The organism is Pleomorphomonas diazotrophica, assembly GCF_002844595.1.
Taxonomy (GTDB): Bacteria; Pseudomonadota; Alphaproteobacteria; order Rhizobiales; family Pleomorphomonadaceae; genus Pleomorphomonas; species Pleomorphomonas diazotrophica.
In genome coordinates this window covers 1-55,441 of sequence record NZ_PJNW01000006.1, presented here as the reverse complement: position 1 = coordinate 55,441, position 55,441 = coordinate 1, and the positions used below count along the sequence as shown (strand labels likewise).

Sequence of the window (55,441 nt, the reverse complement as noted above, 5' to 3'; positions counted from 1 at the left end):
CGGCCCTGCTCATTCTCTTCGATCGCTGGAAGCGCGAGAACCCGGCAGCGCCCGTGCTTCATGTGCTGACCGTCGACCATGGTCTCAGACCGGAATCCGCCCGCGAGGCCGACGCGGTGCTGGATCTCGCCGCCCGGCTCGGCCACCCGGCGGAAAAGCTGGTCTGGCGGCACGACGGCCCGCCGCCCGTGAGCGACATCCAGGCCGAAGCGCGCGCTGCCCGCTACCGTCTTCTTGTCGACGCCGCCCGCCGGCACAGCCTCAACGCCGTGCTCCTCGCCCATACCCAGGACGACCAGGCCGAAACGCTGCTGATGCATCTCGCCCGTGGCTCGGGCGTCGCCGGCCTCGCCGGCATGCCGGCCGAGCGGGCGATCGACGGCGTCCGTTTCCTTCGCCCGCTGCTCGGCGTTGCCAAGGCTGACCTCCTGGCCCTCCTCGAGGAGGCCGGCATACCCTTTGTCAACGACCCGTCCAACGCCTCGGACCGCTACACCCGCGTCCGCATCCGCAAGGCGCTGCCCGCCCTCGCCGAACTCGGGCTCACCGCCGATCGCCTTGCCGGCACCGCCCGGCGCATGGCCCGCGCCGAAGCGGCGCTGCAATCGGCCACCGACGCCCTCGCCCGCGAGACGGCTGTCAACCACGGCGGCGTCTGGTCGATCGACACGGCGGCGCTCGCCGCGGCGCCCGACGAGATCGGCCTCCGCCTGATGGTTCGGCTGATCCGAGCCATCCGTCCGTCGGACTATCCGCCGCGCGCCGACGCCCCCGAAAGCTGGCACGCCGCCTTCCGCGCCGGCACCGCCCCCCGGCGCGCCACCATGGCCGGCGTCGTGCTGCACCTGCGCTCCGACCGGCTCTGGCTCTATGCCGAAGCTGGCCGCAGCGGCTTCCCCGAGCTCGTCGTCGACGCCGACGGCGATCATCTCTGGGACAACCGGTTCGTGGTGACGATCGCCGGTTCGGGCGGTCATCCCTTGCGCATCGCCCCGCGTTGCCCGGGCGAACGCTATGGCGACATGCCGGCCGCCGCCGCCGCCAGCCTTCCCGCCGTCAGTGCCGCCGACGGCGGCGATCTGCCGGCGCGGTTGACCATCACAATCCGGCCGATCGGCCCGCAATCGTCCGCCGCAAGCGAGGATTGCCGGTCCGTGGCTTGGCAAGGCGACACCGACAACCTATCTTAACCCGACATGGCTAGGGTGATGAGGGCCGGCCCCGCTCTCCCCGGTCCCTTCCGCATCGCGCGATGCGCCTCAAAGGTCGACGATGAACGCAAACTTCCGAAATTTCGCACTCTGGGTCATCATCCTGCTGCTGCTGGTCGCTCTCTTCCAGCTGTTCCAGGGTTCGGACACGCGCCAGCCCGGCAACGACGTGGCCTTCTCGGACTTCCTCAAGAACGTCGATCAGGGCGCCGTGCGCGACGTGACCATCGTCAACCAGACGATCACCGGTCACATGCAGAACGGGGCGACCTTCCAGACCTATGCACCTTACAACGCGGACTACATCGGCGAGCTGACCAAGGCCGGCGTCACCATTGTCGCCCGTCCGCCCACCGAGAGCATCTCGCTGATCGGCACGCTGCTCAACTGGCTGCCGATGCTGATCCTGCTCGGCCTCTGGATCTTCTTCATGCGGCAGATGCAAGGCGGCGCCGGCGGCAAGGCCATGGGCTTCGGCAAGTCGAAGGCCAAGCTCCTGACCGAGGCGCACGGCCGCGTCACCTTCGACGACGTCGCCGGCATCGACGAGGCCAAGGAAGACCTGCAGGAGGTCGTCGAGTTCCTGCGCGACCCGCAGAAGTTCCAGCGGCTCGGCGGTCGCATTCCGCGCGGCGTGCTGCTGGTCGGCCCTCCGGGCACCGGTAAGACGCTGACCGCCCGCGCTGTCGCCGGCGAGGCCAACGTCCCCTTCTTCACCATTTCCGGTTCGGACTTCGTCGAAATGTTCGTCGGCGTCGGCGCCTCGCGCGTCCGCGACATGTTCGAGCAGGCCAAGAAGAATGCGCCCTGCATCATCTTCATCGACGAGATCGACGCGGTCGGCCGTCATCGCGGCGCCGGCCTCGGCGGCGGCAACGACGAGCGCGAGCAGACGCTGAACCAGTTGCTAGTGGAGATGGACGGCTTCGAGCAGAACGAAGGCGTCATCATCATCGCCGCCACCAACCGCCCCGACGTCCTCGACCCCGCCCTGCTGCGTCCCGGCCGCTTCGATCGCCAGATCACCGTGCCGAATCCCGACGTCAACGGCCGCGAGAAGATCCTGAAGGTTCACGTGCGCAAGGTGCCGATGGCGCCCGACGTTGACCTCAAGGTGCTGGCGCGCGGCACGCCCGGATTCTCCGGCGCCGACCTGATGAACCTCGTCAACGAGGCTGCTTTGCTGGCTGCCCGCCGCAACAAGCGCATCGTCACCATGACCGAGTTCGAGGACGCCAAGGACAAGGTGATGATGGGCGCCGAGCGCAAGTCGCTGGCCATGACGCCGGAGGAGAAGCGCAATACCGCCTATCACGAGGCCGGCCACGCCATCATCGCCCTGATGCTCGACAAGACCATCGACCCGATCCACAAGGCGACCATCATCCCCCGCGGCCGCGCACTCGGCATGGTCATGACCTTGCCGGAGAACGACCGCTATAACTGGACCTATGAGAAGGCAGTTGCCCGCCTGACCATGCTGTTCGGCGGCCGCGAGGCGGAGATCCAGACTTTCGGACCGGAAAAGGTCACCACTGGCGCTGCCGGCGACATTCAGATGGCCACCAGCCTTGCCCGCTCGATGGTGATGGAATGGGGCATGAGCGAGAAGCTCGGCCGCGTCCGCTACCGGCCCAACGAGCAGGAAGTCTTCCTCGGCCACTCGGTCAGCCAGTCGACCAACATGGCCGACGAAACGGCCAAGCTGATCGACGAGGAAGTCCGCCGCTACATCGAGGAAGGCGAGCAGAACGCCCGCCGCATCATCACCGAGAACCACGACAAGTTCGTCGCCATCGCCGAAGCGCTCCTGGAGTTCGAGACGCTGACCGGCGAGGAGCTGCGCGGCATCATGAACGGCCGTCCGCCGGTGCGCGACGCCTTCGACGACACGACGCCGCCGCGCGGGTCGGCGGTACCCACGACCAAGCCGCGCCCGAAGGGCGAGGAGCCGGATGGCGCCACGCCGCAGCCGACGGCCTGATCGGCGACAACGAACGAAGCGAAACAAGGGCGCGGGGCATATTGTTCCGCGCCTTCTTCTTTGCCCGCTCCCCAGAGCAAGAACGATCTCGCAAGCTGATCAGGGATGTGTGTGGGATGGATTACCTTGTCTTCTGCCGGGACAGGCCGGACACCGGCGAACTGCTCGCCTCCCTCCTGGAGCGGCATTGGTCGTTTATGGACGGCTATGCGGATCGGCTGAAGGCCCGCGGACCGACCCTCAGCGCCGACGGTGAAGAGCATACCGGCAGTCTCCACATCGTCGATCTGGCCATCCCTGAAGAGGTCGAGGTGTTCGCCTATCGCGAGCCCTTCTATGCGGCAGGCGCCTATGCCGACGTGATGATCCGGCGTTGGGAAAACTTGCTCGATCGGTCCATGTGGGATTATCGGACCGATAGCGACGACCCGATGTTCCTCGTGATTGCCCATGCAGGGGCGCCCATCGCCGAGATCGCCGACATGCATCGCTCTTTTGCCGCCCGGCATCTGAGCCGGACCGTTGTTTACGGCTCCATGCGCATGCCGGAGGGAGGGGAATGGGCTGGGTTCGCCGCGGTGCTGCAAATGCCGTCGCGTGAGGACGTCGAGAAGATCGTCGCGGACGATCCGGTGATCACCTCATCGGCAATCGCACATCACGAAATCCATCGGTGGGAGATGGGCGGCAGACGTTGACGTTGGAAGATCCGGAAAGCCGCGCGGCCCAATGGCGCCATGGCAAAACGGCCGCCGAAGTCGGCGGCCGCTCGAACTGCATCGCGGGAAGAAATGTCAGCCCTGCGCCGCTGCCATCTGCAACGCTTCGCGCGCCGGAGCATAGCCGGGCTTCAGAACCATGGCCCGATTGATCGAGTCGCGGCCGCGCTGCGGATCGCCGGTGCGGATCTGGGCGATGCCGAGGTTGGTCCAGAACTCGGCCGACTGCTTGTTGCGATTGACGGCCGCCGCAAAGTCCTGCAGCGCGTCCTTGTCCTTGCCCACCTGCAGGCGGCTGAGGCCGCGCGCGTTGTAGGGCTCGGAGGCATTGGCGTCGAGCGCGATGGAGGCGTCGAGATCGGCGATGGCGCGGACATGGTTGCCCCGCGCCTGATAGATCAGCGCCCTGTTGTAATAAGCCTTGGCGTCGGACGTGTTCAGCGTCACCGCCTGATCGAAGTCGGACATGGCGAAATCGAGCTGGCCGGACTGACGATAGAGGGTGCCGCGACCGAGATAGGCCGGCTGGTAGCTGGCGTTGAGCGTAATCGCCTGATTGTAGTCGGCAAGGGCCGCCTGCGGCTGATTGAGCTGGCGATAGATCAGGGCACGGTTGTTGTAGGCCTGATAGAAGCCGGGGTTGAGCTGGATCGCCGTGGTGAAGTCGGCGAGCGCCGCCTGGAACTGGCCGGCCTGGCCATAGGCCGAACCGCGCACATTGTAGTTCACCGGATTCTGGGGATCGCGCTGGATCGCTGCGGTCAGCGAGCCGATGTTGGCCGTCGAACCGGCGTTGGGGTCGACCACCCAGGTCGGCTCGCGCGTCGGCTCGGTCGACGTGCAGGCAGACGCCAGAAGGCCGAGGGCGAGAGCGCCCGTGAGGCCGCGAAGAGCCGAAGACGTCGCAATGAACCGCATCAATCCATCCCTTTCAGGCAATACCGGACAAGCCGGACCGGCGGGCACCCTTGCTCGGCGCTGTCGTCCACGCGGCAAACTCTCCGGCAGCAACTCCGTGCCACCCCAGACAGTTTCAACGTCCGGACAAAACAAAAGAGACGGTCGACTCGCGTGACCGTCCCTCGACTTCGACAAACACCATCGGGCGACGGAGCCCGTATATCAGTGGGTGCGGCCCTTGACCGACACCAGACCCTCGCGCTGAGCCCGCTTGCGAGCCAGCTTGCGCGACCGGCGAACGGCCTCGGCCTTCTCGCGAGCCTTCTTCTCCGACGGCTTCTCGTAGTGGCCGCGCAGCTTCATCTCGCGGAAAATGCCTTCGCGCTGCATCTTCTTCTTCAGCGCCTTGAGAGCCTGGTCGACGTTGTTGTCGCGAACGAGTACCTGCACGCCTGTTCTTCCCGTGGTCGGTCACCGTGAAACCCATATGGCCGGGGGGCAGACCACCCGCGGCTTCGCGTCTCAGGCGACATGATGAAACCGATCTCGCGGGAATGACAAATTCCCGCCGCAGCGCGCCAAGGCGCCGCAAGAGTGGTGGTTCTCTAGCAAATCGCCGGGGGCCTGTCCACTGCTGATCGCCTGGACGAGGCGGAAAATGTACGCTTCGAGACCGCCGGCCGTCTCATGCGCAACCGCAAAGCCACAGGTAAGCCGTCTCATGGAGACGGTAGGTCATGGTTAACGCATTTTAGCCAAGATGGTCGGCATGGGATTTGCGAAGGTGGAATCGGGCTGGACGTCTGACCCGCCCTTTCGTTCGCGTCCGCGTGGGGGATCGCCCTTACCATGTGCCGTTGGCTCGCCTATTCCGGTCGTCCGATCTTCCTGGATACCCTGGTCTCCAAGCCCTGCCACTCGCTCATTCATCAGAGCCAGTCGGCCACCGAATGCCTTGCCGCCACCAACGGCGACGGCTTCGGCCTCGGCTGGTATGGCGCCTGGGACGAGCCGGGCCTGTTCCGCGACGCCATGCCTGCCTGGAATGACGACAATCTGAAGAGCTTGACGCACCAGATTTCATCACCCCTGTTCTTCGCCCATGTGCGCGCGTCCACCGGCACGCCGACCACCCGCGTCAACTGCCACCCCTTTGCAAGCGGCCGCTGGATGTTCATGCACAACGGACAGGTGGGCGGGTGGGACCGCATCCGTCGCCGCCTGGAGGCGCGCCTCTCCGACGCCCGCTACCACGAACGCCACGGCTCCACCGATTCCGAGGTGCTGTTCCTGCTGCTCGACGCCGACGACCTCGACGCCGATCCGATCGGCGCCATGCGCTCGGTGCTCGCCGAGACGCGCCGGGCGATGATCGAGGCCGGCGTCGACGAGCCGCTGCGCCTCACCGCCGCGCTGTCCGACGGGCAGCATCTCCACGCCTTCCGCTATTCCTCCGACGACCGCCCGCCCAGCCTCTACTGGCGGCAGGGCGACGACGGCATCACCGTGGTGTCCGAGCCGATCGACGCCGCCCACGATCAGTGGACCGCCGTCGCGCCCAATACGGTGCTGACGGTGGAACCGGGCGGCCGCGTCCGCCTCGACGACTTCGAGGTCGAGATCGAGCGTTGGGTCGGGGCGCGCGTTGCGCTGGCCTGAGGGGCAGATAGCAAACGTCAGATATCCAGGCGATTGACATGCCCCATCTTGCGGCCGGGCCGGCTTTCCGCCTTGCCGTAGAGATGGAGTCGCGCCCTGGGATCGGCGGTGATGGTGGCCCAGGCATCCGCCTCGGCGCCGATCAGGTTCTCCATCACCGTCGGCGCAATGGTCTCGACCGAGCCGATCGGCCAGCCGGCGATCGCCCGCACGTGGTTCTCGAACTGCGAGGTCACCGCGCCGTCCTCCGTCCAGTGGCCGGAGTTGTGGACACGCGGCGCGATCTCGTTGACGACCAATCGCTCGCCGCCGCCTTCGCGTATCACGAACAGCTCGACGCCGAGCACGCCGACATAGTCGAGCGCATCGGCGATGCGGCGGCCAAGCGCCGCCGCGGCGGCGGCCGTCTCGGCACCCACCCGGGCCGGCACCCGCGTTTCCTTGAGGATATGGTTGGCGTGCGAGTTCTCGCCGATGTCGTAGACGGCTGTCGTGCCGGTGGCGCTTCGCACCACGATGGCCGACACTTCCAGGGCGAAGGGGACCAGCGCCTCCAGGATGAGGTCGCCGCCACCGAGTTCCGCCACCGCGGCGGCGAGCGCCTCTCGGCTCTCCACCTTGCGCTGGCCCTTGCCGTCGTAGCCGAAGCGTCGGGTCTTGACGATGGCCGGCAGGCCGGTGACACCGATGGCCGCATCAATATCGGCCGTTCCATCGATCGGGGCGAAGGCCGCCACCTCGGCGCCGGCGGTCCGGAGGAAGGTCTTCTCGACCAGTCGATCCTGCGAGGTGGCCAACGCCAGCGCGCCGGGCCGCAGCAGGGTGCGCCCGGCGATCACCTCGGCGGCGCGGGCCGGCACGTTCTCGAACTCGTAGGTGACGACGTCGCACCGGCCGGCGAAGGCGGCCAACGCCGCCTCGTCGTCATAGGCGCCGATCGTATTGGCCTTTGCCACCTCGAAGGCCGGGCTGTCAGGATCGGGGCAATAGACGTGGACGGAAAGGCCGAGCCGGGCGGCGGCGAGCGCCATCATCCGGCCGAGTTGGCCACCGCCAAGCATGCCGATCACCGAGCCGGGGGGAAGCATCTCAGGCGCCATCGACGGGCACCTCGGCAACGGCGGCCGTCTGGCGGGCGCGGAAATCGTCGAGCCGGGAAGCCAGCGCCGGATCCGACAGCGCCAGCACGGCGGCGGCGAGCAGCGCCGCGTTGATGGCGCCGGCCTTGCCGATGGCGAGCGTGCCCACCGGCACACCACCGGGCATCTGCACGATGGAGAGAAGGCTGTCCTGCCCCTTGAGGGCGTGGCTCTCGACGGGAACGCCGAGCACCGGCAAGGGGGTCAGGGCCGCCACCATGCCCGGCAGGTGCGCCGCGCCGCCCGCCCCGGCGATGATCACCTTGAACCCCTCGGAGCGCGCGCCCTTGGCAAAGGCAACCATGCGATCGGGCGTCCGGTGGGCGGAGACGATCCTCGCCTTGTACGGCACGCCGAGCGCGTCCAGCGTGTCGGCGGCGTGTTTCATGGTGGCCCAGTCAGATTGACTGCCCATGATGATGGCGACAGGCGGCTTATCGGTCATCTCTGGAAATCCCCGGCTCGCGACGTGGCGCCCATGGCGGTAGGGGAAATACCGGGCAATGGCAAGCCTTCGGCGCAAATCTCTTGCGCTCAAGCGAAGTTGCCGAGGGCACCGCTCGCCCGATGCAGCCTTCGCACTCGCGTGTCAGGCGATGATGTCGGGAACCGTCTGGTCTTCGAGCTGCTTGATGCGATCCTTCAGGACCAGCTTGCGCTTCTTCAGGCGTTGGATCTGGATGGAATCGGCAGTTCCCAGCGACACCATCGCATCGATGGCCGCGTCGAGATCCCGATGCTCCTGGCGAAGCCGCGCCAGTTCGAGCTGCACCTGTTCATTGGCTTCTTCCTGCCCGGTCATCCAGCAAACCCTTCGCCTCATCCCCACCGGCCGCAATGCGCCAGCATTTCCTGGCAGTCTAGCAGATCCCCGCCGCCTTTTCATGGCTCACGACCGAAAAGTCCCGTCTTTAGGCGATCCGATCCCCATGGATCTCGCCTATCCGCCCGTCACCGTCGACGCGCCCCTCGGCGACCGCTCGGCGGCACAACCCGACTTAGCCGTCTCATGCCGTTCGCCCGGCTTTTCCCGGGAAAATCGTCCTCTCACCGCGATTTCTCCATCTTGCCGCCCTCCAAGAATATGTCTAAGCAGTGACGGTTTCCCGCGCCCTTCAGGGAGGGTGGCGCGTGGGTGACATGATCCTCCTCGGAGACCGTCCACGCCGACCGGCCCGCCGGTGGTTCGCCCTTGCGGGCATTGGCGTTGTTCGACCTCCAAATCGATACAAGCCGGCTGCCGCCGCGCAACCCCGCCGCCTGTCGCGCCGGGACAGGTGACGACGCGATGATCGACGATCCGATCTTTTATCTGGCCGCCATTCCGGCCGTGGTGCTGACCGGCCTGTCGAAGGGCGGCCTCGGTGCCGCCTTCGGCCTTGCGGCCGTGCCGATCCTCGCCCTCGTCGTGTCGCCGGTCCGCGCCGCCGGACTGATGCTGCCCATCCTGCTGATCTCGGATGTGGTGGCCATGTGGTCCTACCGGCGGCATTTCAGCGCCGATCTCGTCTGGCACCTGATGCCGCCGGCGATCGTCGGCACGCTGCTCGGCTGGGCCACCGCCCGCTACGTGTCCGACGATGCCCTCCGGCTGGTCGTCGGCCTGCTCGCCATCGCCTTCGTCGTCCGCATCTGGCGTCTGGATCGCGCCCACGCGCGCAAGATCGCCGCCGGCACGACCGTTGGCGCGCCGCCGGCAACCGGCAAGTCGACGCTCGGCGCCGCCGTCTGGGGCACGCTCACCGGCTACACCTCCTTCGTCGCTCATGCCGGCGGTCCGCCGTTCCAGACCTACGTCCAGCCCATGCGCCTCAGCCCGACGCTGTTTGCCGGCACGGCCGCCATCTTCTTCGGTGCGCTCAACATGATGAAGGTGATCCCCTATGCCATGCTCGGTCAGTTCAGCGGCGAAAACCTGCTGATGTCGGCCATTCTGGCGCCGGTGACCATCGGCTCCACCTATGTCGGCGTGAAGCTCGTTCGAGGAATCGATGCGCGGCTGTTCTACCGGATCCTGACGGTCTCGGTGCTCATCGTCGGCCTGAAGCTGATTTATGACGGCGCCATGCATCTCTTCGGCCTCTAGCGCGTTTAGGCGTTGGAGCCACAGTTCCGCCGCGCCTTCGCCGAGGTCGGCGGCTAACCTTTGCGGGACACGCTTGTGCGGAATGCTCCAAGGAGCGGACCGAGACGGGAGAAAAGAATGAATATCAAGCCGCTCGGCAAACGCGATCACCGCATCGACGTTCTGCGTGCCCTGGCGCTCCTCTCCATTTTCATCAACCACATTCCCGGCAACGTGCTTGAGCCCTTCACGCACAAGAACTTTGGCCTCTCGGATTCCGCCGAGGCCTTTGTGCTCCTGGCCGGCGTCGCCTCGGCCTTCGCCTACTTCCCGCGCTTTTCGGCCGGCGCCTTCGCCCTGCCGCTCGCCAAGATCGCCAAGCGCGTCGGCGTGCTCTACGTCGCCCACATCGCCTCTCTGATGGTCGGCCTCGGCATCTTCTGCTTCGCGCTTCAGCAATGGGGCATGCCGATCCTGGAGATACCCCTCAACATCGACACCATCTTCGCCCAACCGACCAAGGCCCTGATCGGCATACCCTTGATGACGCAGCAGATCGGCTATCACAACATCCTGCCGCTCTATGTCTGCCTGCTGGTCTTCCTGCCGGTGCTGATGATCGTGGCCCGCTTCCTGGGCCTGGGCGCCATGCTGGCCACCTCTTTCGCCATCTACGCCGCTGCCCATGTCTGGGGCCTCAACATGCCGAGCTATCCGAGCAGCGGCGGCTGGTTCTTCAACCCCTTCACCTGGCAGTTGATCTTCGGAACCGGCTTCTTCGTCGGCGTGCGCGTGCTGCGCGGCGAGACGCCGGTCGCATTCTACCGGCCGCTCTGGTGGCTGGCGCTCGGCTATCTGATCGCCACCTGCATCTACCACCGCTACAATCTCTACGGCAGCATTCCCAACGTCAGCTGGCTGCCGCATAACTTCCAGATCAACGAGAAGCCGTGGGTGGCGCTGCCGCGCCTCCTGCACATCCTGTCGCTGGCCTATGTCATCGGCCACAGCCGGTTGATCATGGGCTGGCTCGGCCGCCTGTCGCCGGATGGCGTGCTGTCGCGCATCGGCCGCAACTCGCTGCCGGTGTTCTGGCTCGGAACGGCGCTGTCGGTGGTGGGGCAGGTCTATCTGTTCGCCGACCAGCCCGGCCCCTTCGGGCAGATCGTCTACATCGCCTTCGGCATCCTGGCACAGGCGGCAATCGCCTACTTCCTCGACTATCTCGGCAAGGCGAGCAAGGCCAAGGCGGCGCCAAAGCCGATGGCCGAACCGGCCCAGGACGCCATCGCGGCCTGAGCCGTCCCCTCAAAGCAAAACGCCACGGACCAGAGGCCGTGGCGTTTGCCGGATCAAACTATTCCGAACCGCGATGTCCTTAGTGGAGGACCTTGGCTTCGGCGGACAGCTTGACGATTTCGTCCTTCAGGGCCAGCTTCTGCCGCTTCAACTCGCGCAATGTCGTGCCGTCGACGCTCGGGTGCTGATTGGCCTCATCGAGCTCGCGCTCGAGAGCGGCGTGACGGCGTTCAAGTTCTGCAATGTGCGACTGAACAGACATTCGGGCCTCCTTGCTGTGGGCTGAGCCTCAACACATTCATCGTGTCACAAAATTGATATGAAGTCGATGGTCGCGGAGTTCAAGGCGTCGCCCGGCGTTTATAAATTGCGCGGTTTTCGGTAAATATTATGGATAATTGCGCGACGAAGCGGCGCATGATTGCGATCATTGCCGTATCGACCAAGGTCTCACCGGTTCCCCCGGAAAAGCACCGCTGCTCCGTATAAAGCCGGATAGGCTCCAAGCCCGTCTGTCTGCCTGTCCGAGGCGGTCGTCAGCCCGCTATGACAAAGGGGCTTGGATGAACTCGTCCACAGACTGGCCGGACCGGCATCCCCGCTCGCGGAAGGCCCGCGGCGTGGTTCCGAAGCGCTCCTTGAACGCGCGATGGAAATGCGGGGTGGCGACAAAGCCGCAGGAAAATCCGATCCACTCGACGCTTCTGAGGGCATAGGTCGGCGCCAGCAACAGCTCTTCCGCCCGTGCCAGGCGCTGCGACAGCAGCCAGGACGAGAAGGTCTCGCCCTCGGCCGCAAAACGGTTCTGCACGGTGCGCTCGGAACAATGGAAGGCGCGGGCCACCGCCTCGACGTTGAGGTCGGACTCCGTGAGGCGGCTCAGAACGTAGCTCTTCAGCGAGGCGATGCCGACATTCGGCGCGTCGCGCTCGCGGTCGTCCCGGTCCGTGATCTCGCCCAGCGACAGCAGCATCGCCCTGGTGGCGTTGGCCACTGCATGGACGGCGGCGAGATTGCCGAGACGCAGCGCCTTGACCAACACCCGGTACTGGTCGGACATCAGCGAGCCGAAGCGAGAGTCCGACAGGATGGAGTTGATCGTCCGGAACGACACGCCGTCACCGAAGGCCATGCGCGGAACCTGGAAACAATGGAGAACGACCCGTTTCTCCCTGGGCAGGCGCAACTCGAACTCGTGGGCGTTGTCGATGACGCGCAGTGCCCCATACCGGACGGAGCCGCTTCCCAGCACGTCGTCCAGGAAGTAATCGCCGCCGTCGCAATAGTTCACGCTGATCTTGTCGCCGGGCAAACTGCGCAAGGCGGATGTGGAGCGCCGTACCGCGTGTTCCGAACCTGTGATGCGGCAGATCTGGATGTCGCCGACCTCGATGGCTTCAAACCGGGCATCCAGAGATTTGGTCTTGGGCTCCACGAGTTCAAGCCCGTCGAAATAGCCGGCGACCTTTTCCCGGAAGTAGGAGAAGCTGTCGCCTTGGGCAACATCGGCCGTCGATACGACCACCCGCGATGGCATTTGCCTCCCGCCTCCCACCGATGCTCCGATCCCACCGCCCGTTCCGGACCGATCGGTCCGGCGGCACGCTCGCCATCTTATCTTGATTACGGGCAGACCCTTATCAGACGAAGGATCTAGCCCGCGCGGGCGCAAAAAGGCCGGCGAGTCGCCCCGCCGGCCGGAAGCTCAACATCCCCCAGCCTCAGGCATAGTGCGTCGCGGTACCGACGGTGAGGTACCACGTCACCAGCAGGCCGGAGATCAACGCCCCTGGCAGCGACGAGCCCGTGCGCTGCCAGGTGAAGGTCGAGATGAACCCCACTGCCGTGAAGACCGGCAGGAAGTTCAGGCCGACGATCGTCGACAGCGGCACCAGCGGCGGATTGTTGGCAATCGGGTTGATCAGCTCGCCCGTCAGCCAGAGGTGGCCGTATTGGATGGCCTCCAGGATGGCGAAGCCGAGAACGAGGGCCAGGACCGTCACGGCGTAGTGACGAACCGCCGGCGTGCCCGGCGCGCTGAAGTTGCGATGCAACATGTGCAGGGACACGACGAAGAAGGCCGTGAACGGCAGCACATAGAGCAGGTACGCCTTGAACTGAACCATGCTCGGCAGCTTCAGGGCGAAGAACCAGAAACGCAGGTCGATCTTGAGCGCCGCATCGGCAAGCCAGACGGCGACATAGCCGACGGCGACGACGGCAAGGGCGATGGCGAGCGATGGCAGTACGACACCCCTGCGCTCGAAAGATCGGGGCGACCAGCGCAACAGCGCCAGGGTGATGATCAGGTTGATGATCGCCCAGACCATGACCTGGCTGGTGAAGGTCTGGCGGAAGATCGCCGACGCCGGCAGCAGGACCTCGCCGAGCATGAAGGCCGGGTAATAGGTGATCGGCGGGATCAGCACGGTCATCCAGAAGGCGGCCAGCGTGCGCCGTCCCGGCTGCGGCTCGGCAACCGCTGCGCCGGTCGCGCCCGAGCGCAGGGCGGCAAAGGCCGGCAGGCCGAGCAGCAGGTCGAAGGTCCCGAGCAGGAGCACCACGAAACCCACCAGGGCGGCACCGGTGCCGATTTCCCGGCGGAGCCAGATCTGGTCGTCCGAACGCAGCGGCGTGCCGCCATCCAGCGTCTGGCCGAACCAGTCGACAGCATAGCCGATCGCCTCGTGGCTGATGTGATCGCCCGGATGGGTCACGGCCGGCTGCTGCAGGATGCGAGCCGTGCCCTGGCCGATGTCGCCATAAACCTTGCCGATCTCGATGGGCTCCTGCACGCCGAACACCGCCTGGATCTTCGGCGTGCTGCCGAGCGCGGTGGGCTTGGGGCTGCCCCACATGAGGCCGGCAAACTCGTCATACTTGGAAAAGACGACCGCGAGATTGCGCGGCCAGCTCGGATCGCCCTCCTTGGCGAAGGGGGCGCCGGTCGACGACCCCTCCAGCACCAGGGCCTTGTAGGCGTCCGGCATTGCAGCTGCCGCCGCCAGCACCGTCCAGCCGCCCATGGAATGGCCTTCGAGGCCGATGTTGTTCTTGTCGACAAAGGGCAGGCTGCGCAGATAGGCGAGGCCATCCGGACCGCCGAAGCCATAGCCGAAGGCCGGCGGATCGCTGTAGCCGTGGCCGGCCTGATCGAGGGCCACGACGACATAGCCGCGCCGGGCGAACTCGATGGCAAAGTCGCCCTGCGTCTCCCGCGAGTTGAGGTAGCCGTGCACCGCCAGGATGCCCGGTGCCGGAGTTTGCTCGGTGGCGTTGGGTGGCACATAGACGAGCGCGCTCATCCTGTTGCCCTTCTCGCCGGTAAAGCGCACGTCCTCGATCCGGATGCCGCCCGACGTCTGCGTGAAATGGGCCAGCAACCCGCCTAGCAGCATGATCACGGCACCGACGATGGCCAGCAATGCCCTGCGTCCCATTTGGTCCCTCCCTGGACTGATGATGGCCCATCCCCCGCGGCCACGCCGGTGCCTGCCTCTTCCCTCGGGCTGGCGCGGACGAACCGCCTTCCGTCACAAGCTCTCGGCCTCGCGAGCGGATGGACTCGCCTTGCCAATAAAATCGGCCCGTCATCCCACCGCCTAGTGACGGCCGGCGCAAAACAATGACGCAGAACGAAAAAGAGTCTCCCCAGTCGAAGCGGAAAACAAAAAGGCCCCGGAAACCCGGAGCCTTGTCTGCACTCGGCCATTCCAGACGGCCGCGTTTCCTTGTTTGCCTCAGAGATCGTCGTCCTCGTCGGACTTCGGACCGGAGAGCGCATTGAGCTTGGCGAACACCGCCTCGGCGTCGAGCTCCTCCTCGTCGTCGCGCGACGGGGCGCGGAAGCCGGAGAGCGCATCCGGAGAGGTCGTCTCTTCCACCGGCAGCAGGGTCTGCGTCAGCACCTTCTCCGGCGACGCCTTGCCCGCCTTCTCGACCTCCATGTCCAGCTCGATCTGCGAGCAGAGGCCGAGGGTCACCGGGTCGGCCGGCGTCAGGTTGGCGGAGTTCCAGTGGGTGCGGTCGCGGATCTGGGCGATCGTCGTCTTGGTGGTGCCGACGAGGCGCATGATCTGCGCGTCCTTGAGCTCGGGATGGTTGCGCACCAGCCAGAGAATGGCGTTCGGACGGTCCTGGCGGCGCGACACCGGCGTGTAGCGCGGGCCGCGGCGCTTGGCCTCCGGCACCCGCACCTTGGGGTCGAGCAGCTTCAGGCGGATCGAACCGTCCTTCTCGGCCTTCTCGATGTCCTCGCGGCTGAGCTGGCCGGTCAGGATGGGATCGAGACCCTTGATGCCCTGGGCCGCTTCGCCGTCGGCGATGGCCTTGACCTCGAGGGCGTGCAGCTTGCAGAAGGCGGCGATCTGGTCGAAGGACAGGGCCGTATTCTCGACCAGCCAGACGGCGGTTGCCTTGGGCATCAACGGGGTCGACATCGATAAATCCTCTTCGCTGGTCCACCGGCTCTCGCCAGCGGCCCTCCGTCTCGTATCACGATGACTGGGGAATGACCCCTATATACAGATCGCGCCCCCGTTCCGCAATCGAGCTGAGCCGGAAAATCCCGGTTTCAGCCGAAGGTCAGCACGATCTTGCCGATGTGGTCGGCTTCGAGACGGGTGTGCGCCTCCGCCGCCCGCTCGGCGGGCAGCACCCGATCGATCACCGGCGCCACGCTGCCGGCGGCAAGCAGCGGCCACACCTTGTCGCGAAGCGCGGCGGCGATCGACGCCTTGAAAGCTGCCTCACGCGGCCGCAGCGTCGAGCCGGTGTGGACGAGCCGCTTCTGCATCAATCTCGCGAAGTTGGCCGTGGCCTTCGCCCCGCCGAGAAAGGCGATCTGCACGATGCGGCCGTCGACGGCGGCGAGGTCATAGTTGCGGTCGATATAGTCGCCGCCCACCATGTCCAGGATCACGTCGACACCCCGCCCCTCCGTCGCGGCCTTGAGCACGGCGACGAAGTCCGCGTCGCGATAGTTGACGGCGATCTCCGCCCCGAGGCGGCGGCAGGCCTCGCATTTCTCGGCACTGCCGGCCGTGGCGAAGACGCGCGCCCCGAAGGCGCGGCCAAGCTGGATCGCCGTGGTGCCGATGCCCGAGGTGCCGCCATGGACGAGGAAGCTCTCGCCGGCCTGAAGCCGCCCCCGCTCGAAGACGTTGGACCAGACGGTGAAGAAGGTCTCCGGCAGCGCCGCCGCCCTGACCGAGTCATAACCCTCGGGCCACGGCAGACAGCTCCCGGCCGGCGCCGCGCAATACTCGGCATAGCCGCCGCCGGCCACCAGCGCCGTCACCCTGTCGCCGACCGAGAGGCCGCGCACATCGGTGCCTGTCGCCGCGATCCTTCCCGCGACTTCGAGGCCGGGGATGTCGGAGGCGCCCGGCGGCGGCGGATAGGCACCCTGCCGCTGCAATGCGTCCGGCCGGTTGACGCCGGCCGCCTCGACTGAAATCAGCACGCCGTCGGCGGACACGTCCGGCAGCGGCCGCCGCGTCGGCACCAGCACCTCCGGCCCGCCGGGACGGGAAATCTCGATTGCCAGCATCTCCTGGGGCAACGCGGCCATGACCGTCTCCCTGCCTGCGGATGGCGGCGAATCGCCGACCCGCTAACCCATGCCGGTGAGCCTATCTCCTCTTCGCCGGCTTGACAGGTGGTCCGGGCCGGCCTTCACTTCCTTGTGCGCCAACGAGGAGGAAGCCAGATGTCCATCGATGATGATCGGCCGGAACCGCCACCGCCCGCCCATGTCGTCGGCCAGGACCTGTCGCGCCTCTCTGTCGCCGAGCTTCGCGCCCGCGTCGACCTTCTCCATGCCGAGATTGCCAGGATCGAGGAAGCCCTCCGCCTCAAGGACGATGTGCGCAGCGCCGCCGATTCTCTCTTCAAGTTCTGAGGCGCATGGCTAACGGAATCCATCGAACATTATTCATTGTTAAGGGCCTGTTTACCAGTTTCGTTTATCAAGACGGTGATCCCTCTTTTGGATCACGAGTGGCTCCTGTCACTCTTTTGACGCCTCCCTGTTCAACTTAGGAAGGGCCGCCCCTGGCGGCCTTCTTTTTTGGCTGGTCCTTGCCGGCGGCGCCAACGGATTTGCCGAGACTCCCCACACGCTTTGCGTTAACCTTTCATTCACGTTCGATCCGGACCTGACCATTCCTGGCACGCCGGTTGCGACCCTGAGCGCATAGTCGGACGACTGTTCCGGAAGGGGATGCATTTTTCCCTTCTGGGGATTGCGGGGAAGAGCGGCCCGAGCCGCCAGCTTTTTCTTTGCGACGGCGCTTTCGCAGTCCAAGCCATGGGCGCGAAGCCGGCCGGGCCGATCGTCCGAGCGTCTGGTGCAGAGGTGGCGTAATGAGTGATTTTTCCGGCAAGTCCCATTCCGGCACGGAGGCCATCGCCTTCGGTGCGCGTGCGCTCAATTCGGAACTGTTCCGCGAGCTGTTCCGCGAGGGCATGGCGCTGGTCGAGGAGACGGCGGGCTATCTCGACGGCGACGGCCGAATCGAGAGCCGGGCGCTCGGCCGCTCCGCCACGCTGGCCTATTCCACCGAGTCGATGCGCCTCACCACCCGCCTGATGCAGATCGCCTCCTGGCTTCTGATGCAGCGCGCCGTCAACGAGGGCGAAATGTCGCCCGAGCAGGCCCGCAGCGAGAAGAACAAGGTACGCCTCGACTTCCAGCCGCCGGTCATGTCCGGCCCGTTGTGGAGCGAGCTGCCCGCGACGCTCCGCGCCATCATCGAACGCACCGATCGCCTGCACGAGCGCATCGTCCACATGGACAAGGCGGTCTACGAGACCGCCGCCGAACCGGCCGCCAACCTCGTCGCCCGCGACCTCGACCGTCTCGCCAACGCCTTCGGCGCCCGCCGCGCCGAGAGCTGACCGCCACAAGCGGCTCGCCGGCGCGGAGAGGCGCCGGCGGACTGATGCGCCCCACCCCTGCCACAAAACAAAAACCCCGGCGAGCAGCACTCGCCGGGGTTTTCGTATCTACGCGGTCGCCGAACCTTACTTGGTGGCGAACAGACCGCCGAACTTGGAGTTGAAGCGCGACAGACGGCCGCCGCGGTCCATCAGCTGCTGCTGACCGCCGGTCCAGGCCGGATGCACCTTCGGGTCGATGTCGAGGTTCAGCGTCGCATCCTTGGCGCCGTAGCAGGAGCGGGTGATGAACTCGGTGCCGTCGGTCATGACGACCTTGATGTCGTGATAGTCGGGATGAATGCCCTGCTTCATCTTCTTGGTCCTTTCCGGCGCCCGCGAGGCGCAATCAGTGACGCCGGCCTTGTCGGGGCGCACGGTGTTGGGTGTCGGCCACGCTGCGGCTCATCAGAGGAACGAGCCGCCCCGAGGAAACCCTCGGGCGGCTCGCCTCCGGTCCACCGCATGGCCCGGTCGGGCGCCTCTATAGCGCAAAGGCTCGGCGCGGACAAGCACCGAGCAAGCGGAGGAGCGCTTTTCGCGCCGCCTCGCGAGCGTTTCGGGTCAGCCGGCCGCAACGACGGCCGGCACCTGTTCGCGAGCCTGGGCCTTGACGGCTTCCTGCACCTTCTCGAAGGCGCGCACCTCGATCTGGCGGACACGCTCGCGGCTGACGCCGAACTCCGTGGAAAGGTCCTCCAGCGTCATCGGGTCCTCGGCAAGCCGACGCGCCTCGAAGATGCGGCGCTCGCGCTCGTTGAGCACGCCGAGCGCCCGCTTCAGCATGGCGCGGCGCTGGTCGAGCTCTTCCGTCTCGGCCATCACCGTTTCCTGGTCGTCGCGGTCGTCGACCAGCCAGTCCTGCCACTCGCCGCTCTCGCTGTCCGAGCGCAGCGGCGAATTGAGCGAGGCGTCGCCGGAGAGGCGCCGGTTCATCGAGACGACGTCTTCCTCGGTGACGCCCAGCTTGGTGGCGATCGCCTCCACCTGATCGGGCTTGAGGTCGCCGTCGCCCAGCGCCTGCAGCTGGCTCTTGGCCTTGCGCAGGTTGAAGAACAGTCGCTTCTGGTTGGCGGTCGTGCCCATCTTGACCAGCGACCACGAGCGCAGAATGTATTCCTGGATGGCCGCCTTGATCCACCACATGGCATAGGTGGCGAGGCGGAAGCCCTTGTCGGGCTCGAAGCGCTTGACCGCCTGCATCAGGCCGACGTTGCCCTCGGAAATGACCTCGCCGATCGGCAGCCCATAACCGCGATAGCCCATGGCGATCTTGGCGACGAGGCGCAGGTGGGAGGTGACGAGCTTCTGGGCGGCGTCGCGGTCGCCATAGTCCGCATAGCGCTTGGCCAGCATGTATTCTTCCTGCGGCTCAAGCATCGGAAAGCGGCGAATCTCGTCGAGATAGCGGCTGAGACCGCCCTCTCCCGCGGCGATCATCGGCAATGTGGTACGGGCCATCGAGCACCCCCCTTAACGGTCTTGGGACCGCTCCCGAACGGACACGGCATCCCCTTCAGTGCCTTGCCGAGCAAGCACACTGAGAGACGAATATAGGAACGATCCCGGCATTTTCATGGGTAACCTATGAAAAAGCCTAAAGTTCCCGAAACGCCGACACCAAGTCTGCCATATCCCGAGGCAATCCGCTCTCAAAATGCAGGAGCTCGCCGGTCACGGGATGCTCGAAAGCGATCAAGAATGCGTGCAGCGCCTGTCTCTGGAAGGCCCGCACCGCCATCGCGGTCGCCTCCGGCAGACGGTTGACCTTGGTCAGGAAGTGCGAGCCATAGACCGTGTCGCCGACGAGGGGATGGCCGGCCGAGGTGAGATGCACGCGGATCTGATGCGTTCGCCCCGTTTCGAGATGGCATTCGACCAGCGAAGCGACGGCACCACGCCCCGCCTCCGTCGGGAAGCGCTCTGCCACCTCGTAATGGGTGATGGCCTCCTTGCCGCCACCGCCCCGGACAATGGCGATCTTGGTCCGGTCGGACGACGAGCGGCCGAGCGGCGCCTCGATGGTGCCGCGAAACGGCTCCGGGCTGCCCCAGACCAGCGCCAGGTAGCCACGCTCCAACGGGCCGGTGCGGCCATGGTCGGCGAACTGGGCGGCGAGCCCGGCATGCGCCCGGTCGGTCTTCGCCACCACCATCAGGCCGGTGGTGTCCTTGTCGAGCCGGTGGACGATGCCCGGCCGGCGGACGCCGCCGATCCCCGACAGGCTGTCGCCGCAATGGGCGATCAGCGCGTTGACCAGCGTGCCGGTCCAGTTGCCGGCGGCCGGATGCACCACGAGACCGGCCGGCTTGTCGATGACGATCAGCTCGTCATCCTCGTAGACCACGTCGAGCGGGATGTTTTCGCCCTGCGGCTCGGCATCCTCGGCCGGCGGCACGACGACGGTGAGCGCGAGGCTGCCGGCGAGCTTCCGCGCCGCGTCGGTGACGACGGCCCCGTCGACCGCCACCGCGCCCGCCTCGATCAGCGCCTTGAGACGTGAACGGCTGACATCGGGAAAGGCCTCGGCAACCAGCTTGTCGAACCGCGTCTTGGCGGCCACCTCGATGCTGGCCGTTCGCGTCTCGCCGCCGTCGTCGTCGAGGCCGATGTCTTCGTCGTCCGCCATGGATGCTCCTGAATGCCCGCTAGCCGGGCGGCACGTCGACAAACCGCGCCGGATTCGCTAAATGCGCCTATCGCAGAAATCCGCGCTGAAGGAAAGCATCATGGCAGGGCCGACCGACGACGAAGCCGAGGCGCCGCTCGACCCGGCCATTGCCCGCGTGCAGGCGCGCCTCAGGACCATGATGCTGATCGCCGCCGGCACGCTCGGCGTCGGCCTCCTTGCCGTCTTCATCGCCATCGCCTTCCGCGTCGCCCGGAGCGGCGACGACACCCCGCCGGCCGGCGGCGCCTTCCAGACCTTGGTCGAGGTGGTGACGCCCGGCACCGTGGTCGCCACCGACGTCGACGGTGACCGCCTGTCGCTGACCATCGACGGCCCCGAGGGCAAGGTCGTCGAGATCCACCACCTGCCGTCCGGCAAGCTGGTTGGCCGCGCGGTGCTGCTGGCCAAGTAGGCTTGACGCTGACGGCCAGCTGACCCATTTCCGCCCCGAGGCCACGTCCTCCCTCACCCGCGCGGGTGAGCTCCAAGTCCGGGACGGCCCGGCCCGACCGAAAGGAGGGCCGCCATGGCCTGGGTTTATCTTCTGATCGCCGGATTGCTGGAAGTCGTCTGGGCCTATGGCATGAAGCTGTCGGCCGGCTTCACCGAGCTGGGCGCCAGCATCCTCACCATCGTCGCCATGCTCATGAGCTTCGGCCTGCTCGCCGTCGCGATGAAGTCGCTGCCGCTCGGCACCGCCTATACGGTGTGGACCGGCATCGGCGCCGTCGGCAGCTTCGCGGTCGGCGTCGCCGTGCTGGGCGAAGCCGTGACGGCGACGCGGCTCCTCGCCGCGGCGCTGATTCTCGCCGGTCTCGTGCTGATGAAGCTCTCAAGCCCTCAGTAAGGGACGCTTCACTGCCCCCAGGCGGCGAAGGCGTCGGCGAAGGCTTTCTCGCCGGGGCTGCCCTTCTCGAAGGTGAGAATGGCGCGGCGGCGGTTGCCGTAGCGGATCGGAATGTCGATCCACGGCCGATCCTTCAACAGCTGGATATTGCGCGAGACATCCTGCTCCAAGCCGGACAGCGCCAGCCAGAACAGGCTGTCGGACACCTTGGCGACGGCGCCGGTGATCGGGTCGCCGCGCGCCTCCTCGGTCTGCTTGGCGATCATGCCCGGCGCTGCGTCGATGAACTTGCCCGCAAAGGCTGGCGGCACATCGAAGGAGAGCTCGACGATATGGCTGGCCGGCAGCGCCTGATCGTCGTTCTTGTGGATCGACAGGCGCATCTTGAGGCCGATCTCCGGCACCTCGATGTCGCCGCGCACCTGCGGCACCGGCTTGTCGCCGGGCAAGGCGGGCTCGTTGACGAAGGACCAGACCACCGACCCGTCGAGCTTGGTGCCGGGAGAACCCGGGATGGGCTCTTCATAGAGAATGGCCCTCTGGGCGACGGCGATGCCTTGGCTGGCCGAGGCAGCCGCGGCCGGCGGGCTCACCTGCGCGGCAGGCGCCGCCAGCGTGGGGCCAGTCTCCGGCGACAGGGTAGGCTCGGCCGGCGTCGCCTCAGCCATGGCCGTCGCGGTACCGGGAGCCGGCGGCAGGTCGGGATCGACGGCGGGTGGGGCCGCAACGGCTTCCGTCTGCACCGACACGGCATCCGGAGCGACGGGCGCTGCCGGCGCCTCGCCTTCGGCCGGCAGGCGATCCAGAATCTTGGGCGACAGACCATCGTCGGCGGTGGTCGCAGCGTTGGTTTCCGTCTGCGGCGCACTGGCGAACAGTTCCGCGAGGGGGTCCCGGAACGCATACGCACCGGCGCCGACAAGCGCGAGGAGCAGCAGAATGGCAAAGCCGATCAGCACCACACGGAGGCGCCGGCTGGCACCGGTCCGCTCCTCGGGCCAGGGCAGCGTCGCCGCCTCGCGCTGGGGCTGCAACCGCTCGGGTTCGAGCTTTTCCGATGTCCCCGTGACAGGCGGGTCCAGACGCACGCTGACCGGCCGTGGGGTGCCGAGATCCGGCTCGACGCGGTCGGCAGACGCCGGCTCGTCAACCTCATCGACCTCGCTCATGGCGTGGCGCGCTGCCCGCACGGCAGTGGACGACGCCTCGCCGAGCGTATCGGCCTGCTTCAACGTCCGCGACAACGCGCTGACGCCGACACCGATGCGCGGTTCGCCCCGCTCGTCGGGCAGCCGGCCCGTCGGCAGCCGAGGGCGCTCGGAGGGTGGGTTCGCCGGAGCCCGATCCGCCGGAGCCGCGCGGGTGGCGCCGCCGCTGCGCCCCGCCAACGGCTCGATGTGATGGAACGGATTCATTTCCGGCTGAGCGAGCGGCTCGATGTGCCGGAACGGGTTCATTTCCGGTTGAACGAGCGAGGCCAGCCCGCTGCGACGCGGCGCGGCGGCCGGCTCCTCGCGCGTGGCCTCCAGGTGCGGTTCCGGCTCGCTGCGGTGAGCGGCTTCCGGCGGCGGCTCCACCTTGGCAGCAGCGGGGGCAGCCGGCGGGGACGCGACCGGTGCCGGCGTATGGGCGTCGGCGCTGGCGGCCGCGTCTTCCGGCGGTCCGGCGACCTCGGCCTCGACCCGGCGAATGCAATCCTCGAGCGCCACGCGCTGGTCGGCGATCTCGGTCGGCGACAGCGGCGGATTGTAGGAGCTGAGCTGGCGGAGGAGGGCGACCCGAGCCTTCTCGTAGACGGCGCGCCTCGCCTCGCCGGACCCCGACGGCAGCGAGGAAATAGCGCGCTTCAACACGGGATAGTAGTCGGCCATGTACCGCATCTCTCGGCTTGGCGCCCCGCCTCGCGGCGGAACGCTGTTTCGATAGGACACCCGGCGGCCAGCCTTGCGACGGCGGCCGGGCTTTTTTGCGGCGGAAAGGCCGGCAAAACGTGGTGAATCACTTAATCCTGAAACGGATCACGCACAAGAATGGTGTCGAGCCGATCAGGACTGGTGGAAAGCATGGCTACCGGCGTACCGATCAATTCCTCGATGTGGCGCACATACTTGATGGCCTGTGCCGGCAGTTCGGCCCAGGAACGGGCGCCTGCCGTCGATTCCTTCCAACCTTCCATGGTCTCGTAGATGGGCTTCACCCGCGCCTGCTCTTCCTGGTTGGAGGGCAGGTAGTCGAGGGTGCGGCCGTCGATCTCGTAGCCGATGCAAACCTTGATCTCATCGAGTCCATCGAGCACGTCGAGCTTGGTCAGCGCGATGCCGTTGATGCCCGAGGCGACCACCGTCTGGCGTACCAGCACGGCATCGAACCAGCCGCAGCGGCGCTTGCGGCCGGTGACGGTGCCGAACTCCTTGCCGCGCTGGCCGAGGAAGTCGCCGACCTCGTCGAACAGTTCCGTCGGGAACGGACCGGAACCGACGCGCGTCGTATAGGCCTTGGTGATGCCGAGCACGTAGTCGAGCGCGCCCGGCCCCATGCCGGAACCAGCCGCCGCCTGCCCGGCCATGGTGTTGGAGCCGGTGACGAAGGGATAGGTGCCGTGATCGTTGTCGAGCAGCGCACCCTGCGCGCCCTCGAACAGGATGCGGGCGCCGGACTTGCGCTTCTCGTCGAGCAGCCGCCAGGTGACATCCATGTAGGGCAGGATGAAGTCGGCCACCGCCATCAGCTCCTCGCGGATGGTCTCGGCGGCGATCTCCGGGTGGCCGAGGCCGCGACGCAGCGGATTGTGGTGGGCGAGCAGCCGCTCGATGCGGTTGTTCAGCGTCTCGGGATGGGCGAGGTCGACGAGGCGGATCGCTCTACGGCCCACCTTGTCCTCATAGGCGGGGCCGATGCCGCGCTTGGTGGTACCGATGCGGGTCGACGGCGAGGCAGCGTTCTCACGCAGCTCGTCGAGCTCCTGGTGGATGGACAGGATCAGGGAGGCGTTCTCGGCGATGCGCAGATTGTCGGGGCTGATCTTCACGCCCTGCTCGCGGATGCGCGTTACCTCGGTGACGAAGGCGCGGGGATCGACCACCACGCCATTGCCGATGACAGAGAGCTTGCCCGGACGGGCGACGCCGGAGGGCAGCAGCGACAGCTTGTAGGAGACGCCGTCGATCACCAGGGTGTGGCCGGCATTGTGACCGCCCTGGAACCGGACGACCACGTCGGCCCGCTCGGACAGCCAGTCGACGATTTTGCCTTTGCCTTCGTCTCCCCACTGGGAGCCGACCACCACTACGTTCGCCATTGAAAAGGTCCCGTCGTTCAAGTGTCAGACCTTTCCGCGCCGCGCCGCCATCGCAGCACACACACGGAAAGCCCCGATACCTTGGGTACCGGGGCTTGACCGACTATAACGACGCCAGCCCGTCAATGAAAGCCGCGATGTCGGAAATCTGGCATTTGTCCAGCTTCCGGCGTACCGGATCGCCCCGAAGAGGCGTGCGCACGGCGGCCGGACACTTTAGGAAGGCATGGTAAAGCGCTTGGGTGAGAGGTGTTTCTTGGCTGATGACGGTCTCTGGTCGCGCCTCTATGGCCGACCCTATCTGCTGCTGGTGCTGTCGCCACTGTTCTGGGCCGGCAATGCGGTGGCAAGCCGCCTCGCCGTGGGCGAGGTGTCGCCGATGGCGCTGACCACCTTTCGCTGGTCGGGCGTGCTGCTGTTGCTCGCCCTCTTCGCCATGAAGCCCATCATGGCCGACTGGCCGGTGATGAAGGGACGCCTCCCCTACATGCTGGCGATGGGCGCGCTCGGCTTCACCTTCTTCAACGCCTTCTTCTATATCGCCGCCCATTTCACCTCGGCCGTCAACATCGGCATCATCCAGGGCGCCCTGCCCGGCCTCGTCTTCGTCTTCGCCTACCTGATCGCCGGCACGCGGGCCGGGTCGGGACAGTTGGCCGGCATGGCGACGACGCTGGTCGGCGTCGGGGTCATCGCCGTCAAGGGCGACCTGAGCACCCTCGCCTCGCTCGACTTCAACGCCGGCGACCTGATGATGCTCGGCGCCTGCGTCGTCTATGCCCTCTACACCGTGCTCCTGCCGCGTCGGCCGAAGATCGCCGGCCTCTCCTTCTTCGCCGGCCTGTCGGTGGCCGCCTTCCTCACCTCGCTGCCCTTCCTCGCCGCAGAGATCGCCATGGGGCAGTATGTGGCGCCGACACCCTTCGGCTGGGCGGTGGTCGCCTATTGCGCCGTCTTTCCGTCGGTGGTGTCGCAGGTTTTCTTCGTGCGCGGCGTCGAGTTGGTCGGCCCCGGTCGGGCCGGCGTGTTCATCAACCTCATTCCGGTCTTCGGCTCGCTCCTGGCGGTCCTGGTGCTCGGCGAGAGCTTCCGCCCCTATCACGCGCTGGCCCTGGCGCTGGTGCTCGGCGGCATCTTCTGGGCGGAATGGAGCAAGCGCGGCGAGGTAGCCTGAAACTTCGGTTTTTACTGGCGCAGGGTCAGCGTCGCGGTGATGCTGCTGTCGGTGTAGTCGCCGCCGGCTTCGCTCGACCGGACGATCTTGTGCTCGCCGTCGAGGCCCAGCTCCACCGACCGGTTGAGCTTGTATCCGAGCCCGGCCTTCAGCGTCGTGGTCGTGACCTTTCGATCGACACCGACATAATCCTCCAGCGTCAGCCCGCCGCCGGCCACAACGAAGGCGTTGGGCGCCAGCGCGTAGGTGACGGTGGTCTCGCCGATGCGCTTGACGACGCCCGACGCGCCGGCCGACGAGGTCGGCTCGAAGCTGGTCGTTGCAGTCCCGGTGAGGCGAAGAAGCTCGGTGGCGTCCCAGGACAGCGAGGCCGAGCCGATCACGCCGGAAACGTCGTCCAGGCTGTCTTCCTTGAGCCACTCATAGCCATAGCCGAGGGCGATCTCGCCCGTGAGGTCGTCGCGCGCCACGGCGACGCCAACCTTGGCCTCGCCACCAACGCCGCTGCGGCTGAAGCCGTCGCCGGCCGCCGGCCGGTCAAAATCGCGACCGAAGGCGCCAACCTCGACGAAGGGCTGCAGCACGGCGCCGCTGTCATGCGACAGGCGCAGCGACAGGGACAATGCGGCGTTGTCGAGCGTCGGGTCGGTCTCATTCACCGTCCGGTCAACGCCGAGAGCGGTCTTGAGGCCGACGATGCCGCCGAACCGCTCGTAGCCCAGCGTGCCGGAGAAGGTGTTCTCCTTGCCGTCCCCCGATGTGTCATCGCGCAAGGTCCAGCCGGCCGACGCCGTGAGGCGGTCAGCATCGGTGATGTCGAAGCGGCCGGAAAGGCGCGCGTCACCCTCCGGCAATGTTTCATCGATGCCGGCCAGCGACCGGCGATAGGCGCCGCCAAGACGCAGCTCCAGGCTGTTGCTCTCCCAGTCGGAGCGGGCCGTGAGGACGCCGTTCGAACGGAGGAAGGTTTCATTGCCCTCGACGGAGTGACGACGAAGACCTATGCCGGTCGAGGAGGTCGCATTCACCACCACGCTGCCGAGACGCAGCCCGAGCGGCTCATATTCGGCACGGGCGTCGGCCTCGCGGGTGACCGCCGGCAGGCTGGGCGCCACCGCCGGCAACTTGGCCGACTGACCGGGCGGCAGCGGCCGGACGACGGACCTGAGATCAACAGGAGCAAGGCTGGGGCGCAACAGGGGAATGGCGAGATCGGCAGGTTCGGACTTGCCAGTCCCGGAAGACTCGCCCTGCTCCATGTCGGCAAGCGATGGATCGGCGGTCGTGTTGACCGGCCTTGTCGGAAAGGTGCGCTTCAGGGCCGGCACGGCCTCCGCGTCGTCGGCGTCCTGCGCAAATGACGGCGCGGCGAGAAGGATTGACGCCATCGCCAGAGCCCGAAAGGTCTGCCGCCGATGCACGCCCTGCCTCCGTCGCCGCGCCCACCGCCCCGAGCGGTATCCAGTGTTGACGAAAGGTAAAGGGAATTGGTTAACGCTTCGTTAGTCTTTTCTCAGCCGGCCGGCGCCGGTTCCACCAGGAAACGGCCGTCGCGATGACCGGTGATTCGCACCCGCGCACCGACGGGAAGATCCGGTCCGTCGGCCCGCCAGACGGTATCGTCGAGCCGTATATGGCCCGAACCGCCCTCGATCGCCCGGTCGACCACGGCGATGCGACCGACCTGTCGGCCGAGGCGGTCATTGGCGAAGCCGTCGCTCTCCTTGGCTGCCCGGCCGTAAAAGCGCCGGCCGACCAGCACCGCCACTGCCGACAGCACGACGAACAGGATGAGCTCCACCTGCCAACTCAGCGCGACGGCGAGCGCCAGGAGGCCGACGACCAGTGCCGCTGCGCCGAACCAGATGAAGAAGGTGCCGGGCACCATCACCTCGATGCCGGCCAGGAGAAGCGCCAGCACCAGCCACGACCACGGCCCGAGATAGGCGATCAGTCCTTCAAGGACACCCATGATACCACGTCCTTCAGCCGCCGACCGGCGGCACGGCGCCGCGGCGGCGCGGCGTTCCATCCTGAGGGCCATCGCCAGCGAAGGCGGCGCGCGCCAGTTCGGCGATACCGCCGAGCGAGCCGATCAGCGCCGACGCCTCGACCGGCAGCATCAGGATCTTCTGGTTGGGCGACTGGGCAAACTGGCCGAGCGCCTGCGTATACTTGTCGGCGACGAAATAGTTGAGCGCCTGCACGTCGCCGCGCGCCACCGCTTCCGACACCATCGCCGTTGCCTTGGCCTCGGCTTCGGCAAGACGCTCGCGCGCCTCGGCATCGCGGAAGGCGGCCTCGCGCCGACCTTCGGCCTGCAGCACCTGCGCCTGCTTCTCGCCCTCGGCCTTCAGGATCGCCGACTGGCGCAGGCCCTCGGCCTCGAGAATCTGGGCACGCTTCTCGCGTTCCGCCTTCATCTGCCGCGCCATGGAGGCCACGAGATCGGCCGGCGGGTTGATGTCCTTGATCTCGACGCGGGTGATCTTGACGCCCCAGGCCTCTGTCGCCGCGTCGACCACGTGCAACAGGCGGGCGTTGATCTCGTCGCGGTTGGAGAGGAGATTGTCGAGGTCCATCGAGCCCATCACCGTGCGGATGTTGGTCATGGTGATGTTGAGAATGGCCATCTGCAGGTTGGACACCTCATAGGCGGCGCGTGCCGCATCCAGCACCTGATAGAAGGCCACGCCATCGACCGTGCAGGTGGCGTTGTCGCGGGTGATGATCTCCTGGCTCGGCACGTCGAGCACCTGCTCCATGCGGTTGAGCTTGGCGCCGATGCGATCGAAGAAGGGAATGATCAGGTTGAGACCGGGCTGAAGCGTGCGCGTGTAGCGTCCAAAGCGCTCGACGGTCCAGTTGTAGCCCTGCGGCACCTGCTTGATGCCGGCGAACAGAACGATGATCGCGAACAGAACCAGGGCGATGATCGCGATATCACCGCCGCTCAAAAACACGTTCATGAGAAGCCTCCCGGAAACGTCCTGTAAGTCTAGGCATTTCCGGGAGGAATTTCAAATGGTCGGCCGGACGCGCGAGCATGTCGAAGCCGCGTGAGCGGCTTCCGGCGCCAAGCGGCGCCCGCGCGGAGCGCGAAAGCCAAGGACCGGAGGTCCGCCGGCGACTGAGGCCGAGAAAAGGCAATCGCCACCGGCGATTGCCGCCTCAAGCAGCAACCGTCGCGGGATGGACGGGCGCGAGGCGGCCGGTCGGCCGGAGCACGCCCTCGGCGCCCTTGAGCGCGCCGGGAACGAGTTCGAGACCGAGGAAGCGGGCCCGCTCGAAGGGGCCGGGCATGGCGAGCCGCTCCATGCCATCCGTCGAGAAACCGAAGCGGCGGTAATAGGGCTCATCGCCTACCAGGACGACGGCGCCATGGCCGAGCGCCCGCGCCTTCTCGAGGGCAAGGCGCATCAGCGCCGCGCCGATGCCGGCGCCGCGGCAGTCGTCGTCGACGGCCAACGGGCCGAGCAGCAACAGCGGCATGCGGCCGGCCGCCGCTTCCCACAGGCGCACGCTGCCAACGAGACGATCACCGTCCCGGGCAACGAGCGCCAGCCCCTCGGAGGGCAGACGCCCCGAGCGAATTTTCTCCGAGGATTTGCGGAAGCGAGCCGGACCGAAGGCCCGGTCGAGCAGCATTTCGCGGGCAAAGACGTCACCCGCCTGTTCGTTCATGTAGGCGATCATCGAGGCAACCCCGTCCCCCGCCGCTCCCGGCGGGGCGATGAAGTCACAAGGAACCGGTCGGAAGCCGCCCGGAGTGGGTTCAGATCACGTAGGACTTGAGCGGCGAGAAACCGTTGAAGGCTACCGCCGAATAGGTCGTCGTGTAGGCGCCGGTGCCTTCGATCAGCACTTCGTCGCCAATCTCCAGGCTGATCGGCAGCTCGTAGGGCGTCTTCTCGTAGAGCACGTCCGCACTGTCGCAGGTCGGGCCGGCCAGCACGCAGGGCGCGGTCGCGGACCCGTCGTGGCGGGTGCGGATCGGGTAGCGGATCGCCTCTTCCATCGTCTCGGCCAGACCGCCGAACTTGCCGATGTCGAGATAGACCCAGCGCTGCTCGTCGTCGCGATGCTTCTTGGAGATCAGCACCACTTCCGCCTTGATCATGCCGGCACCGCCCACCATGCCGCGACCCGGCTCGATGATCGTCTCGGGCACGTGGTTGCCGAAATGCCGTCGCACCGCCTCGTCGATCGAGCGGCCATAGGCCTCCGTCGCCGGCACGTCCTTGAGATAGCGGGTCGGGAAGCCACCGCCAAGGTTGACCATCTTGAGCTGGATGCCGCGCTCGGCCAGTTCGCCGAAAATGGCGGAAGCCGACGACAGCGCGCCGTCCCAGGCGTCGAGATTGGCCTGCTGCGACCCGACATGGAAGGAGATGCCATAGGCGGTGAGCCCGGCGCGATGGGCGTGCTCCAGCACCTCGGCGGCCATCGACGGCTCGCAGCCGAACTTGCGGCTGAGCGGCCACTCGGCGCCGGCGCCGTCGCACAGGATGCGGCAGAACACCCGGGCGCCGACCGTGCCGGTCGCCTCGGCCTGACGGGCGATCTTGTCGACCTCGGCCTCGCAATCGACCGCGAACAGGTTGACGCCGAGCTCGAGGGCGCGGGCGACGTCGCGCTCCTTCTTGATGGTGTTGCCGAAGGAGATGCGGTCGGCGGTCGCGCCGGTGGCCAGCACCATCTCGATCTCCGGGATCGAGGCGCAGTCGAAGGACGAGCCGAGATCGGCGAGCAACTGCAGCACTTCCGGCGCCGGATTGGCCTTCACCGCATAGTAGATGCGGGTGTCGGGCAGCGCATGGCGGAAGGCATTGAAGTTGTCGCGGACGACATCGAGGTCGACCACCAGGCAGGGGCCTTCGGGTCGTCGGCTGGCAAGGAAGTCAAGAATGCGCGCGGTCATGGCCCTGGAACTCCGTCGTCCAAACTCTACGATCTGAGGATGAGCGACCCTCTCTCCGCGACCGGTGTGGACCCGGCACGCGCGAGCGGATGTATCCTCATCGCCTTCCGTTCCCGGAAGACGGTGGATGTCAGTTGCGGCCTTGAACCCCAAGCGCCCGGCGAAGATGCGCCGTGCGATCAAGATCCCAGGTCGTGCAGCCTTTGATTGGACGGATTGCTCCTATCCGCACGTCCGGCAAGGAAGTAGTGCCTCTTCAGTAACATCAGCGTTTGGAGCGCCGACAGAGACCAAAAAAGCCCTCTACGTCGTTGCTTTAAGTCGCGTCCGCCGCTTGAGAAGCGGCTTAGACCCGGTTTAACTCCGGTCACCGGTTGCCCTCGCCGGAACCGCCGTTAGCGGCCCTAGCGAAACCGGCACGCAACCACAGGCACGTGCGAAATTGGGCAAGGACGCATGTACTCTGCGTCGCCCCCTTCCGCAAGACCTCGAGACTCGAAAATCCGTTTGTGACGACAATTTCATGCGGTGTGCTCCCGCTGCGACACTCCGAACGGCGAGCGGGCGGGGCGCGTGTCGCGTCGCCTTGAACAAGTGCAAACGTCGCTGTCGAACCGACACTAGTTCAACAGGAAGAATTCGATTGTCCACTCATGGGAAACTATACGTAAAACAGCAGAAATTCGAGTGATTCTGCCGCTGGAAACCGATTTTTCATATTGACGGAACTCGCTGAATTCAGGTCATTAGAGTTAATGGGGCGCGACTGCCGGTTGGTCGATGACTAGGGCTGTCACATGGTCGGCCCTAAAGCGCTTTCGCCGGCTTGCAGGCGTTCCGGAGGCCACGGAACCGCGCATGCCATGTCGTCGAAAGACGGGAAGATCTCAAACTGGCGGCGGATAATGGACACATTCACTCGCATGCGTACTTTCGTGGAGGTCGTCGAAGCCGGCGGCTTCTCCGCCGCGGCCCGGAAGCTTGGCCGGTCCAAGGCCTTGATTTCCAAATACGTCAAGGAACTCGAGGACGAGTTGGGCGCCCGCCTGATGAACCGCACGACGCGGCGCCTGTCGCTGACCGAGCTGGGTCAGGCCTACTTCCGCGATGCCGGCGAAATCCTCCAAAGGGTTGACGATCTTCAGGACATGGTGCGGGAGCGTCATGGCGAACCCACGGGGCTGTTGCGCGTCGCCGCCCCGCGCACCTTCGGCGATTCGACGCTGGGCAAGGCGATCATGGACTTCGTGGCCGCCAACCCCGCCATACGCCTCGACCTCCGGTTGGACGATCGCTTCGTCGACCTGATCGACGAGGGATTCGACTGCGCCATCCGGGTCAGCGAACTCTCCGATTCCAGCCTGATCGCCCGCAAGCTCGCCGATTACCGCTTCGCGACGGTGGTGCGCCCCGATGTCGTGGATATCCACGGCCTGCCAACCACCCCCGACGACCTGACGCGACTGCCCTGCATCATCGATTCCAATCTCCGCAACCGCTTCAACTGGCGCTTCCTCGTCGACGGCGCCCGGCAAACGGTGCCGGTGTCCGGTCGCGTCGAGGTGAACTCGCCATCGGCGGTGCGTCTCGCGGTGCTGGCCGGTCTCGGCTTCGGTTCGGTGCCCTACAAGATGGTGGAAGACGACATCAACGCCGGCCGTCTCCGGATCGTTCTGTCCGAGTTCGAGCTGGGCGCCGCCAATATCTACGTCGTCTATCCGCACCGCCGGCACCTCTCCGCCAAGATCCGCGCCTTCGTCGACTTCATGGCCGACTGGTTCCAGAAAAACGGCGAGGAATGCAGCGGCGGTCCGTCTGGTTCGGCAGCGGAGCCCCCCGAGGCGGATTGACATTGTCCCGCCTTGTTTGGCAGCGATGTGTCACCGAGGCGCCGACCGTCGTCGCCTCATCGCTGCGGGATGCCGCTTGTGACCAAGAGGACGATTGCCTTCACCGTCATGCTTGCCGGCACCCTCGCCGCCGCCGGGCCCGCTGCCGCCCACCCGCATGTCTGGGTCGATGCCAAGGCCGAGGTGGTGTTCGACGGCAAGGGCGAGATTACAGCCGTCCGCAACATCTGGCGCTTCGACGAGGCCTATTCCGCCTTCGCGAGCCAGGGTCTCGACGCCAACGGTGACGGCAAGCTCAGCACCGACGAGTTGAAGCCGCTAGCCGACGTCAACGTCGATTCGTTGAAGGACTTCGCCTACTTCACCTTCATCACTGCCGGCGGCGAGGACATCGATTTCAACAAGCCCACCGAATACTGGCTGCAGGACGACGGCGGACGCCTCATCCTGTTCTTCACCCTGCCGACCAAGGCGCCGGTGAAGGCTGCCGGCTCCATCCGGCTGGAAATCTACGACCCCACCTTCTTCGTCGCTTTCCGCATGATCGACGACAAGGATGGGCCGGTCGTCCTCGACGCCGCGCCTGCCGCCTGCACCGCCAAGGCTTTTCGGCCGCCTGACATGGATCCCGCCGCCGCGGCGGCTCTCGCCGCCATCCCGGCCGACCAGCGCGATCTGCCGCCCGAACTGCAGCTTCTGACCGACGGCCAGACCAACGGGGCCGACATCGCATGCCCCTGACCTCCCGCAGTCTCGGCCTTGCCGCCGCCCTGTGTCTCGTCGCCGCGCCCGCCCTCGCCTCGACCGGACCGTTCGGCGTCGGCCTGCCCGAGCCGGCCGCCAGCAGCGCCTTGCTGCCCGGCCTGTTCCGGACCATCGCCGGTTGGCAGGCAACCTTTTATCGCGACCTCACGGCGACGCTCGCCGCCATGAAGGCGGACGGCAGCGCCGGCGTCTGGCTGATGACGCTGTCCTTTCTCTATGGCGTGTTGCACGCCGCAGGCCCCGGCCACGGCAAGGCGGTGATCTCCACCTATGTTCTTGCCAACCGGGAAACGGCCAGGAACGGCGCCCTTCTCGCCATGGTCTCGGCGCTTGCGCAGGCGGTGACCGCTGTGGTGATGGTTCTCATCGCCGCCGTTCTGCTCGGCGCCACCTCCATCGCCATGACACGGGCGGCAGCCGTGCTCGAGACCGGGTCCTTCGCGCTGATCGCCCTCCTCGGCCTCTGGCTGGTCTGGCGCAAGATCGCACGCCCCCTCGGTGTCTGGCTTGCCGAGCGCTATGCCCCCGTCGCCGTGACGGTGGGCGGCGCGCCAATCGTCGTCACCACCAGCTTCAGCGCCGCGGCGGATCACGACGGCTGCGGCCACGAGCACCGGCTCGGGCTGAAGCCGGCGCGGCATGTTCACGACGAGAGCTGCGGCCATCTGCACGCGCCGTCGCCGGAGGTCGCCGCCGGCCGGCTCGACTGGAGAAAGGCCTGGACGGCGATTGCGGCGGTCGGCCTACGCCCCTGTACCGGCGCGCTGATTGTGCTGGTGTTCGCCCTGAGCCAGGGGCTTCTCATGGCCGGCATCGCCTCGGCCGTCACCATGGCACTGGGAACCGGCGTCACCGTCGCCGCCCTGACGCTCGCCGCAGTGACGACGCGCGGCCTCGCCGTCCGCCTCGCCGCCGCCAGCGGGAACGAAATGGCTCACCGTCTTCACATGGCGATCGAGGCGGGCGCGGCGGTCGCCGTGCTGCTGTTCGGCCTGTTGATGCTCGGCGCCTCGCTCTGGGGCTGAAGCCCCTCAGCGCCCGCCGGCATAGGCGGCGATGGCTGCCCCGAACGCTTCCAGAATGGCTTTCGACGGACCATCGGTCGTCGCCCAATACTCGGGATGCCACTGGACGCCCAGCGTGAAGCCGGCCGCCCCCTTCACCGACACCGCCTCGATGGTGCCATCCGGCGCCGTCGCTTCGACGGCGAGACGATCGGAGAGACGCGCCACCGCCTGCCGGTGCAGCGAGTTGACCTCGATCTCGCCCTCGACGATGCGACCGAGACAGCCGCCGGCGGCGATGGTCACGCCATGGCGGATGGCGAACTTGCCGTCCATGTCGGGCACGTCGGGGTGGCGATGATCCATGCGCTCCGGCAGGTCCTGGATGTCGGAGGCGAGCGAGCCGCCCAGCGCCACGTTGAGTTCCTGCAAACCGCGGCAGATGCAGAGCAGCGGAATGCCGCGCTCGATCGCCCGCCGGATCAACGGCAGGCTGGTGGCGTCCCGCACCTCGTCATAGGGCCCCATCGCCTCGGTGGCCGCCACGCCGTAGTGAGACGGGTGGACGTTGGTCCGCGACCCCGTGGCAACGACGCCGTCGACCCGGTCGAGCACGGCATCGAGATCGAGGCGCGGCCCGAAGGCCGTGAGGATCACCGGCATGCCACCGGACACATCAAGCACCGCTTCGAGATAGGTGCTGGGGGCACAGTGCCAGGTGTAGCCGTCGAAAGCGCGGGTGTCGGCGGTGAAGAGGACGACGGGAGTGGTCATGAACGGGTCCGAAGCGTTGATAAGGCTTTCTAGTTAGCCGATCCGCCCGAGGGGCGGAAAGTGCATTCTTTGGGCGCGGGCCATACCGTCGCCGTCCGTGACGATTTCGCGCAACTTTCGGAAAAGTTTGCAGGTTTGCGGCGTCACCTAATTGCGCGATGCCGGATTTTCCGTTTTTAATGCCCGCCGCGCCAGCTTCGCTCGCCTTGGGTCGGAGCGGCGCGTTCGAGTTTCAACGATGCCGCCGCGCCGAGCGGGGCCAGTCAACAAGGGGCAAGGGGAGGATCGCATGGATCGTCGTCAGTTCATCAGGAAGGCCGGGCTCGTCTCCACCGGCGCCGCGGCGAGTGTCGGAACGCTCGCCATGCCGGCCATCGCGCAATCGATGCCGGAAATCAAATGGCGTCTTGCCTCCAGCTTCCCCAAGTCGACCGACGCCATCTTCGGCTCGTCCGAACTGTTCGCCAAGACCGTGTCCGAGGCGACCGACGGCAAGTTCCAGATCCAGGTGTTCCCGGCCGGCGAACTGGTGCCGCCGCTGCAGGTGCTCGACGCCGTGCAGAACGACACCGTCGAGATCACCCATACCGCCTCCTACTACTTCATCGGCAAGGACCTCACCTTCGCCATCGCCACCTCGCTGCCCTTCGGCCTCAACACGCGCCAGCAGCAGGCCTGGATCCTCCAGGGCGGCGGCCTCGAGCTGTTCAACGACTTCCTCGCCAACTACAACGCGGTGATGCTGCTCGGCGGCAACACCGGCACGCAGATGGGCGGCTGGTTCCGCAACGAGATCAACTCCGTCGCCGATCTCAAGGGCCTGAAGTTCCGCGTCGGCGGCGTCGGCGGCAAGGTGCTGTCGGCCCTCGGCGTGGTGCCGCAGCAGATCCCGGCGCCGGACATCTACCCGGCGCTCGAAAAGGGCACCATCGACGCCACCGAGTGGGTCGGTCCCTATGACGACGAGCGGCTCGGCCTCTATCAGGTGGCGAAATACTATTACTACCCGAGCTTCTGGGAAGGCTCGTCGGCGCTGCAATACATGATCAACAAGAAGAAGTGGGACGAGCTGCCCCAGGCCTACAAGGCCGTGCTGAAGGCCGCCGCCGCGCTCGCCAACGACGACATGACCGCCGCCTACGACGCCCGCAACTTCGCCGCCCTCAAGCGGCTTGTCGCCCAGGGCGTGCAGCTCCGGCCGTTCAGCCGCGAGATTCTCGACGCCGCCTATGACGCCGCCTTCAAGCTCTACGAGGACGAAGCGGCCAAGAACCCGGCCTTCAAGAAGATCTACGAACCCTGGAAGCAGTTCCGCGCCGAGAGCTACCAGTGGTTCCGCGTCGCCGAATACAACTTCGACAGCTACGTCTACTCGCAGCAGGCCGCCGGCAAGTAAGCCAGGCCCTTTCGGAAACCAGAAGGCCGGCGGAGCGATCCGCCGGCCTTTTCTCATGGCCCGACGATCAGGGCTTGGCGCCGAAATCCGGTGCCGGCGCCCCAAAGGACGGAGCAGGCGCACCGAAGGATGGAGCCGCCGGCGCGCCGAACGGGCTCGCCCCCGCTGCGGCCGGATCGCCGAAGGCTGGCGCGGCCGGCGTCGGCGCCAAGATCTCGATCTTCACCTTGTCGAGGTCCACCTGCTTATGATCGGCCTTGTAGTGGGTCACCATCCCCGGGAACATGATGACGAGGGCCACCATCAGGATCTGGATGAGCACGAAGGGGATGGCGCCCAGATAGATCTGCGACGAGGTGACCGGCGCCGTCCGCCGGCCGGTGATCTTGTCGACATAGGGATGGTTCGGCGCGACCGAGCGCAGGAAGAACAGGGCAAAACCGAAGGGCGGATGCATGAAGGAGGTCTGCATGTTGACGCCGAGCAGCACGCCGAACCACACGAGATCGATGCCGAGCTTGTCAGCCACCGGAGCGAGCAGCGGGATAACGATGAAGGCCAGCTCGAAATAGTCGAGGAAGAAGGCGAGGAAGAACACCAGGAGGTTGACGACGATCAGGAAGCCGACCTCGCCACCCGGCAGGCCGGCGAGCAGGCTCTCCACCCAGAGGTGGCCGTTGATGCCGTAGAAGGTCAGCGAGAACACGCGGGCTCCCAGGAGCACGAACATGCAGAAGGCCGACAGCTTGGCCGTCTGCTCCAGCGCCTGCACCACCATGCGGAAGGTGAGGCGACGGTTGATCATGGCAAGCAGCAGCGCACCGACCGCGCCCATGGCGCCGCCTTCCGTCGGAGTGGCAAGGCCGATGAAGATGGTGCCGAGCACCAGGAACACCAGCACCAGCGGCGGCACCAGCGACGTCAGCACCTTGCCAAGCAACCGCCAGCCGCGCAGCGTCCGCGCCTCCGGCGGCAGGGCCGGCACCCAGCCCGGCCGAACCACCGACACGATGAAAACGAACAGCGCGTAGAGCGCCGTCAGGATCAGGCTCGGATAGAGCGCCCCCTTGTACATGTCGCCCACCGACCGGCCGAGTTGGTCGGCGAGCACGATCAGCACCAGGCTGGGCGGAATGATCTGGGCCAGCGTGCCCGACGCGGCGATGACGCCCGAGGCGATGCGCCGGTCATAGCCGTAGCGCAGCATGATCGGCAGCGAGATGAGACCCATGGCGATCACCGAGGCCGCCACGACGCCGGTGGTGGCGGCGAGCAGCGCGCCGACGAAGATCACCGCATAGGCGAGGCCGCCGCGAACGGGGCCAAACAGCTGGCCGATGGTGTCGAGCAGATCCTCCGCCATGCCCGACCGCTCCAGCACCAACCCCATGAAGGTGAAGAAGGGAATGGCGAGCAGCGTGTCGTTGCTCATGACCGACCAGACGCGATCGGGAATCGCCTGGAACAGGTTGGGTGACAACAGGCCGAGCTCGATGCCGATCAGGCCGAAACCGAAGCCGCAAGCGGCAAGCGCGAAGGCAACGGGATAGCCGATGAGCAGGAACAGCAGCATCGAGCCGAACATGATCGGCGCGAGATTGGCGACGAGGAAGGCGGTCATGTAAAGCAATCCTCGTCGATCAATTATGGGAGGCGTGGGTCGGCAACGGATCCGGTCCGTCACCTCTGAGGAACGCGATGCGCTTGATGATCTCGCTCACGCCCTGGAGGCCGAGCAGCGAGAAGCCGACGGGGATCAGCACCCAGGCCGGCCACAGAGGCAGGCCGCCGGCACTCGACGACACCTCGCCGGAAAGGACCTTGGATACGACCTGCGGCCAGCTGAGCCAGATGGCGGCGACGGTGAAGGGCAGCAGGAAGAACAACGTGCCCAGGATGTCGACCACCACCTGACTACGGCGGCTGAGGCGCGAAGCGACGATGTCGATCCGGACATGCTCGCCCCGGAGCAGCGTGTAGCCGGCGCAGAGCAGGAACACCGCCGAGAAGAGATACCACTGCCCCTCAAGAAGCGAGTTGGCCGAATAGTTGAAGAGCTTGCGGACAATGGCATTTCCCGCCGACAGCAGGATGGCCGCCAGTACCAGCCAGCGCGCAAAATAGTTGACACCGACATTCAGCGCGTCAATCGCCGCGCATATCCTGAGCAAGCCTCGCATCATCTTCCCCCGGCCGGATGGTCGCCGCTCCCCGTGAGCGGTGATCATCTGGCCTAGCCACCTCCTTCGCATGTCCTGCGGAGGCCGGGCTTCATTAGCTCATTTTCAGCAAGAAGCACAAGCAACCCGCAGGGAATACGCAATATCCATATGGCCTTGGCGGATTTTCGTCATCAAGCTGGTTTGCCCCGGGCGATCGAGCCCCAGGTCTCGCGCGTCGCGACGCTTTCGGCTAGAAATTCTCTAAAGTCACCAATCGGATCGAGCCAAGATGCCGCTGCCGCCCAATCATCCCATCGTCCCCCATGGCAAGGTTGGCGTCCTGCTCGTCAATCTCGGCACGCCCGACGGCACCGATCGCCGCTCCATGCGCCGCTATCTCGAAGAGTTCCTCACCGACCGGCGGGTGATCGAGACGCCACGCCTCAAATGGTATCCCGTCCTCTACGGCATCATCCTCAACGTCAGGCCGCAGAAGAAGGGCCGCGACTACGACACCATCTGGAACCGTGAGCTCGATGAAAGCCCCTTGCGCACCTACACGCGCGCCCAAGCCGAGAAGCTGACCGCACGCCTCGGCGGCGGCGTGGTGGTCGACTGGGCGATGCGCTACGGCAACCCGTCGATTGCCAGCCGGCTCGACGCGCTGCAGGCGGCAGGCTGCGAGCGCGTTCTCGTCTATCCGCTCTATCCGCAATATGCCGCCGCCACCACGGCCACCGTCAACGACAAGGCCTTCGCACACCTGATCACCAAGCGCTGGCAGCCGGCGCTTCGCACCGTGCCTCCCTACCATGACGACCCCGTCTACATCGACGCCCTCGCCCGCTCGGTCGAAACTCACCTCGCCACGCTCGCCTTCGAGCCGGAGCTGGTTCTCGCCTCCTTCCACGGCATTCCCAAAAGCTATTTCGAGAAGGGCGATCCCTATTACTGCCACTGCCAGAAAACGGGACGCCTGTTGCGCGAGCGCCTCGGCTGGAGCGAAGACCGCCTCCGCATCACCTTCCAGTCGCGCTTCGGACCGGAGGAGTGGCTCCAGCCCTATACCGACAAGACCGTCGAGGCGCTGGCCCGCTCGGGTGTCAAGTCGCTCGCCGTCATGACGCCGGGCTTCGTCGCCGACTGCCTTGAGACCATCGAGGAGATCGGCGTCGAGAATGCCGACATCTTCCGGGCCAACGGCGGCATCAACTTCGCTCGCATTCCCTGCCTCAACGACGGCGACGACGGCATGGACGTCATCGAACATGTGGTCCGCCGCGAGCTTCAGGGTTGGATTTAGAGCAGGTCCAGCAAAAGTGGGAACCGGTTTTGCGTCCGGAACTGCGGCCTAACAAGGAGATAGAGCTTTTCCGGCAAACCCGATTTTGCAGGAAAAGCTCTAGTAGCCGGCAACGCTGTTTTAGGAAATTTTCGGAAAGACCACCGCACCGTGTCTCGGCAGAGGCCTTGACGATCGCGGGTTATCCCGACCGGCACGAATGTCGAACCATTGCTATTCCGCAATGGCCGCGACTGGAAAACTTGTTGCCGGCATGCTCTAATGTCTGAAGGGCACGGCATGGAAGGCACAGGCGCCGCCGTTTCACCCGTTATTCGCAATTCCCGTTGACCTGCAAGACGCGGAGATCTTCCGGCACCAGAAGGGTGCCGCGACAGGAGAGGTTTGAATGAATTCATGGCCCGTGCATGGCACGATCACCGGTCCCATCGTCATGATCGGTTTTGGCTCCATTGGACGCGGTACGCTGCCGCTCATCGAACGGCACCTTGAATTCGACCGATCGCGCTTCGTCGTCATCGACCCCAGCGACGCCGGCAAGGACATCCTGGCCTATCACGGCATCCGCTTCATCCAGGCGAAGATCACCCCCGACAATTATCGCGAGGTTCTGACACCGCTGCTCACCGCCGGCGGCGGCCAGGGCTTCTGCGTCAACCTCTCGGTCGACACCGGCTCGCTCGACATCATGAAGCTCTGCCGCGAGATCGGCGCGCTCTACATCGACACCGTCGTCGAGCCCTGGGAAGGCTTCTACTTCGACAAGGACATCGAGCCGGCCCACCGCACCAATTACTGGCTGCGCGAGGCCGTGCGCGCCGAGAAGCTGGCCAATCCCGGTGGCACCACCGCCGTCTCCTGCTGCGGCGCCAACCCCGGCATGGTCTCCTGGTTCGTCAAGGTGGCGCTGGAGAATCTCGCTCACGACATGGGGATTGCCCACAAGCCGCCCGAGAACCGCGAGGACTGGGCGCGGTTGATGCAGACGATCGGCGTCAAGGGCATCCACATCGCCGAGCGTGACACCCAGCGCACGCTGATTCCCCACTCGATGGACGTCTTCCGCAACACCTGGTCGGTGGACGGCTTCGTCTCGGAGGGCTTGCAGCCGGCCGAACTCGGCTGGGGTACCAGTGAAACCTGGGAGCCCGACACCGCCCGCCACCACGACGGCGGCTGCCAGGCGGCGATCTACCTGCTCCAGCCCGGCGCCAACACCCGCGTCCGCACCTGGTGCCCGACGCCGGGGCCGCAGTTCGGCTTCCTGGTCACCCACAACGAGGCAATCTCCATCGCCGACTACTATACCGTTGGCGAGGGCAGTCGCCCCGAGTTTCGGCCCACCTGTCACTACGCCTATCACCCCGCCAACATCGCCGTGCTGTCACTGCACGAAATGTTCGGCCAGGGCGGTCAGGTGCAGCAGGAGACCGAGGTGCTGTCCGAGGACAAGATCATCGACGGCGCCGACGAGCTGGGCGTGCTGCTCTACGGCCATGGCAAGAACGCCTACTGGTACGGCTCGCAGCTCACCATCGAGGAGGCGCGCAAGCTCGCTCCCTATCAGAATGCCACGGGCCTTCAGGTGACCTCGGCCGTGCTCGCCGGCATGGTCTGGGCGCTGGAGAACCCCGAGGCCGGCATCGTCGAGACCGACGAGATGGACCACAGGCGCTGCCTTGAGGTGCAGATGCCCTACCTCGGACCGGTGAAGGGCTATTACACCGACTGGACGCCGCTCGCCGGCCGGCCGGGTTTCTTCCCCGAGGACATCGACGAGACCAATCCCTGGAGCTTCCGCAACATTCTGGTGCGCTAGCCCTCAAAGCTGGCCGGGTTCGATCATGCCGACGATCGGCACCCAGATCTCGATGCCCTCGCCTCCATCGGGGCGAGGGCGCTCGATGACGAAATCCGCGGCCAGCCGGTCACCCGCCGCCGGCAGCAAATCGCCGTAGATCGTCTGATAGGCCGCTGCCAACGTCTCGCCCGGACGCTCGATCACGAATCGCCGGCAAAGGGCAGCGGGAACGCTCAACAGCGCGAAGGGCAACGGCAGCCCTTCGCCATCGCGGCAGACGAAGCCGACGGCGCAGGTGTAGCGGACCTGCGGGTCGCCGCGCCAGAAAGCCACCTGCCGCAAGTCCTTCGGATCGATTCGCTGGCCGGCTTCAGCCAGATGCCGGCGCGCCGCCTGCCAAAGCGCGGCGGGCGCCGCCGGATCGGCTGCCACCTCGACCGTCAGCCCGCATAGGCGGAAGGCCGGCGACGCCACCGTTCCCATGTCCCGGACCGGTGCGGCCGGCCGCTGGCCACCAACACCAGCCGCCCGGCGATAGGCGCTGGGCGACAGGCCGGTGCGACGGCGGAAGGCTCGCGCGAAGGTCGTTGCGTCGGCAAAGCCGCAGTCGAGAGCGATATCGAACACGTGGACCTTGCTCGACCGCAGGCGCTCGGCAGCCCGCGCCACCCGGCGGCCGGTCAACCAGCAGGCCGGGCTCTCGCCCGCCACAGCCGAAAACAAGCGGGAGAAGTGGGCTTCGGCATAGCCGGCCCGCTCCGCCATGGCTGGGACACCGAGATCATCGGCAAGCCGTTCCTCGGCCCACCGCATGACCTCCTCGATGATCTGCCGGTTCGCGCGCATGCCCGCAGCATGCAACGGCCGGCCGGCAAACAAAAGCATGACCTCAGTCAGGAAATACCGAAGCCCAGTCGAAATCGCCCGATGCTTCGACCGAACGTGGCCAGGCTGCGCACCAGGCCGGCGGTTCGGGATGCTCGACCCGGTCGAAACTCGGCTGATAGGGCTTGATGTCGAGGATGGGCGTACCCTCTTCGCAGTCGAGCCAGCCGAGACGGAGTGTTCCGGCGGCAATGTCGACCGAAAGGAGCGCCGCAACGGTGACGCAGAGCGGATTGGGGCGAAGCGGCGATCGCGTGGCGAACACGCCAAGCCTGTCCGGCGCACCGCGATAAGGCGCCGGCAGAAGGAGCTGTGCGCCGTCCCGCCGATCCGCCCGATGGGCAAACCAATGGACGACGATCCAGCGGAAGGCATCGAGGCCGAAAAGGCCCTCGCGATAGGCGGGTTTGATCTCCAGCACGGGACCATCGGCAACATGGGCAGCATGGCCGATGGGAACAAGGCGACAGGTTGTCACGGCAGTCTCTCCGGTTGAGCAGCGGCGGCACCGGCCGCCGCGCAGCCCTCAGAGAGGTAGGAGAAGCGAGGATGAAGAGCGCGGCGGTTTCCGCCGGCGCGGCTGGAGACTTCGGCGATTTCCGATTTGTCGTACGCCGCGTCCGGCTGTATTTTTACGTATATTGTAGTATGGTTGCCCTGACCGGCTCTTTGCCGGCATGGAGACCATTGTGACCAATCCTGTTTCGCTACTTTATTTCCGCACCGCCGCCGTCCTGCTGATCGTCGGCATGCTCTTCGGCATCTACATGTCGGCCAGCGGCAATCACGCCGCGGCCGGCGCGCACGCCCATCTCAACCTGATCGGCTTCGTGGTGATGTCTGTCTACGGCATCTTCTTCGGCCTCAACCCGGGCAAAAGCACCGGTCGGCTACCGAAGATCCTGTGGGCGCTCAACACCATCGCCGCCGTGGTGATGTTTCCCGCGCTGGCGCTGCTGCTCAACGGCTACGCAGGCCTCGAGCCGCTGGTCGCCGCCGCGTCTTTCCTGGCGCTGGGCGGAGCCTGCCTGTTCGCGGTGCTGCTGTTCCAGCCAGCGGCGGCCTGATCAGCCTTTCCAGAGCATGATATCGCGGTCACCGGGCACATCGAGATTGACAGGGAAGTCGGGGAAGACGAAGCGCTTGCCCGCCTTCTCGAAGGTGACGAGGCCGGCCGCCCTGTCACGCGCCACGATATGCTCGCGCCGGACCTTGCCGACCGGGCTGTCCAGCGTGAAACGCACGGCGTTGATCCAGCTCGGCGTCGTGGCCGTCAGCTCGTCCTGCAAGGAAAAGAAGCGATCGAGCGTTACCCGGAACGGCGCCGAATGGCGGATCGGCTCCGGCACGTAGACCGACAGCGTGCGCACCCGGTGATCGTCCAGCGTCTCGATGAGGCGCGCCAGCACGTCGCGATGGTCGTTCACCCCGCGCAACAGCGGAAAATGATTGTAGAGGCGGATGCGGTGGCGATCGAGCCGATCGAGCACCTCCGCCACCTCGCCGCAGATCTCGTAAGGGTGGGCGAAGTGCAGGATGAGCCGCACATCCGCCTCGGCGAGAAGCTCGAGCTTCTTGTCGTCGCCGAAGATCTTCGGCGCGAAGGCCGGCGTGCGCGTGTGCAGGCGGATCGACCGGATGGTCGGCACGCTGCGAATGCCTTGAAGCACCAGGGCGAGGTCGCGCATCGACAGCGTCAAGGGATCGCCGCCCGACAGCACCACCTCCGACACCTCCGGCCGTGCGCCGAGATAGGCCGTCAGCCGCTCCATTTCGGCGGCGAGACCCTTGAGGTCGCCCCCCTCGGCATGGGCGTCGGTCAGCACGTCCTGCCGGAAGCAATACTGGCAATGGCCGGCGCAGACCGACGTCGGCATGAACAGCACCCGGTCGGCGTACTTGTGGATGATCGCCCGCGAGCCCGGCACCGGCATGTTGGCCCGGTCGTCGACCCAGTCGGCCACCTCGCCGCCGGCCGGCTTACCGAAACGCTCGCGCGTCGGCCGCACCATGCGGTGAAGCGGCCCCTCCGTATGGCCGAGCGCCGCCGCCTCCTCATCGAGCTTGCGCTGGTAGAAGGCCGGCACTTTGATCGGCAGCAGGCGGTCGCGGGCGGCCAGCGCCGCATAGGCGGCGTCGAGCTCGCCCTGCTCGCCGGGCGTGGTGCGCAAGGAGGAGGATCGAAGGGCGGTCATCAGCGTGTCAGGTCGATCAGGCCGGCGGCGCCGCTCTCGCAGCCGAAGGCCAGTTCCAGGCCGTTGCCGCTCCAGGCCATGGCCGACACCGGCGAGCCGTTGGGCCGGGCGAGCAGAACCTCCTCGCGGTCGGAGAAACGGCTGAGCAGGATCATGCCATCGTCATAGCCGAGCGCAGCGATCTCCTCGGCGGGATGGCAGGCGACGCGGGTCACCAGTTCCTGGCGGCCGCCGAGCTCCAGCGGCCGCTGGCCCATCGGTCCATCCTTGTGGAAGAACGGCCAGAGCACCGACACGCCGGCGCCGGAGGTGGCGAGGTAGCGCCCCTTGACCGACCAGGACATGGACTTCACCTTGGCCGGATAGCCGGACATGCGCATGTGCTGGCCATCGCGCAGGCGCCAGCCGTGCAGCGCCATCTCCTGCATGGAGGTGACGACATTGGCGCCATCCGGCGACAGCGTCACCGCGATGTGCGAGCCCTTCCATTCGAGCTCCTGCACCGGCGCGGCGGTGCCGGGGAACCACAGGCCGACACCGTTGTAGCCGGCGATGGCGAGCCGCAGCCCCTTGGGGAAGAAGGTGAGCCCGAGGGCGGCGCGCGGCCGTTCCAGCTCATGCGTCTTGCCGGTGCCGTCAACCACCACCACCGTCCGCCCCGAGGCGAAGGCAACGGCGCCGCCCGGCCCGGCCGCGACGACGTCGATCCACTTGCGGCCGCGCTCGGCCACGAGGGTGCTGGTGCCGTCGGCGGTCGTGCGCATCACCTTGCCGTCGTCGCCGCCTGTGATCACCGACTTGCCGTCGGCGGAGAGCGCCGAGGCCAGGATGCCACCCGCATGCGGCTTCACGACCCGGCCGGCCGTGCCAAGCGCGATGGCACCGTCGCCGAGGACGAAGGTCGGCACGCCCGAGACGTAATGGACATCGACGACATAGCCGGAAAGCGGAAGCGGGGTAACCTCGGGCACGGGTGCGGCTCCGGAGCGGTGTTATTGGTGCGACGGGAGTGCGTCATTCAGGCTGCAAATGCAAGAGCGGCGGCCGTTTCCAGCCGCCGCGCTCAAAAACTGACAGCCAACCTTAAGCAGCAGCGGCCTTGAAGCCAGCTTCCAGCTCCGCACGATCGAGCTTGCGGCCGATGAAGACGAGGCGGCTCTCGCGCGGCTCGCCAGGCTTCCAGTCGCGCTGCAGGTCGCCTTCGACGATCATGTGCACGCCCTGCACCACATAGCGCTTTGGCTCGTCCGGGAAGGCGAGGATGCCCTTGAGGCGCAGGATGTTCGGACCCTGGGCCTGGGTGATCTCGGAGATCCAGGGAAGGATCTTGTCTGGGTTGAGCTCGCCGGTCTTGAGCGACACCGAGGTCACCTCGGTATCGTGGTGCGTCTCATGGCCGTGGTGATGATGCTCGTGGTCATGATCATGATGGTGGTGGTCATGATCGCAGTCCGGGCCGCAGACATGATCATGGTCATGATCGTGCTCGTCGGCGTCCAGGAAGGACGGATCGAGCTCCAGCACCCGGTCGAGATCGAAGGCGCCGCGGTCGAGAATGGCATCGAGCGCCACGCCCGAGCGGGTCGCCTTGTGGATCTTGGCGTAGGGGTTGAGCTGTCGGAGCGTCGTCTCCACCTCGCGCAGCTCTTCGGGGCTGACGAGGTCGGTCTTGTTGAGAACGATGACGTCGGCGAAGGCCACCTGGTCCTCGGCTTCCGGCGCGTCGCCGAGCCGGTCGAGGAAGAACTTGGCGTCGACCAGCGTGACGACGGCGTCGAGGCGGGCGAACTTCCGAACTTCCTCGTCCATGAAGAAGGTCTGGGCGACCGGCACCGGATCGGCGATGCCGGTGGTCTCCACCAGGATGGCATCGAACGTGCCGCGGCGCTTGGCGAGGTTCTCGACGACGCGGATCAGGTCGCCGCGCACGGTGCAGCAGATGCAGCCGTTGTTCATCTCGAACACTTCCTCGTCGGTATCGACCACGAGGTCGTTGTCGATGCCGATCTCGCCGAACTCGTTGACGATGACGGCATAGCGCTTGCCGTGGTCCTCGGTGAGGATACGGTTGAGCAGCGTCGTCTTGCCGGCGCCGAGGTAGCCGGTGAGGACGGTGACGGGAATGGACGGGGCGGCGGCCGGAGCGGACATGCGCATCTCCACGGATAAGAGGACCGCTGTCCTAGCACGCTCTCCTGACGGGCGCACGACAAAGGCGGACGGCGGTTCATGGAAAAATCTTCGGCCCCTAAATAAGTGTCATAGTTTCGTGTGAAAAGGGGATCACTCAAAGGTGTAGAGCGGTGACCGGCCCGGCCGGCGCCGACGAGGGAGACGAAGGGGCATGAGCTTCAACCACCGCAAGAGCGTCACCCACCGGCTGGTGCAGGCGGCTCGCGTCCATCGCACGCGCGCCGCGGTCCATCTCGGGCGCATCGGCCTGCACCCTGGACAGGAGGCGGTGCTAAAGGCGCTGGCCGAGCGCGACGGACAGTCGATGTCGGAACTCGCCGCCGAACTCGCCGTGCAGCCGCCGACCGTCACCAAGATGATCTCCCGCCTGGGCGCGCAGGGCCTGCTCACCCGCCAGACCTCCAGCGCCGACGGCCGCCTCGCCCGCGTCTTCCTCACCGACGCCGGCCGCGAACGGGCCGGGGCGGTGGACGCCGTCTGGAAGCGCGTCGAGAAGGAAGCGCTGGCCGGCCTCGACGAAAAGGACCGCAAGCGCCTGAAGAAACTGCTGCGCCAGATCGAGAAGAACCTCATGCCGGCGGGCATCGCCGCCAGTGCCGACGATGACGAGGACGAGACGCCCGAGGCCGTCGCCAAGCCGGCTGCGCCGATCCTCGTCGACGAGGTCGAAGAGGGCGCCACCGACTGACAACCGGTCAGCGGGACGGGCTTACATCGGCACCGACAATACTTTAGTATGATTTTGAATCGATCCGGAGGCGGACCCCGCGCCGGTGCCCGTCCGCCCCTGCCCCAGCGAAATCCCCGATGTCATCTTCCGGGCCAAGTGCGCCCTCGCCCCAGCCGTCCGTGCCGCCCGCCCGCGCGCCCCTCAAGGCCCTGATCCCGCTGTTCGGTTCGACCATCGTCTTCGCCTGCCTCGACACGACGGCCAAGGCGATGAGCTATCATCTGCCGGTGATCGAGGTGTCCTGGTTCCGCTATGTCATCAACCTCTTGATGGCGGTGGCGGTATTGAACCCCGTCTCCTCGCCGGGCGCCTGGCGCTTCCAGCGACCGGGGTTGCAGATCGTCCGGGCGCTGCTGCTGACCACGATGACGCTCGCCAACTTCAGCGCGCTCTACTACCTGCAAGTGGCCGAGGTGACGTCGATCGGCTTCCTGGCGCCGATGGTCATCACGCTGTTGTCGGTGATCTTCCTGCATGAAAAGATCGGCATCCGCCGTGTGGTGGCCATCGTCGTCGGTTTCCTCGGCGTGCTGTTGATTACCCAGCCGGGCTTCGGAAGCTTCCACCCGGCCATGCTTCTGGCGCTCGCCTCGATGCTGTCAGGCGCCGTCTACACGCTGGTCACCCGCTACCTTGCCACCCGCGTCAATCCCGGTTCCCTGGTGATCTCGCTCGCCGCCGTGCCGAGCCTCCTACTTGTTCCTCCGCTCTTCATCGTCTGGCAGACGCCGTCATCGCCGCTCGTCTGGGCAGGTCTGATCTTCATGGGCGCCGCCGGCGGCTTCGGCCATTTCCTGGTGATGACCGCCCACCGTTTCGCGACGGCCGCCACCCTCGCCCCCTATGGCTACGTCCAGCTCATCTGGACGGTCATCTCCGGCTACCTCGTCTTCGCCGACATTCCCTCGATCTGGACGCTCATCGGTGCCGGCGTGGTCATCGCCTCCGGGCTCTACCTCCTGCACCGCGAGCGGGTCGTTCATGCCCGCGAGAGAGCCGCCGCGGCGCGCATCTGAGGCAACTGTCGGCGGCCGGTTCCGTACGTAGGCAATTCAGTTGACGCCGCCCGTCCTTATGTTTCATGTGATCGATTGAGAAGGCTGAAAACAGGACGCTAGATGACCACCAGCAAACGGGAAGACCTCCGCCGATTCCGCCGCCGCCGCGTGACGCTGAGCCAGCTCGCCGCGCAGCTCGAGGTGTCGACTGCGACGGTCTCCCTGGCGCTGCGCGACAACCCGGCGGTATCGGCCGAGACGCGCAAGCGCGTGCAGGCGCTGGCCCTGGAGATGGGCTACATCTACAATCGGCAGGCCGCCTCGCTCAGGACCGCCCGCACCGACATCGTCGGCGTCGTCGTGCACGACGTGCTCAATCCCTATTTCGCCGAAGTGTTTCGCGCCGTCGAGAGCGAGCTCGAGACCTACGGCCTCACCATTCTCATCTGCAATCACCGGGACAGTATCGAGCGCCAGCGCAATTTCGTGCAGGTGCTGCAGCAGCAGAATGCCGACGGCCTGGTACTCTGCCCCTCGGTCGGCACCACGGTCGCCGACATCGAGGCCATCATGCGCACCGGCACGCCGGTGACGCTGGTCTGCCGCGATATCGACGGCGCCAATGCCCCGAGCGTGCGCGGCGACGATCGCCACGGCATGTATGAGATCACCCGCCTCTTGATCGACAAGGGGCACAAGGACATCGCCTTCGTCGGCGGCCTGCGCTCGACATCGTCGGGCCGCGACCGCTACGCCGGTTTCCTGGAGGCGATGACCGAGGCCGGCCTCAAGCCGGTGCTCGACATTCCCGAACTGATGAACCAGGCCGACGGCCGCAAGGCGGCCGAGATCATCGCCGCTCATTCGCCGCGTCCGTCCGCCGTGGTCTGCTTCAACGACGTGCTGGCCTTCGGCCTGATGAGCAGCTTCGCCCGCCTCGGCATCCGCCCCGGCGTCGACGTGGCCGTCACCGGCTATGACGACGTCGACGGCTCCGAGACCTGGGCCCCGGCGCTGACCACCGTGGAAAACGGCTCCGAGGAGATCGGCCGGGAGGCCGCCCGCGCCATCTATGCGCTGATCATCGGCGAGGAGCCGCCCTTCGAGCACAAGCTGATCGCGCCGCATCTGGTCGTCCGCGAATCGAGCGGCTGAACCCGAGCCTTTGCCATGACAGACCGGCAGAGCGTTCGCGGCGCTGTCGCCGCTTCGTCCTCCGGCATGGCCGTAGAAGCAAAAGGACCAACCATGTTCGACACAGCCGCCCTTCTCGCCGTCCTCCGCCGCGCGCCGGTGGTTCCGGTGCTGATCATCGACCGCCTTGAGGATGCGGTGCCGCTCGGCACCGCGCTGGTCAAGGGCGGCCTGCCGGCGTTGGAAGTGACGCTGCGGACGCCGGCGGCGCTCGACGCCATCCGGGCGATGAGCGCCATTCCCGGCGGCGTGGTCGGCGCCGGTACCGTGCTCGATCGCGCCCAAGCGAGGGCGGCCGTCGAGGCCGGTGCCAAGTTCCTGGTCAGTCCCGGCGCCACGCCCGACCTTCTGGACGCAGCGATCGAGTTCGGCGTGCCGCTGTTGCCGGGCGTCGCCACGGCGTCGGAGGCGATGATCGCCCGCGACAAGGGCTATCGCGTCGTCAAGTTCTTCCCGGCCGGCCCGGCCGGCGGCCCGAAATATCTGCAGGCGCTCGCTTCGCCGCTCGGCGACATGGTGTTCTGCCCGACCGGCGGCGTCAGCCTGGACAATGCCACCGACTACCTGAAGCTCAAGAACGTCGTCTGCGTCGGCGGCTCGTGGGTGGCACCAAGCGATGCCGTCAAGGCGGGCGACTGGGCGCGCGTCGAACAGTTGGCGCGGGAAGCCGCGGCAATCGCCGTCTGAGACCAAGAGTACAGGTGAAGCTGTCTGCGCCGGTCGGGATCACACCCGATCGGCGAAGTCGTCTTCTCAGGCGCGCGCTTGTGAGGGAATCATGTTGACGAGGCCCGACGCCTCGATCTGGGCCGGCAGCATGGCGCGGGAAAACAGGTAGCCCTGCCCGAAATCGACGCCGAAATGCCGGAGCATGTCGCGCTGGGCCGAGGTTTCGACGCCCTCGGCAATCACCGGTATGCCAAGGTCATGGGCGAGCGCGGTGATGCCGCGCACAATGGACCGGCTCTCGCGCTCCTCGGTCAGCGTTGCCACGAAGGACCGGTCGATCTTCAGGAGGTCGACCGGAAAATCCTTGAGATGGCTCAGCGAGGCGTAGCCGGTGCCGAAGTCGTCGAGGGCGATCTTGATCCCCTTGCCGGCCAATTGTGACAGCGTCGTCTGCACCTCGTCGGCCACCTTGGACAGCAGCACGTTTTCCGTCACCTCGACCATCAGCGCCGCCGGCGGCACCCCGAACTCGTCGAGCGCCGCGGTGAGACAGTCGCAGAGGTCGCCGCGCCGGAACTGCGGCGTGGCGACGTTGATCGCCACGTGATCGAACACGACGCCGCGGGCGCGCCAGTCGGCCGCCTGGCGCACCGCCTCGCGGATGACCAGATCACCAATGGCAAGGCCGAGCTGAGGGTCGTCGAGGGCGATGCCGAAAAAGCCCGGGCTGGCAATGAAGCCATCCGGCCGATGCCAGCGCAGCAGCGCCTCGAAGCCGGCCAGGACGCCGGTCCGGAGCGAGTATTTGGGCTGGTAATGCAGACGCAGGTCGCCCCGGTCGATGGCCTGCCGGATCGCCCGGAGGATGGAGTGGCGCAGTTCGATCGCCTCGCGCATCGCCCGGTCGAACAGCACGAAGCGGTTTCGTCCCTCGCCCTTGGCTTCATAGAGCGCGATGTCGGCGTCCTTGAAGAGCAGGTCGGCCGGCGTGCCCGAGGGCGCGCGAGCGATGCCGACCGAAATGGTCACCGGGATCGACTCGGCGTCATAGGCGATGGGTTCCTGGAGGCCGCGCATCATCTGCTCGCCGATGGCGACCAGTTCGCTTTCGCCGCCGCAGTCCGGCATCATTAGCGCGAACTCGTCTCCGCCGAGCCGGGCGACGATCCCCAGCTCTCCGACCGCCTCGCGCAGCCGTCGTCCCACTTCGGCCAAGAGCACGTCGCCGGCATGGTGCCCGAGGGTGTCGTTGACCGATTTGAAGTGATCGACGTCGATCAGAAAGAGACCGACGGTACGGGTCGGCGCGCGATAGGCCAGGGCGCGGTCGAGCCGCTCCTGGAACACGGCGCGGTTCAGAAGGCCCGTCACCATGTCATGGGTGGCGATGAAATTGACTTCCTCTTCCGTCGCCCGCTGCAGCGTGGTGTCCTGCACCGTGCCGAGCAGGCGGACGACCTTGCCGCGCTGGACCTCCGCTTCGCAGACGCAACGCGCCCAGCGCCGCCGTCCGGACTCGGTCGTCAGGGGAATTTCGGTCTCGAAGGATTCGCCGCGCGTCAGCACGCGCACGATGAGCCGCCTCACCTCGCTCGCCGCTTCCTCGCGGCAATAGCCCAGGAGCGTCAGGAGATCCGGTGGCGCCGTGGTCTCGTCGAGTTCCAGGAGACGATAGATTTCGGCCGACCAGATCATGCGGTCGGCGGCGACATCATACTCCCAGCCGCCGATGCGGGCGAGACGGGCCGTCTGTTCCAGGAGGCGCCGCTGCTTGCCGATCTCCCACTTCTGGGCGGCGATCTCGGCGTCCTTCTTGGCGCGGGTGATCTGGTCCAGTTCGCGCTCGATGCGGATGCGGCGGAGGTGCAGCCGGTCGACGATGGCGCGCGTCAGGCGCTGCAGATTCTCGACGTCGACAACCGAGATCGTCCGCGGTTCGCTGAACAATGCCACGACGGCGCCGATGCAGAGGCCCTTCTTCACCTCGATGGGTACGCCGATGGCGGCCCGCATGCCATCTTTGCCCTGAACGAGCGGATGGTCGCGAAACAAAGGGGCGTTCGCGAGATTCTCGAAGACCACGGGCTCGCCGGCGATCACGGCCTGCTCGCTGATCGAGGCCGAGCGCGGCAGCGTGACGACATGCCGTCCAGCCGATGCCTTGCACCAGGAGCGATCGGTGTCCTGAAAGGTGATGACGGCGGCGTCGGCGCCAAGCAAGGTTCGCGTGAGATCGCAGAGGCCGTCGAACTCGGGCTCAGGGGGCGTATCCAGAATGCGGTAGCGATAGAGCTCGCGCAGCCGCTTCTTCTCGATTGCGCCCGATCTGTTCATCGCCCTTGTCACTCCCCGGCTCGGCAGAATCGCCGCAGCCGTCTCCGCGGGTGACGAGTGTGAAAGGTGATCGTTTCCAAAGGCTGAATCGCGACCCCAAAAAAACGAATCATCTCCATAAAACGACGGCCGCCGGGTAACCCGGCGGCCGTCTACGAAATTAGCTGAGAGCTCGGCTCAGATCGCCGTCGGCAGCGACAGGCGGCCGACGCCGCGCGCAACCGCCACGGCCAGCACGATCTTCAGGGCATCGCCAAGAACGAAGGGCAGGAAGCCGAAGGTGACGGCCTTTTCGGCGCCGATCAGATAGGCAAGGAAAGCGACGCCAAGCGCCATCAACACGACTTCACCAGCAAGGGCGGCGAGGGCCGTGCCCCACAGCCGACCGCCCGTGCGCTCGGCGATCAGGCCGGCGACGAAGGCGGCGCCGACGAAGCCAACGAGATAGCCGGTGGTCGCCGGCTTGGCGAACAGCATCGCCATGTTGGCGGCGCCAGACAGCACCGGCAGGCCGATGGCGGCTTCGGCAAGATAGGTAAGGACGGCGGCGGCGCCGAGGCGGGCACCGAACAGCAAGCCGACCAGCAGCACGGCGAACGTCTGCATCGTCATCGGCACCGGGATGAACGGCACCTCGATCTGCGTCGCAGCGGCGATCAACAGCGAGCCGAACACGACGGCCACAACCTTGACGGCGCGGCTGGAGCTGGCGAGCGAGCGGGTGAAGGCGGTGGACGGCTGGTTCAGAGTGGTCAAGTCTCGGTCCTTTCCGGCGTGCGGCGCGCCTTGCGATCCCGGCCCTTCGGACGGTTTGGCGCAACAGCTTTCCTGCGGACAAAAACACTTGGTTGATCTCGCGTCAAGACGAGCGGGGCGCAATTGCTACGAGCTATTACTTAGGCGCAGACCTGTCTCCACTGTCGGCTGCGGCTCAGCCCCCTATGTGTCGCCGGCGGGCACTCTCTCCGGCACTCCGTTGTGCGCTGCGAATGTCTCGCATAGTCTCCCTCCGCTGGCGGAAACCGCTCTCGCCGGCTGCGGCGGGATGCGTCTGGCATGCGACAGGCCTATTTGATCATCGGCTGCCTGATGGTGGTCATCGGGGCGATCGGAGTGGCGCTTCCGCTCCTGCCGACGACCCCGTTCCTGCTGGTCGCGGCGGCCTACTTTGCCCGCTCCTCGCCGCGTCTCGAGGCATGGCTCCTCGCCCATCGACGGTTCGGACCGCTCGTCGCCGCCTGGCGCGAGCGAGGCGCCATCCCCCGTTCGGGCAAGCTGCTGTCCTCGGCCGGCATGGCCCTCGGCTTCTACGGCTTCTACGCCGGCAGCCGCCCCGGTCCCTTGCTGATGGTGGTTGTGGCCACGGTCTTCGTGTTGATCGGCGTCTACGTCTGGTCGCGCCCCGAGTGATGTCAGTCACGCTGAGGGAGAAAGCTGCAATGTTGCTGCCGAGAATACTGACAAGACTGGTCGCCGCCGCTTTGAGCCTGTCCGCGATAGGCACCGCGGCCGCCGCCGATGTCGCCTTTCCACCGGCCGACCGGCAGATCGACTACCAGTTGGGTGGCGCCTACAAGCCTGCCGACGGCGTCGGGATCGTGGTGCGCGACCGGCTCGCCGCTCCGGCGGCCGGCAAGTACAACGTCTGCTACGTGAATGCCTTCCAGACCCAGCCCTCCGAGGCGAGCTGGTGGCTGAAGACCCATCCGGACCTCTTGGCCCGCAAGAACGGCACCCACATCGTGGATCCCGACTGGCCGGACGAGTATCTGCTCGATACATCCTCGGCGAAGAAGCGCGACGCCCTGCTGGCAATTGTCGGCCCATGGATCGACAGATGCGCAAAGGACGGTTTCAACGCCATTGAGCCCGACAATCTGGATTCCTGGACGCGCTCTCAGTCCATCCTGAGCAGAGACGGCAACATCGCATTCGCAACCCAGCTTGCCGAGCGCGCCCATGCCAATGGCCTCGCCATTGCTCAGAAGAATGCCAGCGACCTTGCGCCCATCGGACGCTCAAGGATCGGCTTCGACTTCGCGGTTGCTGAGGAGTGCCAGGTCTGGTCGGAGTGCGAGGACTATATCGCCATCTACGGGGCTCGCGTCTACGAGATCGAATATGCCGACACGCGAAAGGATGCGAACGGCAAGCCCGTCGAGCCGACTGACGTTTACAAGGCGGCCTGCGCCGCGCGCGGCGGCAAGATTTCGATCATTTACCGCGATCGCGCGCTCAAGCCCGCCGGATCGCCCGGCTACGTCTACAAGGCGTGTTGACGCCTTGTGATCATTCCCGGGATCCACAGTCCTCCTGCGATGATTAGGCCGCGTTCAGATATGCCAAAGCCCTCTCGGTTTTC

54 protein-coding genes (1 of these 54 cut by a window edge) are annotated in these 55,441 nt (G+C 66.4%); 24 read left to right on the top strand and 30 right to left on the bottom strand.

Annotation, left to right across the window (positions count from 1 at the left end; genetic code table 11):
* The 3 genes from tilS to CXZ10_RS10210 all read left to right on the top strand — a co-directional run.
* A protein-coding gene (gene tilS, locus CXZ10_RS10220; protein WP_180335942.1) for a tRNA lysidine(34) synthetase TilS crosses the window boundary here: on the top strand, positions 1-1,190 show its 3' portion. The gene continues 118 nt to the left of window position 1, outside the view; only the last 1,190 of its 1,308 coding nucleotides appear in the window; its start codon lies off the left edge, out of view; its stop codon occupies positions 1,188-1,190.
* 82 nt (positions 1,191-1,272) lie between these two features.
* Positions 1,273-3,195: an ATP-dependent zinc metalloprotease FtsH gene (gene ftsH, locus CXZ10_RS10215; RefSeq protein WP_101289061.1), complete on the top strand. Its 1,923-nt coding sequence runs from the start codon at positions 1,273-1,275 to the stop codon at positions 3,193-3,195.
* Between the two features lie 116 nt (positions 3,196-3,311).
* Complete coding sequence (locus CXZ10_RS10210; protein ID WP_101289060.1) at positions 3,312-3,893, top strand: YciI family protein; 582 nt, start codon at positions 3,312-3,314, stop codon at positions 3,891-3,893.
* Between the two features lie 96 nt (positions 3,894-3,989).
* On the opposite strand, the gene CXZ10_RS10205 is transcribed toward CXZ10_RS10210, so the two are convergent.
* Positions 3,990-4,832 carry a tetratricopeptide repeat protein gene (locus tag CXZ10_RS10205; protein WP_101289059.1) on the bottom strand — a complete coding sequence of 281 codons (843 nt, stop codon included), beginning with the start codon at positions 4,830-4,832 and terminating at the stop codon, positions 3,990-3,992.
* A 204-nt stretch (positions 4,833-5,036) separates the two neighbouring features.
* A complete protein-coding gene (gene rpsU, locus CXZ10_RS10200; protein WP_026783967.1) occupies positions 5,037-5,264 on the bottom strand; it encodes a 30S ribosomal protein S21 in 228 nt (75 codons plus the stop codon).
* Between the two features lie 399 nt (positions 5,265-5,663).
* Here rpsU and CXZ10_RS10195 point away from each other — a divergent pair, with 399 nt between their 5' ends.
* Positions 5,664-6,473 (top strand): class II glutamine amidotransferase, encoded by an 810-nt coding sequence (locus CXZ10_RS10195; RefSeq protein ID WP_101289058.1) that lies wholly within the window; start codon positions 5,664-5,666, stop codon positions 6,471-6,473.
* Positions 6,474-6,490: 17 nt separating this feature from the next.
* Here CXZ10_RS10195 and CXZ10_RS10190 read toward each other — a convergent pair whose 3' ends face one another.
* From CXZ10_RS10190 to CXZ10_RS10180, 3 genes are all read right to left on the bottom strand, one after another.
* Entirely contained in the window at positions 6,491-7,573 is a 1,083-nt protein-coding gene (locus CXZ10_RS10190) for a 5-(carboxyamino)imidazole ribonucleotide synthase (RefSeq protein ID WP_101289057.1), read from the bottom strand.
* Positions 7,563-8,057 (bottom strand): 5-(carboxyamino)imidazole ribonucleotide mutase, encoded by a 495-nt coding sequence (gene purE, locus CXZ10_RS10185; RefSeq protein WP_101289056.1) that lies wholly within the window; start codon positions 8,055-8,057, stop codon positions 7,563-7,565. The genes CXZ10_RS10190 and purE overlap by 11 nt, the downstream gene beginning before the upstream one ends.
* Positions 8,058-8,201: 144 nt before the next feature.
* The gene (locus CXZ10_RS10180; protein ID WP_101289055.1) at positions 8,202-8,414 is read right to left on the bottom strand and encodes a YdcH family protein; all 213 of its coding nucleotides are present in this window, start codon (positions 8,412-8,414) and stop codon (positions 8,202-8,204) included.
* A 486-nt stretch (positions 8,415-8,900) separates the two neighbouring features.
* On the opposite strand from CXZ10_RS10180, the gene CXZ10_RS10175 reads away from it, so the two are divergent.
* Together CXZ10_RS10175 and CXZ10_RS10170 are read left to right on the top strand one after the other, a co-directional pair.
* Entirely contained in the window at positions 8,901-9,698 is a 798-nt protein-coding gene (locus CXZ10_RS10175) for a sulfite exporter TauE/SafE family protein (RefSeq protein ID WP_101289054.1), read from the top strand.
* Positions 9,699-9,815: 117 nt separating this feature from the next.
* A complete protein-coding gene (locus CXZ10_RS10170) occupies positions 9,816-10,976 on the top strand; it encodes an OpgC family protein (protein WP_101289053.1) in 1,161 nt (386 codons plus the stop codon).
* 79 nt (positions 10,977-11,055) lie between these two features.
* Here CXZ10_RS10170 and CXZ10_RS10165 read toward each other — a convergent pair whose 3' ends face one another.
* The 5 genes from CXZ10_RS10165 to CXZ10_RS10145 all read right to left on the bottom strand — a co-directional run bounded on the left by CXZ10_RS10165 (position 11,056) and on the right by CXZ10_RS10145 (position 16,548).
* Positions 11,056-11,238, bottom strand: coding sequence for a YdcH family protein (locus CXZ10_RS10165; protein WP_101289052.1), 183 nt, complete (start codon positions 11,236-11,238; stop codon positions 11,056-11,058).
* Between the two features lie 282 nt (positions 11,239-11,520).
* On the bottom strand, positions 11,521-12,513 hold the full coding sequence (locus CXZ10_RS10160) for a helix-turn-helix transcriptional regulator (protein ID WP_101289051.1): 993 nt from the start codon (positions 12,511-12,513) through the stop codon (positions 11,521-11,523).
* A gap of 184 nt (positions 12,514-12,697) precedes the next feature.
* Positions 12,698-14,416 (bottom strand): alpha/beta hydrolase family protein, encoded by a 1,719-nt coding sequence (locus tag CXZ10_RS10155; RefSeq protein WP_101289050.1) that lies wholly within the window; start codon positions 14,414-14,416, stop codon positions 12,698-12,700.
* Between the two features lie 300 nt (positions 14,417-14,716).
* Positions 14,717-15,415, bottom strand: coding sequence for a DUF1013 domain-containing protein (locus tag CXZ10_RS10150; RefSeq protein ID WP_210199897.1), 699 nt, complete (start codon positions 15,413-15,415; stop codon positions 14,717-14,719).
* A 134-nt stretch (positions 15,416-15,549) separates the two neighbouring features.
* A complete protein-coding gene (locus CXZ10_RS10145) occupies positions 15,550-16,548 on the bottom strand; it encodes an NAD(P)H-quinone oxidoreductase (protein WP_101289049.1) in 999 nt (332 codons plus the stop codon).
* Positions 16,549-16,686: 138 nt separating this feature from the next.
* Here CXZ10_RS10145 and CXZ10_RS10140 point away from each other — a divergent pair, with 138 nt between their 5' ends.
* Together CXZ10_RS10140 and rcdA are read left to right on the top strand one after the other, a co-directional pair.
* Positions 16,687-16,878, top strand: coding sequence for a DUF1192 domain-containing protein (locus tag CXZ10_RS10140; RefSeq protein WP_101289048.1), 192 nt, complete (start codon positions 16,687-16,689; stop codon positions 16,876-16,878).
* 464 nt (positions 16,879-17,342) lie between these two features.
* Complete coding sequence (gene rcdA / locus CXZ10_RS10135) at positions 17,343-17,876, top strand: protease adaptor protein RcdA (protein ID WP_101289047.1); 534 nt, start codon at positions 17,343-17,345, stop codon at positions 17,874-17,876.
* A 126-nt stretch (positions 17,877-18,002) separates the two neighbouring features.
* Here the strand turns inward: rcdA and rpmE are convergent, their stop codons facing one another.
* From rpmE to CXZ10_RS10120, 3 genes are all read right to left on the bottom strand, one after another.
* Positions 18,003-18,230: a 50S ribosomal protein L31 gene (rpmE, locus tag CXZ10_RS10130; RefSeq protein ID WP_101289046.1), complete on the bottom strand. Its 228-nt coding sequence runs from the start codon at positions 18,228-18,230 to the stop codon at positions 18,003-18,005.
* A gap of 249 nt (positions 18,231-18,479) precedes the next feature.
* Positions 18,480-19,376, bottom strand: coding sequence for an RNA polymerase sigma factor RpoH (gene rpoH, locus CXZ10_RS10125; RefSeq protein ID WP_101289045.1), 897 nt, complete (start codon positions 19,374-19,376; stop codon positions 18,480-18,482).
* Positions 19,377-19,512: 136 nt separating this feature from the next.
* On the bottom strand, positions 19,513-20,544 hold the full coding sequence (locus CXZ10_RS10120; RefSeq protein ID WP_101289044.1) for an RluA family pseudouridine synthase: 1,032 nt from the start codon (positions 20,542-20,544) through the stop codon (positions 19,513-19,515).
* 100 nt (positions 20,545-20,644) lie between these two features.
* Between CXZ10_RS10120 and CXZ10_RS10115 the strand changes: the two genes are divergently transcribed.
* Both CXZ10_RS10115 and CXZ10_RS10110 read left to right on the top strand, forming a co-directional pair.
* Positions 20,645-20,998 (top strand): hypothetical protein, encoded by a 354-nt coding sequence (locus CXZ10_RS10115; RefSeq protein ID WP_143741508.1) that lies wholly within the window; start codon positions 20,645-20,647, stop codon positions 20,996-20,998.
* Between the two features lie 114 nt (positions 20,999-21,112).
* The gene (locus CXZ10_RS10110) at positions 21,113-21,433 is read left to right on the top strand and encodes a DMT family transporter (protein WP_101289042.1); all 321 of its coding nucleotides are present in this window, start codon (positions 21,113-21,115) and stop codon (positions 21,431-21,433) included.
* 8 nt (positions 21,434-21,441) lie between these two features.
* Here the strand turns inward: CXZ10_RS10110 and CXZ10_RS10105 are convergent, their stop codons facing one another.
* Positions 21,442-23,304 carry a hypothetical protein gene (locus tag CXZ10_RS10105; protein ID WP_101289041.1) on the bottom strand — a complete coding sequence of 621 codons (1,863 nt, stop codon included), beginning with the start codon at positions 23,302-23,304 and terminating at the stop codon, positions 21,442-21,444.
* A 131-nt stretch (positions 23,305-23,435) separates the two neighbouring features.
* Positions 23,436-24,731, bottom strand: a complete 1,296-nt coding sequence (locus tag CXZ10_RS10100; protein ID WP_101289040.1) for an adenylosuccinate synthase — start codon at positions 24,729-24,731, stop codon at positions 23,436-23,438.
* A gap of 256 nt (positions 24,732-24,987) precedes the next feature.
* Between CXZ10_RS10100 and CXZ10_RS10095 the strand changes: the two genes are divergently transcribed.
* Positions 24,988-25,905: a DMT family transporter gene (locus tag CXZ10_RS10095; protein WP_244617271.1), complete on the top strand. Its 918-nt coding sequence runs from the start codon at positions 24,988-24,990 to the stop codon at positions 25,903-25,905.
* A gap of 11 nt (positions 25,906-25,916) precedes the next feature.
* Here CXZ10_RS10095 and CXZ10_RS10090 read toward each other — a convergent pair whose 3' ends face one another.
* From CXZ10_RS10090 to CXZ10_RS10070, 5 genes are all read right to left on the bottom strand, one after another.
* Positions 25,917-27,293 carry an outer membrane beta-barrel protein gene (locus tag CXZ10_RS10090; protein ID WP_143741507.1) on the bottom strand — a complete coding sequence of 459 codons (1,377 nt, stop codon included), beginning with the start codon at positions 27,291-27,293 and terminating at the stop codon, positions 25,917-25,919.
* Positions 27,294-27,418: 125 nt separating this feature from the next.
* Entirely contained in the window at positions 27,419-27,877 is a 459-nt protein-coding gene (locus CXZ10_RS10085) for an NfeD family protein (protein WP_101289138.1), read from the bottom strand.
* A 13-nt stretch (positions 27,878-27,890) separates the two neighbouring features.
* A complete protein-coding gene (locus tag CXZ10_RS10080) occupies positions 27,891-28,862 on the bottom strand; it encodes an SPFH domain-containing protein (RefSeq protein WP_101289137.1) in 972 nt (323 codons plus the stop codon).
* A 214-nt stretch (positions 28,863-29,076) separates the two neighbouring features.
* A complete protein-coding gene (locus CXZ10_RS10075) occupies positions 29,077-29,601 on the bottom strand; it encodes a GNAT family N-acetyltransferase (RefSeq protein ID WP_101289037.1) in 525 nt (174 codons plus the stop codon).
* Positions 29,602-29,680: 79 nt separating this feature from the next.
* Positions 29,681-30,826, bottom strand: coding sequence for a type III PLP-dependent enzyme (locus tag CXZ10_RS10070; RefSeq protein ID WP_101289036.1), 1,146 nt, complete (start codon positions 30,824-30,826; stop codon positions 29,681-29,683).
* Between the two features lie 905 nt (positions 30,827-31,731).
* On the opposite strand from CXZ10_RS10070, the gene CXZ10_RS10065 reads away from it, so the two are divergent.
* The 3 genes from CXZ10_RS10065 (at position 31,732) to CXZ10_RS10055 (ending at position 34,466) form a co-directional block, all read left to right on the top strand.
* Positions 31,732-32,676 carry a LysR family transcriptional regulator gene (locus tag CXZ10_RS10065; RefSeq protein ID WP_101289035.1) on the top strand — a complete coding sequence of 315 codons (945 nt, stop codon included), beginning with the start codon at positions 31,732-31,734 and terminating at the stop codon, positions 32,674-32,676.
* Between the two features lie 78 nt (positions 32,677-32,754).
* Positions 32,755-33,417 (top strand): DUF1007 family protein, encoded by a 663-nt coding sequence (locus CXZ10_RS10060; protein ID WP_180335941.1) that lies wholly within the window; start codon positions 32,755-32,757, stop codon positions 33,415-33,417.
* Positions 33,408-34,466 carry a nickel/cobalt transporter gene (locus tag CXZ10_RS10055; RefSeq protein ID WP_101289033.1) on the top strand — a complete coding sequence of 353 codons (1,059 nt, stop codon included), beginning with the start codon at positions 33,408-33,410 and terminating at the stop codon, positions 34,464-34,466. Before CXZ10_RS10060 ends, CXZ10_RS10055 begins: the two co-directional genes overlap by 10 nt.
* 6 nt (positions 34,467-34,472) lie before the next feature.
* On the opposite strand, the gene CXZ10_RS10050 is transcribed toward CXZ10_RS10055, so the two are convergent.
* Positions 34,473-35,219 carry a gamma-glutamyl-gamma-aminobutyrate hydrolase family protein gene (locus CXZ10_RS10050; protein WP_101289032.1) on the bottom strand — a complete coding sequence of 249 codons (747 nt, stop codon included), beginning with the start codon at positions 35,217-35,219 and terminating at the stop codon, positions 34,473-34,475.
* A gap of 289 nt (positions 35,220-35,508) precedes the next feature.
* Here CXZ10_RS10050 and CXZ10_RS10045 point away from each other — a divergent pair, with 289 nt between their 5' ends.
* The gene (locus tag CXZ10_RS10045; protein WP_101289031.1) at positions 35,509-36,615 is read left to right on the top strand and encodes a TRAP transporter substrate-binding protein; all 1,107 of its coding nucleotides are present in this window, start codon (positions 35,509-35,511) and stop codon (positions 36,613-36,615) included.
* Between the two features lie 67 nt (positions 36,616-36,682).
* Here the strand turns inward: CXZ10_RS10045 and CXZ10_RS10040 are convergent, their stop codons facing one another.
* Entirely contained in the window at positions 36,683-38,236 is a 1,554-nt protein-coding gene (locus tag CXZ10_RS10040; protein ID WP_101289030.1) for a TRAP transporter large permease, read from the bottom strand.
* Positions 38,237-38,255: 19 nt separating this feature from the next.
* Complete coding sequence (locus tag CXZ10_RS10035) at positions 38,256-38,795, bottom strand: TRAP transporter small permease subunit (RefSeq protein WP_101289029.1); 540 nt, start codon at positions 38,793-38,795, stop codon at positions 38,256-38,258.
* Positions 38,796-39,066: 271 nt separating this feature from the next.
* Between CXZ10_RS10035 and hemH the strand changes: the two genes are divergently transcribed.
* Positions 39,067-40,080, top strand: a complete 1,014-nt coding sequence (hemH, locus tag CXZ10_RS10030; protein ID WP_101289028.1) for a ferrochelatase — start codon at positions 39,067-39,069, stop codon at positions 40,078-40,080.
* A gap of 388 nt (positions 40,081-40,468) precedes the next feature.
* Positions 40,469-41,899, top strand: coding sequence for a homospermidine synthase (locus CXZ10_RS10025; protein WP_101289027.1), 1,431 nt, complete (start codon positions 40,469-40,471; stop codon positions 41,897-41,899).
* Between the two features lie 3 nt (positions 41,900-41,902).
* Here the strand turns inward: CXZ10_RS10025 and CXZ10_RS10020 are convergent, their stop codons facing one another.
* Positions 41,903-42,727: a helix-turn-helix domain-containing protein gene (locus tag CXZ10_RS10020; protein WP_180335940.1), complete on the bottom strand. Its 825-nt coding sequence runs from the start codon at positions 42,725-42,727 to the stop codon at positions 41,903-41,905.
* Between the two features lie 43 nt (positions 42,728-42,770).
* Positions 42,771-43,244 carry a TrmO family methyltransferase domain-containing protein gene (locus CXZ10_RS10015; protein ID WP_244617272.1) on the bottom strand — a complete coding sequence of 158 codons (474 nt, stop codon included), beginning with the start codon at positions 43,242-43,244 and terminating at the stop codon, positions 42,771-42,773.
* Positions 43,245-43,455: 211 nt separating this feature from the next.
* On the opposite strand from CXZ10_RS10015, the gene CXZ10_RS10010 reads away from it, so the two are divergent.
* Positions 43,456-43,833, top strand: coding sequence for a hypothetical protein (locus CXZ10_RS10010; RefSeq protein ID WP_101289025.1), 378 nt, complete (start codon positions 43,456-43,458; stop codon positions 43,831-43,833).
* Here the strand turns inward: CXZ10_RS10010 and CXZ10_RS10005 are convergent, their stop codons facing one another.
* From CXZ10_RS10005 to CXZ10_RS09995, 3 genes are all read right to left on the bottom strand, one after another.
* Complete coding sequence (locus tag CXZ10_RS10005) at positions 43,834-44,961, bottom strand: radical SAM protein (RefSeq protein ID WP_101289024.1); 1,128 nt, start codon at positions 44,959-44,961, stop codon at positions 43,834-43,836.
* Positions 44,961-45,932, bottom strand: coding sequence for a WD40 repeat domain-containing protein (locus tag CXZ10_RS10000; protein ID WP_101289023.1), 972 nt, complete (start codon positions 45,930-45,932; stop codon positions 44,961-44,963). Before CXZ10_RS10000 ends, CXZ10_RS10005 begins: the two co-directional genes overlap by 1 nt.
* Before the next feature lie 112 nt (positions 45,933-46,044).
* On the bottom strand, positions 46,045-47,118 hold the full coding sequence (locus CXZ10_RS09995) for a CobW family GTP-binding protein (protein ID WP_425298963.1): 1,074 nt from the start codon (positions 47,116-47,118) through the stop codon (positions 46,045-46,047).
* A 187-nt stretch (positions 47,119-47,305) separates the two neighbouring features.
* On the opposite strand from CXZ10_RS09995, the gene CXZ10_RS09990 reads away from it, so the two are divergent.
* The 4 genes from CXZ10_RS09990 (at position 47,306) to CXZ10_RS09975 (ending at position 50,763) form a co-directional block, all read left to right on the top strand.
* Entirely contained in the window at positions 47,306-47,842 is a 537-nt protein-coding gene (locus CXZ10_RS09990) for a MarR family winged helix-turn-helix transcriptional regulator (protein WP_101289022.1), read from the top strand.
* Positions 47,843-47,961: 119 nt separating this feature from the next.
* On the top strand, positions 47,962-48,900 hold the full coding sequence (locus tag CXZ10_RS09985; RefSeq protein WP_101289021.1) for a DMT family transporter: 939 nt from the start codon (positions 47,962-47,964) through the stop codon (positions 48,898-48,900).
* A 102-nt stretch (positions 48,901-49,002) separates the two neighbouring features.
* The gene (locus CXZ10_RS09980) at positions 49,003-50,037 is read left to right on the top strand and encodes a LacI family DNA-binding transcriptional regulator (protein WP_101289020.1); all 1,035 of its coding nucleotides are present in this window, start codon (positions 49,003-49,005) and stop codon (positions 50,035-50,037) included.
* Between the two features lie 93 nt (positions 50,038-50,130).
* Entirely contained in the window at positions 50,131-50,763 is a 633-nt protein-coding gene (locus CXZ10_RS09975) for a bifunctional 4-hydroxy-2-oxoglutarate aldolase/2-dehydro-3-deoxy-phosphogluconate aldolase (protein ID WP_101289019.1), read from the top strand.
* Between the two features lie 66 nt (positions 50,764-50,829).
* On the opposite strand, the gene CXZ10_RS09970 is transcribed toward CXZ10_RS09975, so the two are convergent.
* Positions 50,830-53,079 (bottom strand): EAL domain-containing protein, encoded by a 2,250-nt coding sequence (locus CXZ10_RS09970; RefSeq protein WP_101289018.1) that lies wholly within the window; start codon positions 53,077-53,079, stop codon positions 50,830-50,832.
* Between the two features lie 177 nt (positions 53,080-53,256).
* On the bottom strand, positions 53,257-53,835 hold the full coding sequence (locus CXZ10_RS09965; protein WP_101289017.1) for a biotin transporter BioY: 579 nt from the start codon (positions 53,833-53,835) through the stop codon (positions 53,257-53,259).
* 300 nt (positions 53,836-54,135) lie between these two features.
* Between CXZ10_RS09965 and CXZ10_RS09960 the strand changes: the two genes are divergently transcribed.
* Together CXZ10_RS09960 and CXZ10_RS09955 are read left to right on the top strand one after the other, a co-directional pair.
* Positions 54,136-54,489, top strand: coding sequence for a YbaN family protein (locus CXZ10_RS09960; RefSeq protein ID WP_101289016.1), 354 nt, complete (start codon positions 54,136-54,138; stop codon positions 54,487-54,489).
* 29 nt (positions 54,490-54,518) lie between these two features.
* Positions 54,519-55,358: an endo alpha-1,4 polygalactosaminidase gene (locus CXZ10_RS09955; protein ID WP_210199896.1), complete on the top strand. Its 840-nt coding sequence runs from the start codon at positions 54,519-54,521 to the stop codon at positions 55,356-55,358.
* The last annotated feature ends 83 nt before the right edge of the window (positions 55,359-55,441 follow it).

Excerpts from the sequence above, each read along its gene's own strand:
- CXZ10_RS09980 (WP_101289020.1), top strand. The coding sequence starts at position 49,003 with ATGACCACCAGCAAACGGGAAGACCTCCGCCGATTCCGCCGCCGCCGC.
- CXZ10_RS09960 (WP_101289016.1), top strand. The coding sequence starts at position 54,136 with ATGCGACAGGCCTATTTGATCATCGGCTGCCTGATGGTGGTCATCGGG.
- CXZ10_RS10145 (WP_101289049.1), bottom strand. The coding sequence starts at position 16,548 with ATGGCCGCGTTGCCCCAGGAGATGCTGGCAATCGAGATTTCCCGTCCC.
- rpoH (WP_101289045.1), bottom strand. The coding sequence starts at position 19,376 with ATGGCCCGTACCACATTGCCGATGATCGCCGCGGGAGAGGGCGGTCTC.
- CXZ10_RS09995 (WP_425298963.1), bottom strand. The coding sequence starts at position 47,118 with ATGCGCATGTCCGCTCCGGCCGCCGCCCCGTCCATTCCCGTCACCGTC.
- CXZ10_RS10090 (WP_143741507.1), bottom strand. The coding sequence starts at position 27,293 with ATGGCGTCAATCCTTCTCGCCGCGCCGTCATTTGCGCAGGACGCCGAC.
- CXZ10_RS10150 (WP_210199897.1), bottom strand. The coding sequence starts at position 15,415 with ATGTCGACCCCGTTGATGCCCAAGGCAACCGCCGTCTGGCTGGTCGAG.
- rcdA (WP_101289047.1), top strand. The coding sequence starts at position 17,343 with ATGAGTGATTTTTCCGGCAAGTCCCATTCCGGCACGGAGGCCATCGCC.
- purE (WP_101289056.1), bottom strand. The coding sequence starts at position 8,057 with ATGACCGATAAGCCGCCTGTCGCCATCATCATGGGCAGTCAATCTGAC.
- CXZ10_RS10180 (WP_101289055.1), bottom strand. The coding sequence starts at position 8,414 with ATGACCGGGCAGGAAGAAGCCAATGAACAGGTGCAGCTCGAACTGGCG.
- CXZ10_RS10050 (WP_101289032.1), bottom strand. The coding sequence starts at position 35,219 with ATGACCACTCCCGTCGTCCTCTTCACCGCCGACACCCGCGCTTTCGAC.
- CXZ10_RS09985 (WP_101289021.1), top strand. The coding sequence starts at position 47,962 with ATGTCATCTTCCGGGCCAAGTGCGCCCTCGCCCCAGCCGTCCGTGCCG.
- CXZ10_RS10020 (WP_180335940.1), bottom strand. The coding sequence starts at position 42,727 with ATGCGCGCGAACCGGCAGATCATCGAGGAGGTCATGCGGTGGGCCGAG.
- CXZ10_RS10160 (WP_101289051.1), bottom strand. The coding sequence starts at position 12,513 with ATGCCATCGCGGGTGGTCGTATCGACGGCCGATGTTGCCCAAGGCGAC.
- CXZ10_RS09970 (WP_101289018.1), bottom strand. The coding sequence starts at position 53,079 with ATGAACAGATCGGGCGCAATCGAGAAGAAGCGGCTGCGCGAGCTCTAT.
- CXZ10_RS09975 (WP_101289019.1), top strand. The coding sequence starts at position 50,131 with ATGTTCGACACAGCCGCCCTTCTCGCCGTCCTCCGCCGCGCGCCGGTG.
- hemH (WP_101289028.1), top strand. The coding sequence starts at position 39,067 with ATGCCGCTGCCGCCCAATCATCCCATCGTCCCCCATGGCAAGGTTGGC.
- rpmE (WP_101289046.1), bottom strand. The coding sequence starts at position 18,230 with ATGAAGCAGGGCATTCATCCCGACTATCACGACATCAAGGTCGTCATG.
- CXZ10_RS10045 (WP_101289031.1), top strand. The coding sequence starts at position 35,509 with ATGGATCGTCGTCAGTTCATCAGGAAGGCCGGGCTCGTCTCCACCGGC.
- CXZ10_RS10175 (WP_101289054.1), top strand. The coding sequence starts at position 8,901 with ATGATCGACGATCCGATCTTTTATCTGGCCGCCATTCCGGCCGTGGTG.
- ftsH (WP_101289061.1), top strand. The coding sequence starts at position 1,273 with ATGAACGCAAACTTCCGAAATTTCGCACTCTGGGTCATCATCCTGCTG.
- CXZ10_RS10210 (WP_101289060.1), top strand. The coding sequence starts at position 3,312 with ATGGATTACCTTGTCTTCTGCCGGGACAGGCCGGACACCGGCGAACTG.
- CXZ10_RS10170 (WP_101289053.1), top strand. The coding sequence starts at position 9,816 with ATGAATATCAAGCCGCTCGGCAAACGCGATCACCGCATCGACGTTCTG.
- CXZ10_RS10075 (WP_101289037.1), bottom strand. The coding sequence starts at position 29,601 with ATGATCGCCTACATGAACGAACAGGCGGGTGACGTCTTTGCCCGCGAA.
- CXZ10_RS10140 (WP_101289048.1), top strand. The coding sequence starts at position 16,687 with ATGTCCATCGATGATGATCGGCCGGAACCGCCACCGCCCGCCCATGTC.
- CXZ10_RS10005 (WP_101289024.1), bottom strand. The coding sequence starts at position 44,961 with ATGACCGCCCTTCGATCCTCCTCCTTGCGCACCACGCCCGGCGAGCAG.
- CXZ10_RS10195 (WP_101289058.1), top strand. The coding sequence starts at position 5,664 with ATGTGCCGTTGGCTCGCCTATTCCGGTCGTCCGATCTTCCTGGATACC.
- CXZ10_RS09990 (WP_101289022.1), top strand. The coding sequence starts at position 47,306 with ATGAGCTTCAACCACCGCAAGAGCGTCACCCACCGGCTGGTGCAGGCG.
- CXZ10_RS10115 (WP_143741508.1), top strand. The coding sequence starts at position 20,645 with ATGGCAGGGCCGACCGACGACGAAGCCGAGGCGCCGCTCGACCCGGCC.
- CXZ10_RS10035 (WP_101289029.1), bottom strand. The coding sequence starts at position 38,795 with ATGCGAGGCTTGCTCAGGATATGCGCGGCGATTGACGCGCTGAATGTC.
- CXZ10_RS10040 (WP_101289030.1), bottom strand. The coding sequence starts at position 38,236 with ATGACCGCCTTCCTCGTCGCCAATCTCGCGCCGATCATGTTCGGCTCG.
- CXZ10_RS10070 (WP_101289036.1), bottom strand. The coding sequence starts at position 30,826 with ATGACCGCGCGCATTCTTGACTTCCTTGCCAGCCGACGACCCGAAGGC.
- CXZ10_RS10190 (WP_101289057.1), bottom strand. The coding sequence starts at position 7,573 with ATGGCGCCTGAGATGCTTCCCCCCGGCTCGGTGATCGGCATGCTTGGC.
- CXZ10_RS10025 (WP_101289027.1), top strand. The coding sequence starts at position 40,469 with ATGAATTCATGGCCCGTGCATGGCACGATCACCGGTCCCATCGTCATG.
- CXZ10_RS09955 (WP_210199896.1), top strand. The coding sequence starts at position 54,519 with ATGTTGCTGCCGAGAATACTGACAAGACTGGTCGCCGCCGCTTTGAGC.
- CXZ10_RS10165 (WP_101289052.1), bottom strand. The coding sequence starts at position 11,238 with ATGTCTGTTCAGTCGCACATTGCAGAACTTGAACGCCGTCACGCCGCT.
- CXZ10_RS10110 (WP_101289042.1), top strand. The coding sequence starts at position 21,113 with ATGGCCTGGGTTTATCTTCTGATCGCCGGATTGCTGGAAGTCGTCTGG.
- CXZ10_RS10105 (WP_101289041.1), bottom strand. The coding sequence starts at position 23,304 with ATGGCCGACTACTATCCCGTGTTGAAGCGCGCTATTTCCTCGCTGCCG.
- CXZ10_RS10065 (WP_101289035.1), top strand. The coding sequence starts at position 31,732 with ATGGACACATTCACTCGCATGCGTACTTTCGTGGAGGTCGTCGAAGCC.
- CXZ10_RS10155 (WP_101289050.1), bottom strand. The coding sequence starts at position 14,416 with ATGGGACGCAGGGCATTGCTGGCCATCGTCGGTGCCGTGATCATGCTG.
- CXZ10_RS10120 (WP_101289044.1), bottom strand. The coding sequence starts at position 20,544 with ATGGCGGACGACGAAGACATCGGCCTCGACGACGACGGCGGCGAGACG.
- CXZ10_RS10100 (WP_101289040.1), bottom strand. The coding sequence starts at position 24,731 with ATGGCGAACGTAGTGGTGGTCGGCTCCCAGTGGGGAGACGAAGGCAAA.
- CXZ10_RS10055 (WP_101289033.1), top strand. The coding sequence starts at position 33,408 with ATGCCCCTGACCTCCCGCAGTCTCGGCCTTGCCGCCGCCCTGTGTCTC.
- CXZ10_RS10085 (WP_101289138.1), bottom strand. The coding sequence starts at position 27,877 with ATGGGTGTCCTTGAAGGACTGATCGCCTATCTCGGGCCGTGGTCGTGG.
- CXZ10_RS10205 (WP_101289059.1), bottom strand. The coding sequence starts at position 4,832 with ATGCGGTTCATTGCGACGTCTTCGGCTCTTCGCGGCCTCACGGGCGCT.